The organism is Serratia sp. CoH_134_PS_4 (assembly GCF_058190535.1).
The window spans coordinates 978,926-1,035,854 of record NZ_JBXWKI010000001.1; the positions used below are offsets into that span (position 1 = coordinate 978,926).

At 53.4% G+C, this 56,929-nt stretch carries 51 protein-coding genes and 1 pseudogene (2 of these 52 cut by a window edge); 25 read left to right on the forward strand and 27 right to left on the reverse strand.

Annotated elements, in window-relative coordinates:
* From AC2FCQ_RS04520 to AC2FCQ_RS04530, 3 genes are all read left to right on the forward strand, one after another.
* On the forward strand, positions 1-1,148 hold the 3' portion of the coding sequence (locus AC2FCQ_RS04520) for an MFS transporter (RefSeq protein ID WP_265557117.1). The gene continues 163 nt to the left of window position 1, outside the view; the window shows 1,148 of its 1,311 coding nt (coding positions 164-1,311); its start codon lies beyond the left edge, outside the window; the stop codon is at positions 1,146-1,148.
* A gap of 174 nt (positions 1,149-1,322) precedes the next feature.
* Positions 1,323-2,582 carry an MFS transporter gene (locus AC2FCQ_RS04525; RefSeq protein ID WP_209632955.1) on the forward strand — a complete coding sequence of 420 codons (1,260 nt, stop codon included), beginning with the start codon at positions 1,323-1,325 and terminating at the stop codon, positions 2,580-2,582.
* Positions 2,579-4,021 carry a glycoside hydrolase family 32 protein gene (locus AC2FCQ_RS04530; RefSeq protein ID WP_490307641.1) on the forward strand — a complete coding sequence of 481 codons (1,443 nt, stop codon included), beginning with the start codon at positions 2,579-2,581 and terminating at the stop codon, positions 4,019-4,021. The genes AC2FCQ_RS04525 and AC2FCQ_RS04530 overlap by 4 nt, the downstream gene beginning before the upstream one ends.
* 134 nt (positions 4,022-4,155) lie before the next feature.
* Here the strand turns inward: AC2FCQ_RS04530 and AC2FCQ_RS04535 are convergent, their stop codons facing one another.
* The 3 genes from AC2FCQ_RS04535 to AC2FCQ_RS04545 form a co-directional block, all read right to left on the reverse strand.
* Positions 4,156-5,157, reverse strand: coding sequence for a LacI family DNA-binding transcriptional regulator (locus tag AC2FCQ_RS04535; RefSeq protein ID WP_490307642.1), 1,002 nt, complete (start codon positions 5,155-5,157; stop codon positions 4,156-4,158).
* A gap of 67 nt (positions 5,158-5,224) precedes the next feature.
* Positions 5,225-5,788 carry a HutD/Ves family protein gene (locus AC2FCQ_RS04540; RefSeq protein WP_490307643.1) on the reverse strand — a complete coding sequence of 188 codons (564 nt, stop codon included), beginning with the start codon at positions 5,786-5,788 and terminating at the stop codon, positions 5,225-5,227.
* Positions 5,788-7,158, reverse strand: a complete 1,371-nt coding sequence (locus AC2FCQ_RS04545) for a formimidoylglutamate deiminase (protein ID WP_265557120.1) — start codon at positions 7,156-7,158, stop codon at positions 5,788-5,790. The genes AC2FCQ_RS04540 and AC2FCQ_RS04545 overlap by 1 nt, the downstream gene beginning before the upstream one ends.
* A 213-nt stretch (positions 7,159-7,371) precedes the next feature.
* Between AC2FCQ_RS04545 and hutC the strand changes: the two genes are divergently transcribed.
* The 4 genes from hutC (at position 7,372) to AC2FCQ_RS04565 (ending at position 12,061) form a co-directional block, all read left to right on the forward strand.
* Positions 7,372-8,088 carry a histidine utilization transcriptional repressor HutC gene (gene hutC / locus AC2FCQ_RS04550; RefSeq protein WP_245209773.1) on the forward strand — a complete coding sequence of 239 codons (717 nt, stop codon included), beginning with the start codon at positions 7,372-7,374 and terminating at the stop codon, positions 8,086-8,088.
* A gap of 159 nt (positions 8,089-8,247) precedes the next feature.
* On the forward strand, positions 8,248-9,471 hold the full coding sequence (gene hutI / locus AC2FCQ_RS04555) for an imidazolonepropionase (protein ID WP_265557121.1): 1,224 nt from the start codon (positions 8,248-8,250) through the stop codon (positions 9,469-9,471).
* A complete protein-coding gene (hutG, locus tag AC2FCQ_RS04560) occupies positions 9,468-10,271 on the forward strand; it encodes an N-formylglutamate deformylase (RefSeq protein ID WP_490307644.1) in 804 nt (267 codons plus the stop codon). The genes hutI and hutG overlap by 4 nt, the downstream gene beginning before the upstream one ends.
* A gap of 254 nt (positions 10,272-10,525) precedes the next feature.
* Positions 10,526-12,061: a serine hydrolase domain-containing protein gene (locus tag AC2FCQ_RS04565; RefSeq protein ID WP_490307645.1), complete on the forward strand. Its 1,536-nt coding sequence runs from the start codon at positions 10,526-10,528 to the stop codon at positions 12,059-12,061.
* A gap of 8 nt (positions 12,062-12,069) precedes the next feature.
* Here the strand turns inward: AC2FCQ_RS04565 and AC2FCQ_RS04570 are convergent, their stop codons facing one another.
* A complete protein-coding gene (locus tag AC2FCQ_RS04570) occupies positions 12,070-12,600 on the reverse strand; it encodes a chorismate mutase (RefSeq protein ID WP_265557123.1) in 531 nt (176 codons plus the stop codon).
* Positions 12,601-12,717: 117 nt separating this feature from the next.
* On the reverse strand, positions 12,718-13,182 hold the full coding sequence (locus AC2FCQ_RS04575; protein ID WP_265557124.1) for an anti-virulence regulator CigR family protein: 465 nt from the start codon (positions 13,180-13,182) through the stop codon (positions 12,718-12,720).
* A gap of 462 nt (positions 13,183-13,644) precedes the next feature.
* On the opposite strand from AC2FCQ_RS04575, the gene AC2FCQ_RS04580 reads away from it, so the two are divergent.
* Positions 13,645-13,824, forward strand: coding sequence for a hypothetical protein (locus AC2FCQ_RS04580; RefSeq protein WP_209632944.1), 180 nt, complete (start codon positions 13,645-13,647; stop codon positions 13,822-13,824).
* 54 nt (positions 13,825-13,878) lie between these two features.
* Here AC2FCQ_RS04580 and AC2FCQ_RS04585 read toward each other — a convergent pair whose 3' ends face one another.
* The 6 genes from AC2FCQ_RS04585 to AC2FCQ_RS04610 form a co-directional block, all read right to left on the reverse strand.
* Positions 13,879-14,760 carry a nucleoside-specific channel-forming protein Tsx gene (locus AC2FCQ_RS04585; protein ID WP_209632943.1) on the reverse strand — a complete coding sequence of 294 codons (882 nt, stop codon included), beginning with the start codon at positions 14,758-14,760 and terminating at the stop codon, positions 13,879-13,881.
* A 391-nt stretch (positions 14,761-15,151) separates the two neighbouring features.
* Positions 15,152-15,424 carry a hypothetical protein gene (locus AC2FCQ_RS04590; protein ID WP_209632942.1) on the reverse strand — a complete coding sequence of 91 codons (273 nt, stop codon included), beginning with the start codon at positions 15,422-15,424 and terminating at the stop codon, positions 15,152-15,154.
* A gap of 72 nt (positions 15,425-15,496) precedes the next feature.
* Entirely contained in the window at positions 15,497-16,390 is an 894-nt protein-coding gene (gene yddG, locus AC2FCQ_RS04595; protein ID WP_265557125.1) for an aromatic amino acid DMT transporter YddG, read from the reverse strand.
* A 92-nt stretch (positions 16,391-16,482) separates the two neighbouring features.
* Positions 16,483-17,853: an APC family permease gene (locus tag AC2FCQ_RS04600; RefSeq protein ID WP_265557126.1), complete on the reverse strand. Its 1,371-nt coding sequence runs from the start codon at positions 17,851-17,853 to the stop codon at positions 16,483-16,485.
* Positions 17,843-18,040 (reverse strand): hypothetical protein, encoded by a 198-nt coding sequence (locus tag AC2FCQ_RS04605; RefSeq protein WP_265557127.1) that lies wholly within the window; start codon positions 18,038-18,040, stop codon positions 17,843-17,845. The genes AC2FCQ_RS04600 and AC2FCQ_RS04605 overlap by 11 nt, the downstream gene beginning before the upstream one ends.
* A 130-nt stretch (positions 18,041-18,170) precedes the next feature.
* Positions 18,171-19,589 (reverse strand): glutamine synthetase family protein, encoded by a 1,419-nt coding sequence (locus tag AC2FCQ_RS04610; protein ID WP_209632938.1) that lies wholly within the window; start codon positions 19,587-19,589, stop codon positions 18,171-18,173.
* A gap of 239 nt (positions 19,590-19,828) precedes the next feature.
* Here AC2FCQ_RS04610 and puuD point away from each other — a divergent pair, with 239 nt between their 5' ends.
* Genes puuD through AC2FCQ_RS04630 form a run of 4 tightly spaced genes read left to right on the forward strand, consistent with a single transcriptional unit; the run spans position 19,829 to position 23,948 of the window.
* Positions 19,829-20,590, forward strand: coding sequence for a gamma-glutamyl-gamma-aminobutyrate hydrolase (puuD, locus tag AC2FCQ_RS04615; protein WP_265557128.1), 762 nt, complete (start codon positions 19,829-19,831; stop codon positions 20,588-20,590).
* Positions 20,587-21,144: an HTH-type transcriptional regulator PuuR gene (gene puuR / locus AC2FCQ_RS04620; RefSeq protein WP_209632936.1), complete on the forward strand. Its 558-nt coding sequence runs from the start codon at positions 20,587-20,589 to the stop codon at positions 21,142-21,144. Before puuD ends, puuR begins: the two co-directional genes overlap by 4 nt.
* A 15-nt stretch (positions 21,145-21,159) precedes the next feature.
* The gene (gene puuC / locus AC2FCQ_RS04625) at positions 21,160-22,656 is read left to right on the forward strand and encodes an aldehyde dehydrogenase PuuC (RefSeq protein ID WP_490307646.1); all 1,497 of its coding nucleotides are present in this window, start codon (positions 21,160-21,162) and stop codon (positions 22,654-22,656) included.
* 11 nt (positions 22,657-22,667) lie between these two features.
* The gene (locus AC2FCQ_RS04630) at positions 22,668-23,948 is read left to right on the forward strand and encodes an NAD(P)/FAD-dependent oxidoreductase (RefSeq protein WP_490658443.1); all 1,281 of its coding nucleotides are present in this window, start codon (positions 22,668-22,670) and stop codon (positions 23,946-23,948) included.
* Between the two features lie 40 nt (positions 23,949-23,988).
* Here the strand turns inward: AC2FCQ_RS04630 and budC are convergent, their stop codons facing one another.
* Together budC and AC2FCQ_RS04640 are read right to left on the reverse strand one after the other, a co-directional pair.
* A complete protein-coding gene (gene budC, locus AC2FCQ_RS04635; protein WP_061807606.1) occupies positions 23,989-24,744 on the reverse strand; it encodes a meso-2,3-butanediol dehydrogenase in 756 nt (251 codons plus the stop codon).
* A 326-nt stretch (positions 24,745-25,070) separates the two neighbouring features.
* Positions 25,071-25,499: a universal stress protein gene (locus tag AC2FCQ_RS04640; RefSeq protein WP_265557131.1), complete on the reverse strand. Its 429-nt coding sequence runs from the start codon at positions 25,497-25,499 to the stop codon at positions 25,071-25,073.
* Between the two features lie 267 nt (positions 25,500-25,766).
* Here AC2FCQ_RS04640 and AC2FCQ_RS04645 point away from each other — a divergent pair, with 267 nt between their 5' ends.
* Positions 25,767-26,447: a hydrolase gene (locus tag AC2FCQ_RS04645; RefSeq protein WP_265557132.1), complete on the forward strand. Its 681-nt coding sequence runs from the start codon at positions 25,767-25,769 to the stop codon at positions 26,445-26,447.
* 365 nt (positions 26,448-26,812) lie between these two features.
* Here the strand turns inward: AC2FCQ_RS04645 and cspE are convergent, their stop codons facing one another.
* The 5 genes from cspE to AC2FCQ_RS04670 form a co-directional block, all read right to left on the reverse strand.
* Positions 26,813-27,025 carry a transcription antiterminator/RNA stability regulator CspE gene (gene cspE / locus AC2FCQ_RS04650; protein ID WP_012006483.1) on the reverse strand — a complete coding sequence of 71 codons (213 nt, stop codon included), beginning with the start codon at positions 27,023-27,025 and terminating at the stop codon, positions 26,813-26,815.
* A gap of 356 nt (positions 27,026-27,381) precedes the next feature.
* The gene (locus tag AC2FCQ_RS04655; protein WP_265557133.1) at positions 27,382-28,026 is read right to left on the reverse strand and encodes a Qnr family pentapeptide repeat protein; all 645 of its coding nucleotides are present in this window, start codon (positions 28,024-28,026) and stop codon (positions 27,382-27,384) included.
* 127 nt (positions 28,027-28,153) lie between these two features.
* Positions 28,154-28,897: a DUF3658 domain-containing protein gene (locus tag AC2FCQ_RS04660; RefSeq protein WP_490307647.1), complete on the reverse strand. Its 744-nt coding sequence runs from the start codon at positions 28,895-28,897 to the stop codon at positions 28,154-28,156.
* 243 nt (positions 28,898-29,140) lie between these two features.
* Positions 29,141-30,217, reverse strand: a complete 1,077-nt coding sequence (locus AC2FCQ_RS04665; protein ID WP_490307648.1) for an SMP-30/gluconolactonase/LRE family protein — start codon at positions 30,215-30,217, stop codon at positions 29,141-29,143.
* A gap of 197 nt (positions 30,218-30,414) precedes the next feature.
* Positions 30,415-30,624, reverse strand: coding sequence for a hypothetical protein (locus tag AC2FCQ_RS04670; RefSeq protein ID WP_209632928.1), 210 nt, complete (start codon positions 30,622-30,624; stop codon positions 30,415-30,417).
* Positions 30,625-30,797: 173 nt separating this feature from the next.
* Between AC2FCQ_RS04670 and AC2FCQ_RS04675 the strand changes: the two genes are divergently transcribed.
* Positions 30,798-31,148 (forward strand): GFA family protein, encoded by a 351-nt coding sequence (locus AC2FCQ_RS04675; protein WP_209632927.1) that lies wholly within the window; start codon positions 30,798-30,800, stop codon positions 31,146-31,148.
* 82 nt (positions 31,149-31,230) lie between these two features.
* Here AC2FCQ_RS04675 and AC2FCQ_RS04680 read toward each other — a convergent pair whose 3' ends face one another.
* From AC2FCQ_RS04680 to AC2FCQ_RS04695, 4 genes are all read right to left on the reverse strand, one after another.
* Positions 31,231-32,403, reverse strand: coding sequence for a Gfo/Idh/MocA family protein (locus AC2FCQ_RS04680; protein WP_490307649.1), 1,173 nt, complete (start codon positions 32,401-32,403; stop codon positions 31,231-31,233).
* 14 nt (positions 32,404-32,417) lie between these two features.
* Entirely contained in the window at positions 32,418-33,341 is a 924-nt protein-coding gene (locus AC2FCQ_RS04685; RefSeq protein ID WP_404759760.1) for a TIM barrel protein, read from the reverse strand.
* 209 nt (positions 33,342-33,550) lie between these two features.
* On the reverse strand, positions 33,551-34,588 hold the full coding sequence (locus tag AC2FCQ_RS04690; protein WP_490307650.1) for a LacI family DNA-binding transcriptional regulator: 1,038 nt from the start codon (positions 34,586-34,588) through the stop codon (positions 33,551-33,553).
* A 114-nt stretch (positions 34,589-34,702) separates the two neighbouring features.
* A complete protein-coding gene (locus tag AC2FCQ_RS04695) occupies positions 34,703-35,119 on the reverse strand; it encodes a DUF2000 domain-containing protein (RefSeq protein ID WP_209632923.1) in 417 nt (138 codons plus the stop codon).
* A gap of 534 nt (positions 35,120-35,653) precedes the next feature.
* Between AC2FCQ_RS04695 and AC2FCQ_RS04700 the strand changes: the two genes are divergently transcribed.
* From AC2FCQ_RS04700 to AC2FCQ_RS04710, 3 genes are all read left to right on the forward strand, one after another.
* A complete protein-coding gene (locus AC2FCQ_RS04700; RefSeq protein ID WP_490307651.1) occupies positions 35,654-42,841 on the forward strand; it encodes an SDR family NAD(P)-dependent oxidoreductase in 7,188 nt (2,395 codons plus the stop codon).
* A 259-nt stretch (positions 42,842-43,100) separates the two neighbouring features.
* Positions 43,101-44,306: an MFS transporter gene (locus tag AC2FCQ_RS04705; RefSeq protein ID WP_490307652.1), complete on the forward strand. Its 1,206-nt coding sequence runs from the start codon at positions 43,101-43,103 to the stop codon at positions 44,304-44,306.
* A 306-nt stretch (positions 44,307-44,612) separates the two neighbouring features.
* Entirely contained in the window at positions 44,613-45,734 is a 1,122-nt protein-coding gene (locus AC2FCQ_RS04710) for an AI-2E family transporter (protein WP_209632920.1), read from the forward strand.
* 52 nt (positions 45,735-45,786) lie between these two features.
* On the opposite strand, the gene AC2FCQ_RS04715 is transcribed toward AC2FCQ_RS04710, so the two are convergent.
* Positions 45,787-46,185 (reverse strand): hypothetical protein, encoded by a 399-nt coding sequence (locus AC2FCQ_RS04715; RefSeq protein WP_490307653.1) that lies wholly within the window; start codon positions 46,183-46,185, stop codon positions 45,787-45,789.
* Positions 46,186-46,333: 148 nt separating this feature from the next.
* Between AC2FCQ_RS04715 and AC2FCQ_RS04720 the strand changes: the two are divergent.
* Positions 46,334-47,053, forward strand: a pseudogene (locus tag AC2FCQ_RS04720) (substrate binding domain-containing protein); the annotation flags it as partial.
* 328 nt (positions 47,054-47,381) lie between these two features.
* On the opposite strand, the gene icd reads toward AC2FCQ_RS04720, so the two are convergent.
* A complete protein-coding gene (gene icd, locus AC2FCQ_RS04725) occupies positions 47,382-48,635 on the reverse strand; it encodes an NADP-dependent isocitrate dehydrogenase (protein WP_012006449.1) in 1,254 nt (417 codons plus the stop codon).
* A 132-nt stretch (positions 48,636-48,767) separates the two neighbouring features.
* On the opposite strand from icd, the gene rluE reads away from it, so the two are divergent.
* The 6 genes from rluE (at position 48,768) to purB (ending at position 53,428) form a co-directional block, all read left to right on the forward strand.
* Entirely contained in the window at positions 48,768-49,394 is a 627-nt protein-coding gene (gene rluE / locus AC2FCQ_RS04730) for a 23S rRNA pseudouridine(2457) synthase RluE (protein WP_490307654.1), read from the forward strand.
* Between the two features lie 21 nt (positions 49,395-49,415).
* Positions 49,416-49,751 carry a lysozyme inhibitor LprI family protein gene (locus AC2FCQ_RS04735; protein WP_490307655.1) on the forward strand — a complete coding sequence of 112 codons (336 nt, stop codon included), beginning with the start codon at positions 49,416-49,418 and terminating at the stop codon, positions 49,749-49,751.
* Between the two features lie 9 nt (positions 49,752-49,760).
* Complete coding sequence (locus AC2FCQ_RS04740) at positions 49,761-50,207, forward strand: NUDIX hydrolase (protein WP_490307656.1); 447 nt, start codon at positions 49,761-49,763, stop codon at positions 50,205-50,207.
* Between the two features lie 95 nt (positions 50,208-50,302).
* Positions 50,303-51,406, forward strand: coding sequence for a tRNA 2-thiouridine(34) synthase MnmA (mnmA, locus tag AC2FCQ_RS04745; RefSeq protein WP_209632871.1), 1,104 nt, complete (start codon positions 50,303-50,305; stop codon positions 51,404-51,406).
* A gap of 2 nt (positions 51,407-51,408) precedes the next feature.
* The gene (gene hflD, locus AC2FCQ_RS04750; protein WP_265556967.1) at positions 51,409-52,035 is read left to right on the forward strand and encodes a high frequency lysogenization protein HflD; all 627 of its coding nucleotides are present in this window, start codon (positions 51,409-51,411) and stop codon (positions 52,033-52,035) included.
* Between the two features lie 22 nt (positions 52,036-52,057).
* Positions 52,058-53,428, forward strand: coding sequence for an adenylosuccinate lyase (gene purB, locus AC2FCQ_RS04755; RefSeq protein ID WP_490307657.1), 1,371 nt, complete (start codon positions 52,058-52,060; stop codon positions 53,426-53,428).
* Positions 53,429-53,473: 45 nt separating this feature from the next.
* On the opposite strand, the gene AC2FCQ_RS04760 is transcribed toward purB, so the two are convergent.
* The 3 genes from AC2FCQ_RS04760 to pdxR form a co-directional block, all read right to left on the reverse strand.
* Complete coding sequence (locus tag AC2FCQ_RS04760) at positions 53,474-54,175, reverse strand: GNAT family N-acetyltransferase (RefSeq protein ID WP_404759769.1); 702 nt, start codon at positions 54,173-54,175, stop codon at positions 53,474-53,476.
* Positions 54,176-54,188: 13 nt separating this feature from the next.
* Positions 54,189-54,641 carry a GNAT family N-acetyltransferase gene (locus tag AC2FCQ_RS04765; RefSeq protein WP_209632868.1) on the reverse strand — a complete coding sequence of 151 codons (453 nt, stop codon included), beginning with the start codon at positions 54,639-54,641 and terminating at the stop codon, positions 54,189-54,191.
* A 121-nt stretch (positions 54,642-54,762) separates the two neighbouring features.
* Complete coding sequence (gene pdxR / locus AC2FCQ_RS04770; protein WP_490307658.1) at positions 54,763-56,280, reverse strand: MocR-like pyridoxine biosynthesis transcription factor PdxR; 1,518 nt, start codon at positions 56,278-56,280, stop codon at positions 54,763-54,765.
* Positions 56,281-56,691: 411 nt separating this feature from the next.
* Here pdxR and phoP point away from each other — a divergent pair, with 411 nt between their 5' ends.
* On the forward strand, positions 56,692-56,929 hold the 5' portion of the coding sequence (gene phoP / locus AC2FCQ_RS04775; RefSeq protein ID WP_020826469.1) for a two-component system response regulator PhoP. It continues 434 nt past the right edge of the window; only the first 238 of its 672 coding nucleotides appear in the window; the start codon lies at positions 56,692-56,694; its stop codon lies off the right edge, out of view.

A 56,929-nucleotide genomic window follows, 5' to 3' on the forward strand; every position in this document is an offset into this window, starting at 1 on the left:
CCAGCCTGATCCTCACCTATGCCGCCTTTGCGCTGGCCTTTTTCTGTCGCCCGATCGGCGCCGTGATTTTCGGTCGTATCGGCGACCGCATTGGTCGCCGGCCGACGTTAATTGCGGTATTGCTGCTGATGACGGTAGCCACTGCATTGATTGGCATAATGCCAACTTACGCTTCCATTGGCGTCGCCGCCCCACTGTTGCTGACGTTATTACGTATGTTTCAGGGGCTGTTTGCCGGCGGTGAGTTTGGTGGCGCGGTGTCGCTCATGACCGAGTTTGCGCCAAAGGGTAAACGTGGCCTGTTCGGGGCTTGGCAATCATTGACCGTGGCGTTCGGGCTATTGGCCGGCGCAGGCCTGGTGGCACTGTTAGCCGCATTATTAACGACAGAGCAATTGCATGACTGGGGCTGGCGAATTCCCTTCCTGCTCGCGTTACCCATGGGGGCGGTAGCACTGTGGTTGCGGCTAAAACTGCAAGAAACACCCACCTTTACCCAGGCACAACAGACGCGCCACACAGCCACGCAGGCACCCGCCGTGAAGGTAAGCGGCGTCGTGAAAACCATTGTGATCGGCATTGGCCGCATGATGGGCTGGTCGGCTGCCGGTTACACCTTCCTGGTGGTCATGCCGTCCTACCTGCAAACCTCGCTGCACGCAACCTTTCAACAGGCGCTGGTCGCCACCGTGCTGGCCAACATCGGCTTCGCACTGACTATTCTGCCCGCCGGTATCCTTAGCGATAAATTGGGACGCAAAACGGTCATGCTGACCGCGGTGGTGGCGGTGATCCTGTTTACCTTCCCGCTGTTGCACCTGTTGCAAGATCCGCAGAGCTCGCTGCTGGCCAAGGGTATCGCGGTGATGATCGCCGGTGCTGTCGTCGGCCTGCTCGCCGGCCCAGGACCCGCTATGCTGGCAGAAATGTTCCCTACCCAGGTGCGCTATACCGGCCTGGGGCTGGCCTACTCGCTGTCCAATGCCGTGTTTTCCGGCTCCGCGGGGTTAATCATCACCGGTCTTATTAAACAGACCGGCAACCTCGACATTCCCGCTTACTATGTGGTCGCCACGTCGGTTGTCAGCCTGTTCGCGCTGATGACCCTGCGGCGTGACGACCATCTGCGTTCGCTCAACGAGCGTTAATTCCTTTTGGGCGCTCTGCGCGCCCTATTTTCTCGCTGAGTGATTTCGATCACACCAGTAAAATGTTAACGTTAACTTTTGTGATTAACATCGCAACCTCTCGTTTTGATGACTTTATTTGGCGCAAAGTTAACGTTAACAATAGGGCTAATTTCATCCATCAGGGCATTTCACATGAACCGCGAAACAAAAAAATATTATGCACTTCTCAGCGGCCTGTTGTTTTTCTTCTTCTTTACCTGGTCATCCAGCTTTTCACTGATTTCGATCTGGCTGAACCAGAAAATTGGCCTTAAAGGGACAGAAACCGGCCTCATCTTCTCCGCAATGTCGATCATGGCGCTGTGCGCACAGCCGCTGTACGGTTTTATTCAGGACAAACTCGGGCTGCGTAAACATCTGCTGCTGTTTGTCGGGGTATTGCTGTTACTCACCGGCCCCTTCTTTATCTACGTCTATGCCCCGCTACTGCAAACCAATTTGGTGGCCGGCGCATTGGTCGGCGGCGTATTTGTCAGCCTGGCGTTCAACGCCGGGATTGGCGCATTGGAATCCTATACCGAACGTGTCAGCCGCATCGTCGGTTTCGAATTTGGCCGGGCGCGTATGTGGGGCTCTCTGGGCTGGGCCAGCGCCACCTTCTTTGCCGGTTTTAACTACAATATCAACCCCAACATCAACTTCTGGATCGCCTCGGCCTCGGCGGCAGTGTTTCTGCTGTTACTGTGGCAAGTGCGTGAGCTGAAACCCAATGCCATGGCCGGTCTCGAGTACGGCAAGCCGGAAAACCTGAAACTGCAGGACGCCCTGGCATTGCTGCGCTTACCGGGGTTCTGGGCACTCGTGGTATTCGTACTCGGCACCAGCATCTACGGCGTGTTTGATCAGCAGTTCCCGGTTTATTTCGCCTCGCAGTTCGCCACCCACGAAGAAGGCAACCGTATGTACGGTTTCCTCAACTCACTGCAGGTGTTTCTGGAGGCCGGCGGCATGTTCCTCGCACCGCTGCTGGTTAACCGCATCGGCATCAAACAGAGTCTGTTGCTGGCCAGTAGCGTAATGGCACTGCGCATGTTCGGTTCCGGCATGGCCAGCGGCGCACTGATGATTTCCGCCATGAAGTTACTGCACGCCGTAGAATTGCCGATCCTGCTGGTAGCGATGTTCAAGTACATCACTACGCGCTTCGACAGTCGCCTGTCCTCCACCTTGTATCTGGTCGGATTTCAATTTATCAGCCAGATCGTTGCCGGCATTCTGGCCCCCTTGGCGGGTTACGGTTATGACCGCATCGGTTTTGCTGACACCTATTTGCTGATGGGCTGCGCGGTGGCCGGTACCACACTGATTTCCTGCTTTTTGCTGCGCGGCGAGACCGTGATCAGCACGCATCCATTTCAATCCACGATAAAATCAAGTGAGCCAACCCAATGAAAAATGCCTTAGCTCAAGCCGATCATGCGGTCGAAGCCCTGCGCGCACAACGTCAGGAGCAGTACTACCCACGCTTTCATCTGGCTCCGGCCGCAGGCTGGATCAACGATCCCAATGGCCTGATCTGTATTAACGGTGTCTATCACGTGTTCTATCAACACCACCCGTATGATGAGAACTGGGGACCAATGCACTGGGGCCACGCGACCAGCCAAGATCTCACGCACTGGCAGCACCAACCTGTCGCCCTGGCACCTGGCGATGATGATGACAAAGACGGCTGCTTCTCAGGCTGTGCGGTGGATAATGACGGCATACTGACACTGATCTATACCGGCCACGTCTGGCTGGGCAAAGAAGGTGATGATGATCAGGTACGCGAGGTGCAATGCCTGGCCACCAGCGAAGATGGGATCCATTTCGTTAAACACGGGCCGGTGCTAACGCCGCCAGAGGGTATCCAGCACTTTCGCGATCCAAAAGTCTGGCGCGCCGGCGACCAATGGTGGATGGTGGTTGGTGCCAAGGAGAACGGGTTGGGACAAGCGCGTCTTTACCGTTCGAACGATCTGCACGACTGGCAGTTTGATCGCGTATTGAGCGCTGCAAAGACGTTGCATCAGGGCTATATGTGGGAGTGTCCCGACTTCTTCCCGTTAGGGGAAAAGCAGGTGTTGCTATTCTCCCCACAAGGGTTGGCGGCGCAGGGATATCGCAATCGCAATCGATTCCAGAGCGGCTATTTGCTTGGTCACTGGCAACCCGGCAATGATTTCAACGTTACCCAAGCGTTTTGCGAACTGGACAACGGGCACGACTTCTATGCGCCACAAACCTTTACCACCGCCGATGGCCGACGCATGCTGTTCGCCTGGATGGACATGTGGGAATCCCCGATGCCGAGCAAAGCGCACGGCTGGGCCGGCGCCCTTACCCTGCCCCGCGAGTTGACGCTGGCGGCCGATGGAAACGTACTGATGAACCCGGCACGCGAGTTGGCGGCATTGCGTGGGCAGCAACAATCTCTGGCTGCGGTATCGCTGTGCAACCAACGTCAAATGTTAGCGGGAGAAGTGCAGGAATTAGCCCTGACGCTGAATCTGGCTGACAGTAATGCCGAGCGTTACGGTATCGCTATCGGTAAGGCTGCACGGCTGTACGTCGATAATCAGGCGCATCGCCTGGTATTGGAGCGGTTCAGTGAGGATCCCGGTCTATGTGGTTGTCGCAGCGTGCCACTACCGGCGGGGGAAGGGCTGTCGTTACAGATCTTTATCGACAGATCATCGTTGGAGGTCTTCGTCAATCAGGGCGTTGCCTGTCTAACCAGCCGTATCTACCCGGCCGACGGTCATCAAGGCGTTAGCCTGTTTGCCGAAAGTGGACAGGCGCAGTTTGCTGCATTACAGGCCTGGGAATTGGACAGCATCTGGGAATAAACGCCTGTTTGGTGTGAGGGGCACAGTTTATATGCTGCGCCCCATTGCATCTGCAAGGGATAAATCGGGTCGAACATGTTCGGGCCGGTTCCCAGCCATTGATTACCAGCGCGCATTTATTGAGCCCTGATGGATTAAAGTGATTCGCGCAGCAACAGTGGGCAAGCGACTTTCCGCGTATCCTGGTGATCGAGCTGATTGATCAGATGCAGCGCCGCCTGACGGCCCAGTTCGTAATGTGGCAACTGTACCGTCGTCAGCGGTGGCAGGAACAGTTGACCAATCCCCACCATGTTGTCATAGCCCAAAACGCCTACCTGCTGAGGTATTTTCCAGCCCTGCGCCAAGAGCACCTGATACACCATAAATGCTACCCGATCGTTCCCGCACACCACCACATCACAGTCGCGCTGCCCAGGTGAAAAGTGCCTTTCCAGCAGTTCTACGCTGTCGCGGTAATGCTCGTCACCATCCGTCAAATCGAGATGATACTGACGCAACTGGCTCACATCCCCCCCCGCGTCACGCCAGGCACGCTCCAGGCCGCGGCGACGCAGGCCCGCTGCCAGGGTGGTTTCAGGTAAGTGAATACACAAGGGGGCACGATAGCCTTTGGCGATCAGCGTACACATTGCGTCGTACTGGCCTTGTTCATCATCAGGAATGTAACTGGCGACCCGATGTTCCGGACTGACGCAATTCGCCAGCACCAGTTTTTTATCCAGCAGCTTGGCCGGGAGGGTCACCTGGCGCAGCCCCATGGTGGTGAAGATCACCCCATCCGGTCTATGTGCCAATAGCAGGTCAATGGTGTGCTCAGCGTTGTCGTCGGCGAACAGGTTAACGACAAAGCTGTTCCAACCGTGCTCGCGCGCCGTTTTTTCAATCGACAGGATCATTTCCACAGAAAACGGTGTGGTTGCAGTATCCAGCGCCAAAACGCCAAGCGTTTGCACCCGGCTGCTGTCGCCGCGAATGCGCCGTGCCGCGAGATCGGGCACATAGTCGAGTTGGTCAATCGCCAATTTGACGCGTTGGTAGGTTTCCGGCCGCAGCTTATCGGGCTCGTTGATGGCACGGGATACCGTCATTAACGATACCCCGGCAAGTTTTGCAACGTCTTTCAGCGAGGCCATGCACCCTTCTCTGTGTGGGATAGAAAACCAAATAATCCCATAGCTTAGCGCTGGACTCTAGCCCGGTCTAGCCGGGCATGATATCGGCCCACAGAATGACGCTGTCTTCCGCCAGCGACGACAAGGTGCCGTGGTGTTCATCCGCCGCCCACCACACGCCTTGGCGCGCAGCCAGTATGACGCCATCGGCCAGCGACCAACGGCCCTGCAGCACGTACAACACACCGGCATGATGGCGGGGTAACACCGTCGCCGCAGTTACGCGCTGCACGTTAGCTGCCCAGCGGCCGCGTCGGGTCATGATATTGAAGTCTTGGCTGCTACCGCCGAGCAATGTCGCATTCAGTGCCACATCACCGGAAAAGGCGAACGGCTCACCAACCTGCGAAAGGTGATGATCAATCTGCCCGTCGCTCAGCAGATGCACACCATCGCCTTCCAACAACGTGATCGACCGTTCGATACCGGTGAAAGCCGAGAAAGGGCCATCCTGCGCGATAGTGGCAATACTGGCGCGCCAATCAAAATCCTGACTGCCAGCGGGCCAACAGGCAATCTCGCGGGTTTCTCCCCCACCATTGCGCCACGGCGTTACCGGCAGAGAGGCAAAATCAAAACGCGTCGGGCCCATTATGCCTCCTGCTGGAACGTTTTCAGCACCTGCAGAAACTCTGCGCTGCTCTGCTGTTGCAGGGCATGACGCCCCTGTTCAATCACCTGCCGGCCACCGACAAACACGTCGCGAATTTGCTCTTTGCCGCCGGCGAACAGCCAGCGATTCAGAATGGCGGCGTCAGGTGCAGCAGCCAGATAAGGGTCATCACCGTCCAGAACCAGCCAATCGGCACGGTAACCACTTTGTAAACGCCCAATAGGCGCGCCACAAGCCTGCGCCCCCCCCTGCAAGGCCTGCGGGTACAGAACATCGGCCACTGCCGGTTGCTCTGGCGTAGTCAACCGGTTACGACGCTGATCGCGCAACCGCTGGCCGTATTCGAACCAGCGCAGTTCCTCAACCACATTGAGCGAGACATGACTGTCGGAGCCGATGCCCCAACGCCCCTGATGCTGCAGGTAGGCGTCGCCGGGGAAAATACCGTCGCCCAGATTCGCTTCCGTGGTCAGGCACAGGCCCGCTACCGCTTTGCTGCGCGCCAACTGCTCCAGCTCGTCACGGTCGAGATGCGTTGCGTGCACCAGACACCAGCGGCTATCGACCGGCAAGTGATCATACAACCAAGCTACCGGACGGCGGCCACTCCAGGCCAGACAGTCATTGACCTCTTTTTGCTGTTCTGCAATATGAATATGCACCGGCAAGGTGCTGTCTGATGCGGCAAGGATCTGCTGCATCTGGCTCAGTTCTACCGCTCGCAGCGAGTGGAAGCACAGTCCCTGATTTTGCAAAGGTTGATCCGCCAACTGACGGGCAATCACCTGCTGCTGCTCCAGATAGCTTTCCGCATTCTGAATAAAACGCTTTTGCCCTGGTTGCGCGGGCTGACCGCCAAACCCCGCATAGCTGTACAACACCGGCAAAAGTGTCATACCAATCCCCGCCTGTGCTGCCGCCTGGCTGAGACGCCCCGTCATTTCACCGCGATCGGCGTAAGGGTTGCCGTCCGCGCCGTGATGCAGATAGTGGAACTCCGCAACCTGGGTATATCCCCCTTTCAGCATTTCGATATACAGTTGACGGGCGATCACTTCCACCTGTTCCGGCGTCAAGCGCTGCACCAGGCGGTACATCAGGTCACGCCAGGTCCAGAAGCTGTCTTGTGGGTTACCCGCTATTTCTGCCAGCCCGGCCATCGCACGCTGAAAAGCATGGGAATGAAGATTCGGCATGCCCGGTACCACGTCGCCGTGCAATCGGGTGCAGCCTTGAGGATCTGAATCGGCAGTCACCTGAGTCAGGTAACCTAGCGCATCAACATCCAGGCGGACGTTATGTGCCCACCCTTCGGGGAGCAGAGCGCGTGAGGCAAAATAAGCTGGCATGGCAGTCTTCCACTGTTAGTGTAACGGCTGATAACGCGCGATAATCGCGCATCCGAAAATGCAGGGCCAACGTGTTGCTGTGGCGAACCGGCCCTTAGTTGTATATACATATACATACGCCGACATCAACAGTAAACTGGTGTTATTATTTTTTTATTTGACGAGGTTAACGTCGTGGTTGATCAACAGACCCTGTTACAACTGGCTGCTGCAATGAGCGATACCCCCGCCCCAATTTATCAACGGGTCAAGCAGGCAATCGTAAACCAGATCCGCGCAGGTCATTGGCTACCGCACCAACGCGTTCCTTCTGAAAGCGAGCTGGTCGCCGAGCTTGGCGTCAGCCGTATGACCATCAACCGCGCACTGCGTGAGCTGACGACTGAAGGCTTCCTCATCCGCATGCAGGGTGTTGGCACCTTTGTCGCCGAAGCCAAGGCACACACCGCCCTGCTGGAAGTGCATAACATTGCCGACGAAATTGCCGCACGTGGGCATCGGCACAGCAGCAAAATTCTGCAGCTCAAAGCACGCCCTGCCAGCGAAGAAGAAGCGGTCGCGTTGGGTATCCAGCCCGGCCAACAGCTTTTTTATTCACAGATCGTGCATTACGAAAACGACATTCCCGTTCAGGTAGAGGACCGCTGCGTGAACCCCCTGATCGCACCTGATTACATGAAGCAGGATTTCGATCGCGTCACGCCCTATATCTACCTGACACAGGCCGCACCGCTGACCGCCGGCGAGCATATCGTGGAAGCGGTGGTGCCAACCTCCCGTGAGCGTGAATTGCTGCAATTGGAGGACCATGAACCCGGACTGCTGATCCACCGCCGCACCTGGTCGGGTAAAACCGTGGTGACCTCAGCGCGCCTGCTGTATCCGGGCAGCCGCTATCAACTGTTCGGCCGTTTCACCACTGACGTGTAATTCCCTGCGGGTGCTGCTTTTGCACCCGCCCTTCCACAACGATCACATCCCGATAACAAATTTTTAGCCTGCCTCTTGTGACAATCCGATGAATGCGCTAGGTTGTTTTTAATTGTATATACAACCATGTGGGAGCCAAGGCTCCAGCGGAGAAAAGCAATGACCACTGAGATTCACTGCGACAGCCTGTGGCACGGAGCCGATATCGTCACCATGCGCGACGGCAAATACCACACGCTCAGCAACGGCGCGATTGCCGTGCGTGATGGAAAAATTGTCTGGCTGGGTGAACATGCGGCAATGCCGGCTGCGCTAATCGCGGATGAAACGGTGAAATTCGACGGCGGCATCATTACCCCAGGCTTTGTTGACTGCCATACGCATCTGGTGTTCGGTGGCAATCGCAGCGGTGAGTTCGAACAGCGTCTGAACGGTGTAAGCTATGCCGACATTGCCGCACAAGGCGGCGGTATCATTTCCACGGTCAAAGCCACTCGCGACGCCGATGAAGAGCGGTTGTTTGAACAGGCGCTGTTTCGTCTGCGCCCGCTGCTGGCGGAAGGTGTAACCTGCGTGGAGATCAAATCCGGCTACGGTCTGACACCAGAAAGCGAACTAAAAATGTTGCGTGTCGCACGCAGACTGGGCGAACACGTGCCGGTAGAGGTGAAAACCACCTGCCTGGCAGCGCACGCCCTGCCGCCGGAATACGCCAACCGCGCCGACGACTATATCGATCTGGTATGCAACACCATCATTCCTCAAGCGGCTGCCGCCGGGCTGGCCGACGCGGTCGACGCCTTCTGCGAGCACCTGGCATTCTCTCCCGCGCAGGTGGCAAAAGTGTTCGCCGCCGCTGAAGCGGCGGGTTTGCCCGTGAAACTGCACGCCGAACAACTTTCTGCACTGGGCGGCAGCACATTGGCAGCGCAGCACCATGCCCTATCCGCCGATCACCTGGAATACGCCACCGAACAAGATGCCCGCGCCATGGGCGACGCCGGTACCGTAGCGGTACTGCTGCCAGGGGCGTACTACCTGTTACGTGAAACCCAATGTCCACCGGTTGACCTGTTCCGCAAACACGGTGTGGCAATGGCCATTGCCAGTGACGCCAATCCAGGCACCTCACCGGCCCTATCATTGCGTTTGATGATCAATATGGCCTGCACCCTGTTCCGTCTGACACCGGAAGAAGCCCTTGCCGGTGTCACGACTCACGCGGCTAAAGCGCTGGGCCTTCAAGCCAGCCATGGCACGCTGGAAACGGGCAAAGTGGCAGATTTTGTACACTGGCCGCTGTCGCGACCGGCTGAACTGGCTTACTGGTTGGGCGGACAACTGCCCTGTACGGTGATTTTCCGAGGAGAAGTACGTCAATGACTATTCGCGATCCGTTTGATTTCCATGCCGGCAGCCTGCCGTTGCTGATCAGCATTCCCCATGCCGGTACTCGACTCACGCCGGCGGTCGAAGCCGGTTTGACCGACGACGCGCGACCGCTACCCGACACCGACTGGCATATCCCGCAGTTGTACGATTTTGCCCGTGCGATGGGTGCCAGCATGTTGGTCGGTAATTATTCGCGCTTTGTCATCGACTTGAACCGCCCCGCGGACGATAAGCCGCTGTATACCACCGCGACGACCGGTCTGTATCCTGACGTGCTGTTTGACGGACGTCCGAGCTTTTCGCCGGGCAAGGCACCCTCTGATGAGGAGCGTTCCCGTTATCTGCAAGACATCTGGCAACCCTATCACCAGCAATTGCAGGATGAACTGGCACGGTTAAAGGCAAAACACGGTTACGCATTGCTCTTCGATGCGCATTCTATTGCCTCAGTGATCCCACGTTTGTTCGACGGTAAGCTGCCGGACCTCAATTTGGGCACCAACAGCGGTGAAAGCTGCGCCCCGGCGCTGAGCGATCGTCTGGTCGCCTGTTGTGAACAGCAGCAACAGTTCACGCACGTGCTTAACGGCCGTTTCAAAGGTGGTTACATCACTCGCGCTTATGGCCAGCCGCAAGAACAGCTGCATGCCATTCAGCTTGAGCTGGCGCAGGTGAACTACATGTCAGAACAGTATCCCTTTGCTTTTGATCCGCAGCGTGCAGCGTCCTTGCAACGCCTGCTCAAACAAATGATCGACAGTCTGCTTTCCTGGGGCGGGTTGCCACGCTAAGTCTTCTCGACCTGTTGCGAGGCACGGCGCCGGCCTCGCATATCCCTGCGCTTGACGTCTTGCCTTGTGGCACACATTTTGCCTCCTTCCCTTTTGCCGTTTCGATTTGCGTACTGCATCTCAGTTTTGACTGAAAATTACCGTATCTGGTCGGAACAGCGCACAAAACAGCGGCCCGCAGATTGCGTGGTACGCGACAATCTGGCTAAAAGCCCATCGAGGCACAAATTGATAATCTATTCTGGAGGCTAGACATGTCTGAAATCCCGCTAAACTGGCGCGCCGCACAGGCGGTTGCCAACCGGCTGTTGGCTGATTGGCAGCCCGATGGCCAACCCGGTGGAGCGATTACCCTGTTCGACGCGATGCAGATCCAAGCGACCACCAGCGCAGGCCTTGCCGATCTGGCGCAAAATACCCCGTTTACCGCCGACACCGTAGTCCGTTATGCCTCTGTCACCAAACATATTTTCGCCGCGCTGGCGCTAAATGCCACGGACAACGCCATCAGCCTCAGTGACCGGCTTGGCAACTTGCTGCCTGAGCTGCAATCTCCGTTGGCAGACGTCACCGTCGGCCAAGCGCTCGACATGACCAGCGGGCTCCCCGACGTGCGCGAAACCCTGGGGTTGTTGGGCATCTCGGTGCACACTCGCAGCGAGGCAAAGCCGGTGATGCAGTTCCTGCAAGGGCTGAGTGGGTTGAACTACCCCGCGGGAAGCGAAATCACCTACACCAATACCGGTTACCGGCTGGTCGAAGCCGCACTCCAAGCCAGGGGCTATGATTTTGACCAACTGGTGCAGCAGCACATCGCCCAGCCGTTGCAGGTGCAGCTACGGGCGCCCGAAAGCTGGTTTGACGTTGTCCCCGGTCTAGCCCCCGGTTACTGGCGTTCAGCACAGGGTTGGCAACTCGCCACTGCGGGTCTGCATCTTTCCGCATCCGGTAGCCTGACGGGCAGCGCCAATGCCCTCACCCGCTGGTTACAAACGCTGCTCGCCGATCGCGATCCCGGCCGTGGCGTACTGGCACAACTCAGTGCGCCGCGTCATCTCAACCAGGGCCAACTCAGCAGTTATGGTCTGGGGCTGGCACAAACTCCGCTCGGCCAACATCAACTGCTGGGGCACGGCGGTTCACATGCCGGCTACAAAACCTATTTCTTGTTGGCACCTGACCGTCAAGCTGGCGTCGTACTGGTCGCCAACCGCGAGGACTGTGACAGTTTTGCTATGGCACTGCAGGTCATGGCCGCTTTGCTTGGCGAAGCGCTCCCGCAACGCAGCACGGCGATTCCTGACGGTATTTATGCCACGGTGGCCGAACCCTACTGGCTGGAGGTGAAAAACGGCAACGTCGCCTATCTGGGTAGCGATGAACCCCTGTATCAAGCTGATGATGGTTACGCCGTGTCGCTTTCCGCTCATATGCCGATACGGCTCAAATGGACGGGGGAAGCCGTTGAAGGGGAAGTGGGCCATGTGACGCGCAGTTTTCTGCCAGTGATACCCAACCGCGACTGCCTGAAACACGTTCAGGGGTTGTGGTATCACCCGCAGTACCGAACAGCTTTCGAAATTTGCGGCGATCAGGTACATATTGGGGTTGGCCCTGCGGCACAGACCGGGACAATCAGTTCGCTCGGCCAGGGCCGCATGCTGGTTGAAAGCAACGACGGCCCGTGGTTAAAACGCTTTTGCCTGTACTTCCGTGGTTACAGCGTGGATTTAATTGCTAATCGCAGCCGCGTGCTGACCTTTCAGCGCAGCGGCGTGGGTTGCGATTAATCGCGCTGTCACCCCGCCTTGCTTACCCTGACGGCCAGCAAGGCGGTAAATAAGCGCTGTTTGTCAGCCTCGCTCAGGTTGGCCTGATCAATCGCGTGAATAAAGGCACTGCGACTGGCCTGCGTCAACGAACCGCTTTTCACCTCCGTCGCCAGCTGCTGTAAAATACGGCTACTGAGTTCAGCAATCTGCGGCCGTACGCTCTCGAGCGGGCGCGGCTGCCACTCACTTTCCGGCTGCGCCAGCCAGCCTGCGCGATAACGGTATTGGATTGCCTTGGCCGCGTCCATTTGTGCCTTGATAAAGGGCCTGACAGAAAGCGGATCCAATCCTAAACGCCCCGCTTCTGCCTCCGCACTTGCCAATACGTTGGCCTCTTGCGCCAAATCCTCAATAGGCAGATTGCGTTGTGCCTTATAACCCGCAACATCTTTCATGTAAGACAACCGCTGGTTTACCAGCTCACCGAGTGCCATGTTGCTTTCAGCCAACGAGGAAAAACTGACCAGACAACAGGCAATCAATAACATCCTGAACATGACCATGTCCTTATTTATTTGCCTAAAAACAATAAGGATAAGAGTTCACCACGAACCTTGGGTTCAGGCAAATAAAAAGCCCCGCCGAAGCGAGGCTCTACGCAGCAAAATCCCGCGTTAATTAAACACGCCATTGATCACTGATGCTACCAATGCGGTGCTCAGCGCGACCAAGACCAGGTCGTCACCGGCAATACGCCATTCATAGCCTGGATAATAAGGCAAATCATGGCGCATCGATGAGGGCACCATTTTCTTGGCGATGCCTGGGGGTAACGGCTTGCCACGCGCCAAATTTTTGGCAATACCCGGCGGTAAAGAACGGTACCCGGTCAGCCCATAGTTCACTGCCAGAGAGCGTGCACGCTCACGAGAAATACTGACTGAAACCATGCCTTGGTCGCTATCGTTTCCTTTGGCCTTATTACCGTGGTTACCGTTATTGCCATGGTTACCGTTATTGCCATGATTACCGTTGTTGCCATGGCCGTTCCCCCCTTTATCAGCCAATGCCGGTGCAGATGACAGGCCTAACGACGCGATCAGCGCCAGCACGGTGAGGGTAATATGAGGTGTACGCATGGGTGTCACTTCCTGCATGGGTTATTGCCTCCAATATTGGCGCAACTGTCCACATAAAGCATGCGGAAAACTCTGAGATATTTATCCCCTGGAATGAAGACGCACCCTTCAGATGAAAATACGGTCCCCCACTGCAAAATAACTCGATAAAACCGAATGATTTGACTGAGATTTTTCTTGCAGAGAAATAAGCCTTGTCGTAGTTTGTGGGGGTCACAAAAAAGAGTGAATCTGCTCTTTTTCGTCGCACCTCAAATTATTTTTCATCACCCAAAGTGATAATTCGGAATACTTCCCGCCACTCCGTGCGGGATTCTTTTTGCTATAAAACTGACATCAAATGCACCACACCAGTGCTTTTTGTTGAGATTTAGTTGCCAATACTTTAAATTCGGCGTCTGAGAAACCTTAACCTCCCGCAATGGCCAGGTGGCAACTGACGGGCGTTCAGGAGCAAAAGACATGCAAATGACCCTCATGGAATACATCACACAGCACTTTAATGGCGATCTTCACCGCTACGCGCAATCTGAAGGCGTGAGCCGTGAACAAATCATCAACTGGATCAATAATGAATGCCATGTAATCAAAGGACGATTATTTATGCCGGTAAGACATTTGCCGGGTGAACCTGCGCAGTGATGACAAAAAAAACCCCGCCAAAGCGGGGTTTTCTGTTTCTGACACCACGGAAAATCAGAAGTTATAACCGGCTACCAGGTAGTAACCCCAACCGGTGGATTTAATTGGGCCCTGCGGAGTGCCGATATCAGCCCCATCCTGCCACTGGCCACCGTTATGGAAATAACGGGCAACAAACGAGTAGTGCCAGTGATCGTAATTCAACGCCAAGATATGGCTGGAAGCAATTGAGTTACTGGTACGCACTTGCTTGCCGGTACCGTCGGTCCAATTGCTGTCTTTGCCCAGATCGGAACCAAAGTCAAAGTTGGTAAAGCCGATGTAGCTCAGATTGCCACCCCACAGTTGGGTCAACGGCACAAAGTATTTCACTTTGAAGCGGTAACCATCCCAGCTGTTTTCGTTGGCAGCCTGGTAGTTTTCCCACTGGTATTTTGCATAGATGTTCATCGACAGGCTCATCGGCAGACCGGTGTCGATGTCGGTACCCAGACCCATGTACCAGGTATTCTGGCGACCATCGGCATTGTGGCCCAGGTCATAGATGTAGTTGTTAGCAAAGTACCATTCTTTGAACGGGCCGAAGCTCAGATCGGTACCGGTCAGTTTGTCGATGGAGAAGCGCGGTTCAATCTCCATAAACATCGGTGAACCTTTGTCCCAGATGCCACGATCCGGCGTGTTACCAACGCCGAAGAACTTAGGTACGTCAACGTAGCCATAGAAGTCGAACCAATCTTTTTTAGCGAAGGCTTCATACTCCAGGTAGACGTCGTTGTTCAACTGAGGTCCGAAACGGGTGTGGTAGCTGCCTACCACGTTAACGCTCTGGTGCCACCAATCTGAAACGTATTGGCTGTCTTTGCTATCAGCCATTGAAGATGCACTGTAAGACGCTGCGAGCAGTACACCTGCTGCGAGAGCTATTTTTTTCATTTTATTACCACATGCTTAAAGGGCCATTTCCTGCCCGTTAGAAAAGATGACAATGAGTCTGACGACACCTGGCGTTGCCTCCGCTTACAAACTCTCGGGCGACGCGCGCATTATAGAAATCACTGGGTGTAAGAATCTGTGATCCAGTTATGCATTTTGCGAATAGGTAATCGATTGCGTTCACATTTGTCAAATTATGTTTCATGAAAATTCACGATCGCTGTGATTTTTGTCATGCCCGGTAAATTTTTAAGCAGTTTTTGTGCCAATTATGTTCAACACGAAAACGTAACCAGGTCTGTCGCCAAAATGAAAATGCCAGCGCTATTAACGCTGGCATTTTGGGGAAATCTACGGTGATAAACGGGGAATAGCCCCCGCTGGTCAAACTTCAGTTAACGGCGGGCAGAGCTTTCGCGATATTCTCCTGACGGAAAACTACCTCCTGCCCAGGTGCGATCTCCCACTCTTTGGGTGGAATATCCACTTTGGGTGCGGCAGCGATCACCGACCCCACAATCAACTTGCCTTCGCGACGCAAAATACTGACATCCAGTTGGTATTCGTGGCGCAAATTAGCCGTGGTCAGTCGCACGGTATCACCGCGCATATAGCTTTCATCATCAATAACTGGCTGCTGAATGAATTGGATATCGTCTCTCATTTTCATGTTCCTTCATGCAGAATCGCTAGTTAGATTCTAGTCCAACATCGGACAATCGGTTGATAATTTCCGTTAATTTCCTCGGGTTGCCCGCCAGCACACTAATGAGCCCAACGTGACCATCACCACCCCCTGCCAAAAATTGGCCGTCAGCGCAGTCTCCAGCACGAGGGCGGCAAATACCGCTGACAACACCGGCGTAAAATAGGACACCGTCGCCAATAACGTCATATTGCCATGCAGAATACCGACGTTCCACGCCGCGTAGCCCGCCCCCATCGCGATACCCGCACATAGCAGCGTCAAGGTCACGGGAAGGGTAAATTGCATGCCGCTTTCGGCGCTAAACGCGTACTTCAGCCATAACGCCACGGCGGTCAGCGTAATAAACAGCACGACACCGTTTTGACCCTGCGCAATTTTCTTGGTCAGATTGCAATACAGTGCCCAAATCACCGCGCCAGCAAACGCCAGCGAATAGCTCAGCGGATTGCTACGCACATTTTCCAGCATTTGCGCCGGTGACCAACCGCCCTCGCCGCTCATGATCCAGCCGATACCGAATAATGACAGCAACAACCCTGGCACCAGCCACCATTTGGCTTTTTGCCCGTTGAATACCAGCGCCATCAGCACGGTAAAACAAGGCCAGAGATAGTTGATCATCCCAACCTCAATGGCTTGCAAGCGGGTATTCGCGTAGCCCAGTGACAGTGACAGACAGATCTCATAGCTGACAAACAACAGGCTACCGAGGATCAGATAGGCTCGCGGGAAATGGCGAAAATTTGGCAGCCGCAGCACCAGCAGCAAAAAAATCGCGCTGACGCTGTAAATCATCGCCGCACCGCCAATAGGCCCCAGCCCCTCGCTAACGCTACGTATCAGGCCGACAACGCTGCTCCACAGCAAGATCGCTAACAGGCCGAGTAATGTGGCTCTATACTGGACGGGGAAAGAGGGCATCGATGAAATCCAATAGGTTATTTTTTATCAGGATTTTCACTCTACTGCCCACAGGAAAAAAAAGAAAGGCGGGCGTCCCCGCCTGGCTTGGGTTATTGCTGCGGTTGTCGCTCAAACTGCGGAGGTGGCTGGCGGAAACGCCGGGTGAGATACACCAGGTAACCAAAGCCCAGAGCGGCCCAAATCAGTCCCATGGTTAGCGAGCTTTTTTCCAGATTCAACCAAAGTACGCCCACCGTCAGAGCCCCCACCAACGGCAGGAACAGATAATTGAAATGGTCTTTCCACGTTTTGTTGCGGCCCTCGCGGATATAAAAATGACTGATCACCGACAAATTGACGAAGGTGAAAGCCACCAGTGCACCAAAGTTGATCAATGCCGTGGCCGTGACCAGATCGAATGACAGCGCAGACAACGCCACCAGCCCAACCAACAGCACGTTCAACGACGGCGTGCGCCACTTCGGATGGATATAGCCAAAATACTTTTCCGGGAACACGTTATCGCGCCCCATTACATATAACAGTCGCGACACGCTGGCGTGTGAGGCCAAACCGGACGCCAAGGTGTTAATAAAGGTAATGCAGAGGAAAATCGATTGGAACAGCTTGCCGCCCACATACAGCGCGATTTCAGGCAATGCCGCATCTGGCTGGTGGAAACGTTGAATAGAAGGGAAAAACAGCTGAATAAAGAACGACACGCTGATGAAAATCACCCCACCGTACAGCGCGGTCAAGAAAATGGCCCGGGGAATCACCCTGGCGGCGTCGGGCGTTTCCTCACATAACGTGGTGACCGCATCAAAGCCAAGGAACGAAAAACACAAAATGGTAGCACCGGTAATAATCGGTAGCAGATGCGCGTTCTCACTCACGAACGGTTGCAAACTCCACACGGTTCCCAACCCTTCACCGCTGTGCAGACCGCGCACCACCAGAAAGATGAACACCACAATGATGGCAACCTGAGCCAGAACAAATAACGTATTGAAGTTGGCCACCAGATTGACGCTTTTCAGGTTGATGGCAGTAATAATGATCACAAAACCCACCACCCATACCCACGGCGGCACGTCAGGAAACAAGGCGGTCAGGTAGATTTTTGCCAGCAGCGTGTTAATCATCGGCAAGAACAGGTAATCGAGTAACGAGGACCACCCCACCAAAAAGCCGACGTGCGGATTAATGGCCTTCTGCGCATAGGTATAGGCGGAACCCGCCGTCGGAAACTGGCGCACCAGTTTGCCGTAGCTGATTGCCGTAAAGAGTACGCCAGCCAGCGCCAGCAAGTAAGAGGCAGGCACGTGACCGTCAGTCAGGCCTGAAACAATACCGAAGGTGTCAAACACGGTCATCGGTGTCAGATAAGCCAGGCCCATCATCACCACTTGCCACAGCTTCAGGGATTTACGCAGCTGCGGTTTGGCTGCTTCATTACCGTTAATGGGATTAATCGTCATGGCTCTTCCCCTCTTTGTCCTCTGCTGGTAACCGGTTAACGTCATTCAGAGAGGCCGCGGGGAAACTGCTGTTCAGGCGGCGGAAAATGCGATGTAAAGACAACGGGAACAAGCCTGCAGATGGCCCGTATTTACTGCGGCTCAGGCACACGCCTGAGCAGACTGATGGTTCAGTTATGGCTGTCATGATTATTTCCTCGCTGGCGTCCTGTACGCCAAAGTGGAAGAAATGCTGTACCGCTGCGCGCAGCTTCGCAGGCCACAGGATAGCCGGCGGAATGCGCCAGACGCGCGCGGTATAATGGATATTGAGTGGGTCAGGCGTTTTTCAGCATCCACTCGATTTCGGTTTCGGTGATCAGGCGCTCAAACTGCACCAACTCATCCGTTTTGCAGGCCAGGTAGACGTGGCTAAACCTTTCCCCCAGCAGCGCAGTCAGTACCGGCTGGTGTTCAAATTCGTACAGCGCATCACTTTGGCGGATTGGGAAAGGTAGCCCCTCTTGCTCCAGGCCGTTGCCGGTTACCGGCTCTTGCAAAGGCAACGTCGTTTCCAGACCATAAACAATACCCGCCAAAATGGTCGCCATCACCAGATAAGGGTTGGCATCGGCGCCGGCCACGCGATACTCCACACGGTGGCTGTCGCGATCGCCACAGGGAATGCGCAGTGCCACTGTGCGGTTGTTGTGGCCCCAGGATGCCTGAGTAGGGACGTACATGCCCGGTTGGAAACGGCGGTAAGCATTAACGTTAGGTGCCAGTAACGCAATAGAAGAAGGCATCAGGGCAATCATTCCTGCCAGTGCCTGTTTCAGTAATGCAGAATCTTCGCCGTCGTCGTCCGCAAGAACGTTATTGCCCTGCCTGTCCAGCATGCTGATATGCACGTGCATACCACTGCCGGCGTGTTCTTCGTAGGGTTTTGCCATAAACGTGGCCTGCATGTTGTGGTTTTCCGCCACCATGCGGATCAGGCGTTTTAGCGCCAATGCATGGTCACAGGCCTGCAGGACATTGTCGGTGTGGTGCAGGTTGACCTCAAATTGGCCTGGCGAGGCTTCCGCCACCGCACCATCCGCCGGCAAACCCTGCATACGCGCCAGTTCATCAATCTCACTGAGCACATCGGCAAAGTGGTTAAGGTTATCGACGGAATAAACCTGGCTCTGGGTATTGCGTTCCTGAGTCCCCGGTGCGCATGGCGGCTGAAGATAGCCTTCCGAATCGCGCTGGCGATCGATGAGATAGAACTCCAACTCTACCGCTACTACGGGGGATAGCCCGCGCTGACGCAAACGCTGCCACACTCGGTTCAGCACATTGCGCGGTTCAACGTCAAAGGGAGTACCATCTTCATCCAGCATGGTGAGCAGTACCTGGCCGATGTATTGCGGATCCGCCGCTGACGGCGTCAATGTCCCCAGCACCGGCACGCAGATATGATCCGGCTCGCCCAGTTCTTGCCCTAATCCAGCCTCTTCGACAACGTTACCGAGAATATCCATCGCGAAAACCGATGCGGGGAAGTAACACCCCTTCTCCAGTTTACTCAGCCCGGCGACCGGAATGCGTTTACCGCGGAAACTCCCGTTAAGATCGGTCAGCAGAACGTCAACGTGCTGAGTTAATGGATAACGCTCCAGGTACTTCTTCACTTCACGCTGGAACGCGCTACTTCGCTTTTCTTCATGATGCTGAACAAAGTTTTCCACTTCTACTATGTTGGTCTGCATGATTCACCCGCCATGTATGTTTTTGTCTGTGGTTCTCACACTTATTGCCGTCGATGTTTTTTGACCATCTTGCTCAATATAATGTCCACCAATGAAACATAGATGCAACAAAATTGTTTTGCAAGTGTTACTTTGAGTTTGAATATTGCCCATTTGACTGCTAGATTTATAAAATATTGAACGAAAATGGCAGTGGAGAAGCTTATCGTTCATAATTTCGAACATACCAAGGGGATAGCATGGGCAATATATTTAACAGACCAGTGGTCGGCGTAGTGATGTGCAGGTATAGGTTAAACGGGCACCTCACTCAGACCTTGCAAGAAAAGTACCTAAATGCCGTAGTGGCCGCTGGAGGGCTGCCAATCGCCCTGCCGCACGCGCTTGCGGAGCCGGAACTGCTGGACGCACTGCTGCCTCACCTCGATGGCATTTTATTGCCTGGCAGCCCCAGTAATGTGCAGCCGCACCTTTATGGTGAAAACGGCGATGAGCCTGACGCCGATCCTGGGCGAGATGAATTGAGCCTGGCGTTAATCCGCCATACGCTCGACAGGCGCATTCCCCTTTTCGCCATTTGCCGCGGCATGCAGGAAATGGTGGTTGCCACCCAAGGCACCCTCCACCGTCGCTTGTTTGAATTACCTGAATTACTCGAACACCGAGAAGATCACGACCTACCGCTGGAACAACAATACGCCCCTGCCCATGAAGTCATCGTTCAGGAAGGCGGATTACTCTCGCAACTGATACCGGATTGCAACAGATTCTGGGTGAACTCACTGCATGGGCAAGGGGCAAAAACCCTCGGCTCCAGCGTGCGTATCGAGGCCCACGCCGCAGACGGGCTGGTGGAGGCTATCAGCCTGCGCGATCAGCCCTTTGCGCTGGGTGTGCAGTGGCACCCGGAATGGAACAGTGAAGAGTACGCCCTGTCGCGTCTGTTGTTTGAAGGTTTCATTAGCGCTTGCCGACACTATCAAAAGGAAAAACGCCCATGAGCGATGTCAGCTTGGCACCGGGAAAACGCCTGTCACAGATCCGCCAACAATTGGGTCTGTCACAGCGCCGCGCGGCCGAACTGTCTGGATTAACCCACAGCGCCATTAGCACTATCGAACAGGACAAGGTCAGCCCGGCCATCAGTACCTTGCAAAAGCTGCTGACGGTGTACGGGCTGTCACTGTCGGCGTTCTTCGCCGAGCCGGAAAAACCGGATGAACCGCAAATTGTTATCGATCACCAAGATCTGATCGAAATTGGCAGTCAGGGGGTGTCGATGAAATTGATCCACAACGGCGACCCCAATCGCACTTTGGCGATGATGATCGAAACCTATGAGCCGGGTACCACCACCGGCGAACGTATTAAGCATCAGGGGGAAGAGATTGGCACCCTGCTGGAAGGCGAGGTGGTATTGCAGGTCAATGGGCAGGCTTATCATCTGCAGGCTGGCCAGAGCTACGCCATCAACACCGGCATTCCCCACAGTTTCAGCAACACGTCGGCGCGGATTTGCCGAATTATCAGCGCCCATACACCGACGACTTTCTGATCAACGGAGCAAGGCATGGACTTCCACCACTTACAGTATTGGCAACAACGGGCACAAGCCCTGAATATTGAGAACCGACTGTTTATCAATGGCCGTTATCAACCCGCCGCCGAAGGTAAAACCTTTGCCGTGGAGGATCCTGCCGCCCAACGCGAGTTAACGCAGGTGTCCCGCGGTAGCGGTGTCGATATTGATCTGGCGGTCAGTGCGGCGCGGGCGGCGTTTGAACGTGGGGACTGGTCACGGGCAGCGCCTGCGCAACGCAAAGCCACCTTGTTACGGCTAGCGGCGTTGATGGAACAGCATCAAGAAGAGCTGGCACTGCTGGAGACGCTGGATACCGGTAAACCCATTCGCCATAGTCTGCGTGACGATGTACCTGGTGCCATTCGCTGCCTGCGCTGGTATGCCGAGGCGATCGACAAGGTTTACGGCGAAATTGCCCCCACCGCGGGTGATGCACTGGCGTTAATCGAACGCGAACCCATTGGCGTCGTGGGGGCTATCGTCCCCTGGAACTTCCCGCTGTTGTTAGCCTGCTGGAAGCTCGGCCCGGCCTTGGCCACCGGCAACAGCGTGATTCTCAAACCCTCTGAAAAATCCCCGCTAACGGCTATCTATCTGGGCAAACTGGCGCAACAGGCAGGACTGCCGGACGGCGTGCTGAATATTGTACCCGGTTACGGTCACGATGCCGGCAAGGCATTGGCGCTGCACAATGACGTTGATGCCCTCACCTTCACCGGCTCCACGCAGGTCGCCAAGCAACTGATGATCTACGCCGGCCAATCCAATATGAAACGGGTATGGCTGGAGGCCGGTGGCAAAAGCGCCAATATTATCTTTGCCGACTGTCCTGACCTGGATAAAGCGGCACAAAGTGCCGCAGCGGGCATCTTCTATAATCAGGGGCAGGTGTGCATCGCCGGGACTCGGCTGTTGGTCGAAGAGAGCATTCAGCAAGAATTCCTGCACGCGCTGCGTCGACATGCCGCAGCATTCACGCCCGGCGATCCGCTCGACCCTGCAACGGTGATGGGCACGCTGATCGACCAAAGCCACTGCGAGAAAGTCGCTGACTATATCGAACAAGGTTTGAGCCAAGGTGCGACGCTGTTCCTTGATGGCCGCGAACACCCACAGCATGGTCACGCCGGGTATCTTGGCCCGACCATTCTCACCCAGGTGGATAATGCCATGAGCGTTGCACGCGATGAGATCTTTGGTCCGGTACTGGCGGTCACGCTATTCAACGGTGAGCAACACGCCATGCAACTGGCCAACGACAGCGACTACGGCCTGGGTGCCGCGCTCTGGACACGCGATCTGTCCCGTGCGCACCGCCTGGCTCGTCAGTTAAAAGCCGGTACCGTGTTCATCAATAACTACAACGACGGGGATATGACCGTGCCCTTCGGGGGTTACAAACAAAGCGGCAATGGACGCGACAAATCGTTGCATGCGCTGGATAAATTCACCGAACTGAAAACCACCTGGATTTCGCTGGAATAAGGGCAGACACCATGACTGAACACGTAAAAAGCTATTATGCGGCCTCGGCCAACAGCCACGCGCCCTATCCGCAGTTGAATGAATCCATTGAATGCGACGTCTGTATCGTCGGTGGCGGTTACACAGGCCTGTCCTCGGCGCTGTTTCTGGTGGAAGCCGGCTACAACGTCGTCCTGCTGGAATCTGCCCGTATTGGCTTTGGGGCGAGCGGCCGTAACGGCGGTCAATTGGTGAATTCTTACAGCCGTGATATCGACATGATAGAACAACGCTACGGCCCGGAAAGCGCCCGCATACTCGGCAGCATGATGTTTGAGGGCGCAGAAATCATTCGCAGCCGCATCAAGCAATACGCCATCGAATGCGACTATCGCCCAGGCGGGATCTTCGCCGCGCTCAACAACCGGCAATATCATGCGCTGATAGAGCAAAAACAAAACTGGGAACGCTACGGTAACACGCAACTTGAGCTGTTGGATGCTGGGCGGATCCGCCAAGAGGTCAACAGCGATCGCTACGTCGGTGCGCTGCTCGATCACAGCGGTGGCCATATCCATCCGCTGAATCTGGCGCTCGGCGAAGCCGAAGCCGTTCGTCTGCAAGGCGGACGGATCTTCGAGCAGTCAGCGGTCACCAACATCTTGCACGGTGAACCGGCGATCGTCAGTACGGCCAATGGACAGGTGAAGGCACGCTATGTGATCGTGGCAGGTAACGCCTATCTGGGCGATAAACTGGAGCCGCGGCTGGCCAGACGGAGTATGCCGTGCGGCACTCAGGTGGTTGCCACTGAACCATTGGCACCGGAAGTGGCTCAGTCATTGATCCCACAGAATTACTGCGTTGAAGACTGTAACTACCTGTTGGATTATTACCGCATCACGGGCGATAACCGCCTGCTGTATGGCGGTGGCGTGGTTTATGGTGCCCGCGATCCTGACGATATAGACAACCTGATCCGGCCAAAACTGCTGAAAACCTTCCCACAGTTGAAGGGCGTGCGCCTCGACTACCGCTGGACAGGTAATTTCCTGCTGACGCTGTCACGTATGCCGCAATTCGGCCGCCTTGAAAATAACGTGTATTACATGCAGGGCTACAGTGGCCACGGCGTGACCTGTACCCATTTAGCGGGCAAGTTGATTGCGGAGTTGATGCGCGGCGATGCGGAACGCTTTGACGCCTTTGCCAAGCTGCCACACTTGCCGTTCTTCGGTGGCCGGAATCTACAGATCCCCTTTACCGCTATTGGTGCAGCCTACTACACACTGCGAGATCGGATTGGCGTGTAAGGTTTACAGGCCCGGCGATGCCGGGCCTGATCGTTACGGCTTAAACAATTTTAGGTTGACCGTCTGAGGCGGTCGCCCCACCATCAACCGGGATGTTGGCACCGTTAATAAAGCTGGCGTCGTCACTGGCCAGGAACGCCATCACCGCAGCCACTTCTTCCGGCTCTGCCGCTCGGCCCAACGCAATACGCTCGTTAAACTTGTCGCGGATCTCCTGCGGCCAGCCATTGGTCATATTGGTTTTCACCAGGCTTGGGCAGACGGAGTTCACTCGCACGCCATCACCGCCGTGATCCAGCGCCATCGCACGCGTCAGGTTCACCACCGCGCCTTTCGCCGCGCAGTAATACGCGGCGCCCCAGTCCCCCCCCAGGCCAGAAACCGAAGCGGTATTGACGATACAGCCTTTGGTTTTCAGCAAATGCGGCATGGCGAACTTGGAACAGAACACGACACCATCAATGTCCACGCCGGCGATGCGACGCCAGTCAGCTACGCTGGTTTCCAGCACGCTGCCCGCGACGTGCACACCGGCATTATTCAACAATACGTCGATACGGCCCAATTTTTCCGCCACGTCGTTCATCATCTTTTCAACCGCAACGTGGTCGGAAACATCGATATGCACCGCCAATGCCTTGCCTTTTGGCAGTGAGGCGGCCACCTTGTCTACCGCATCCTTCGCCCAATCAGCCAGAACCACGGTTGCCCCTTCGGCAGAGAACCGGCGTGCCGCCGCTTCCCCCATCCCATTGCCGGCCCCGGTGATAACGACCACTTTATTGTCGAAACGCATAAGAACTCCTCCATGTGAATGTATTTTTATAAGTCATACAAATCCTGATTAAGTCCGAGGATAAAACTCATGGGGGGTGAGGGCCAGTCAAAACGTGCGGTTTTATAATCAAAAAGAGGTATTCATTGTAAATTCAAGGCGTCAGGGCAATCATTATCGGAATTAGGCCAAGCCTTTGATGCCATTAATAAAATAATCATGCGTGATTATTTTTAAGCTGTATTATCAGAAATGAATAAGTTCAAGAACTGTTCTATGTTGTCATCTGGTTGATAAGCAACCGTTATAGAAAAACCCGGACTGCATCTTGGGCAGCCCAGGATGGATTATTTTTTCTCAATGGGAACAACCAGCAGATCGATATTCAACTGATTGATCGCTTGTCGTGTCGACGACATCAATCGGCTCCAGATATCGTGATGGTGGCCAAAGATGATCAGGTCAAAACCTTTGTTCTTTGCCGCCCGATTCAGTTCTTCCGTCAGTTCGCCACGCCCAATAATCACCTCTTCAACCGGATAAGATGACCGTTCCTTGATCGCATTGAGCATATTCTTTACACGTTCAGAAAAGGTACGATCGGTGTAGTTATATTCACCGATCCCCAGTTCGGCGTAATAACCGGCATGATGGATATCGATATAAATCAACGATAGTTTGGCATTCAGCTCGCTGGCCAGCCTGGCCCCCCTTCCGAGCAAGAATTCAGCATCTTCACTGAGATCCGTTGCAACAACGATATGTTGATAAGTCATGATGACTGCCCTCCACATCGAGCCAATAAACAGGACCGCGCTCCCTGCAATAGACGTTTCGCATGTCTCTCATGCAACTTAAGTTTAGTTCAGCGATTAAATCATCGCCCTCCCACGTTATTGTTCTGTTGATGGGACGATGTATCCTGACTTCACCCTCTACCGAAAATCCTCACCATCCCTAGACTAAAGGCAGGTGCTGAGATTCAGCCCGGCTTTTTTAACGTTAATTGACGTTCCATCTACCGATGAAAGAGGAATACAACTATGAGCACTCCAGCAAACTTCAATGGTCAGCGTCCTGTTATTGATGCTAATGATGCCGTTATGTTGCTGATCGATCATCAAAGCGGCCTGTTCCAGACCGTCGCCGACATGCCAATGACTGAGCTGCGCGCTCGCGCTGGCGCACTGGCCAGTATCGCTACGCTAAGCAAATTGCCGGTAATCACCACGGCTTCAGTACCGCAAGGTCCTAATGGCCCCTTGATCCCTGAGATCCACCAAAATGCCCCGCACGCAAAATATGTTGCCCGTAAAGGCGAAATCAACGCATGGGATAACCCAGACTTTGTCGCTGCGGTTAAGGCTACCGGGCGAAAAACGCTGATCATCGCCGGTACCATTACCAGCGTTTGCATGGCTTTCCCGTCAATAAGCGCAATCGCCGATGGATATAAAGTGTTTGCTGTCATCGATGCGTCGGGCACCTATTCAAAAATGGCGCAGGAAATCACCCTGGCGCGCGTAGTGCAGGCCGGTGTAGTTCCGATTGATACTGCAGGCGTAGCTTCTGAACTTCAGGGGAGTTGGAACCGTGAGGATGCACAGCAATGGGCAGAGGTTTACACCAAAATATTCCCGGCCTATCAGTTGCTCATTGAAAGCTATGTTAAAGCGCAGGACGTCGTGAAAAACAGTGAAGTACTGGATTCTCAGCGAAGCTAACCACCGTCTAATCTGATCATTAGGCATAAAAAAACCCCGGCCGTAGGCCAGGGTTATCAATGTTTGCCGGTTACTTTCCCGACTGTCATGTTATGGCGTAAGCGTCCGTCCAACACTCCAACCTTACGCAGCCTAAGCACAACTTTTTCACAACAGAAAAATAGACTGAATCATCGTCGTTATTATTGTTACGACGCCAATCTCTTTTGCTGTTGCCAATAACTTCCGTTATTGAAATACGCTTAATTTATTTTTTAGATAAACTCCAGGTAATCCTGGAGTTTATTCAGGCATTGCATTCATTTCTCATCTGCTCAGGTTTACACCGTCTTCGCTATCGCAAGAAATAAATCACTACCTACAAATTATAAAACGACGACGTTGCCGGCAGAAGGACCTTTCTGACCGTTTTCGATCGTGAATTCAACGCGCTGACCTTCATCAAGCGTTTTGAAATCATTGCTCTGGATAGCAGAGAAGTGTACGAACACGTCTTTGCTGCCGTCTGCCGGAGAGATAAAGCCAAAACCTTTACCTGCATCAAACCATTTTACCAAACCAGTCATTTTAGTAGACATAGATATTTCCTTTATATTTTTGAGACGCCATATGGCGATAGAGGTCTGTTTTTGTTGGAAACTTATTGGGCACTAAAGAAGGAAATTCGCGGGAGAAGAGGTATCTATGGATATCACTAATACTGAGAACTGCTTTACTAAAACTGCTTTCATAAGGTCTGTACTACAAACCGATGGCGTTATTTATACACGAGGGATTTATTTAAGCAAGGAATATTTATTATAATATTTATACACGCCTCTTATTATTTATCCGCCGCAGCGCCAGCCGTCGCTAACGCGAAGGGCCTCACGGCCCTTCATAAAACATCGCCGGAAGCGACAAGCTTGCAGCTTGAAAGACGATGGGCATAACCCTAGCCGATAACCGCAATACCCAGCCGCTCCATCATTTGAAACACCTGGTAGCTGTCCAGTTTCACGCCCTGCAGATCAATGCCACGCAGGTCTAACTCACCCAGTTCCGAATTGGTCAGATCGCAATGCGTAAAGTTGGCCGCACGCCAATCAAAAGAGGCAAACTCGCCACCGGACAGGTCAGAACCGCTAAAGGTCGCACCAAGGATCTGTGCACTGTTCCAGCGGTTTTCCCATAGCTCACACTTCTCCAGTACCACTTTTGAAAAGTTGGCGTAGCTCAGGTTGGTTTTGGTGATGTAAGCGCTGCAAAACCAGGTGCGTGCGGTGATCATATTCATAAAGCTTGCGCCGCGGAAATCAGCACCCTGCGCACGACATTCGCGGATTTCGATGCCCAACGCGCTGGCATTTCTGAAGTCCGCCATCGACAGGTCGCAATTTTTGAAACTGGCGTCCTTCAGCAGCGCACGGCTGAAATTACCGCCCTGCTGGCTCTCGCGATCGTAAAACTGACAGTCAATAAACTCGGTACCGGTCAGGTCGGTACCCGAGAAATCGCAGTTAATAAAGCTGCCGTTTTCAATCTTCTCGCCGGTAAACCGGTTACGGCCAATCTTTTCACCATCCAATACCAGCGTCATTGCGAGATACCTGTTTATTTGTACAGTCAATGCCGCATTATAAACAGAAGCCGGGGTCGGATAAAACTGCTTTGCCCCGCTTTATCCGCCCCACCGCACAAAAAATCACAACGCGGGGTGAGCACGATTAAGCCTGCCGCACCTGGAGAAGGTTCATGTTCACGCCGCCGGTCTGCGCCTGCAATATGCCCTGCTCAATCAACGCGTACAGTCGGAAATTCAGAAAAGTGTCGCCGACCCCATAGGGCGAATTCACCCTTGCGTTGCCGACCACCCGGGAACCCTGGGTGTAATCGTTGGGGCAATATTGCAATAGCAACGGGTCGTGGAACTCCAGCGTTTTCCCCTGCACTTCTCCCTGTGCAAAGATCCGCACTGGGGCGTTCTCCTTCAGCAGTCGATACCAGTCGGTAATGAGCGCCACTTGGTCTTCGGGTGTCAATTCACGCCGGCGAACCCACAAAGATTCGAGCGTTTCAATCGGGCAGCAACCGGTGGTTTCGTGTCCGGCAAGTGCGGTGACATTAACCACAAACACCGGGTGTTCACGCAGTAATGGCAGCAGTGCACGCAACATCAATTGCTCATCGGCGTTGTCGCCAATCCACAGGGTCACCTGCCCGGTGATCGCAGCCAACTGCTTTTTTAAGCTTTCCATCGCCGTCAGGCGTTGGGCAGAGGTGTCCCAATCGGGGGCGTTAACAGAGTGGTGCAGATCTTGAAACCAGCGGGATCGGGCCTGAAGACCCTGATCGTCATCCAGCGCGCACAGCGGCCCAAATGACAGGTTATCGGTGAAATCCAGTACGTCCTCTCCCGGGTAAGCCAACCGCACGCAGCCACCCGACAGTGCAATATGCACATCTTTCATCAACGCTCTCCTCAGCCTATTCCCTAAAATAATCCTGAGATGAATTCTGCCAATTTTTTTCCGCTGTCAGTAGACAAAAAATCCGAATTTTCCCGCCTGAATAGCACAAAAAAACCGCCTAAGTGAACGCCACTTAAGCGGTTGATGATTGCTGCCAGGATTGACGATCGCGCCAGCCATCGGCCCCATGCGCTGCCGCTTTCAGTTGAAAACCCACGCCCCATCAGTGGGCGTTACGGCCCTTCATGGCAACCCGGAAACATTTTGGCCATTGCTAAACGCCACCTTGACGATGCTGAACGCGCGCGTGCGATCGGCATTCGCGGTATCGGCAAAGAGGCGAGGATAACGTGAATTGACAACCCAAACCTCACCATCCTTGACTGCCGCCGCAGTGGGTCCATCCAATCCCGGCGGCGTGACAACAGCGGTAATGCGCGCGCTAGCCCAGCCGTCGGATGAAGAAAGCAGCGTCACATCCCCCGACATGCCCTGCCCGGTGCCAGGGAAAGACTGTACCACCACCAGGGTGTCGGGGTTTTTAAGACGCAACCCGTCGGGCCCTTTCAAACGCTGTGGCAGCTTGATTTCGCTTAGAGCGTGCGTCCCATCCAGCGCCACCTTCCACAACAGACCACGGGAATAGTCCCCGGCGATCAGATAGCCGTCCGGGTGGTAAACAATTCCGTTGAGATAAGGTTTCGCCCCCGACGCCGCCGTGGTCGTGGCGGGCATCAGACGTTCGGAACGCACAAGTATCGAAACCGCCTTGGTTGCCTGGTCGATTTTATAAATCTGCGGCTGGAAACTATCGGTAACGTAGACATTGCCTTGCGCGTCGAGGGCCAGATCGTTGGCGAGCGTCGGTCCTTTGCTCAACGGCGAGAAATCATAGACATGTTGCAACGCACCTGTGTCGAGATCAAACTCGAGCACCTGCGCCACGCGATTGTGCGTACCGGGCGAAGACGTGAGCGCAATGCCTACATCTTCGTTGCATACCAGCACCCGATTGCGCACGGCGTCAACGACAATGCCGGAAGTCGTGATCTGTGAACGGTCGACGGCGAAAGGCCTGTAGCGCCCATCCTCATAAACCAGGCCGATCTGCCCGCCGCGCAGCGACGAAACCAGAAACGCCCCGGCGCGCTCATTCCAGGCAATGCTCTCGGGGTATCCCCCAGCGGCATCGGGCACAAAGGTGATAACCTGCGCGCCCTGGGTCGGCGCGGCAGTCGCAAAGAACATGACGACGCTAACCAACAGCGTAATACCACCAAAGCGCAGCGGTGAAGTTGATGATAGGGTGTTCTTGAACATGACAGGGAACCTGGTAATTAACCGGATCTGCATAGTAGGTGGGTGCTGAAAACGGCACTAGTCGGGAAAAAGGCAATACGCTAATGAAAAAATCACAGCAATCATGCGATGGCTGTGCGCTCAACGCGGTTCGCCAGCGAAGCTGGCACAAAAAAACCGCCCTTAAGACTTAGGCGGTTTATTCTCGTTTTCGGCGTTTATTTCAACGCTTCCTGAATGGCGTCAGCCATCGGGCCAATGTGCTTTTCGGCCGCTTTAAGCTGGAAATCAACACCGTTTCCGTCGTTGGTGTCGGATAATGTCGCCTTGATCAGCTCCAGTGCGGCTTGCACAGCCACCAGTCTTTTATGTTGTTCGTCCGTGATCGGTTTGGAACTCAGGGTGGCTGGGTAGTATTGCTCTAACATCACTGTCTCCTTGTCATTGCCTTAATCACTAACTTAACAGAATTTAAAGATTTTTCTAATACAGCCGTCCCAAAACCGCTTTCCCACTTCAGGTGCAGTACACCAGGCCAATCAATAGGCTAAATAGGTGAACTATAATTGGACGAACTGAGATTTTCAGCAGGTGAGCCATTATGTCATTTCAAGGAAGCTGTCATTGCGGTGCCGTCACCTTTACGGTGAACGCCGATCTGCCCCATGAAGCCCTGAGTTGCAACTGTTCAATCTGTCGCCGTAAAGGCTTGTTGCTGGCGTTCTTCCCGATCAACACCTTTGTGCTGAACAGCGGTGATACCTCGCTGCGCGGCTATACCTTTAACAAACAGGTTATCCAGCACCAATTTTGCCAAACATGCGGCACCGAGGCGTTTGCCTATGGGAAAGGTCCGGACGGTTCGGCGATGTGCGCTGTTAACCTGCGCTGCGTGCCCGAACTGGCACTCGAGTCGTTGCAAATCCACCCCTATGACGGTGCCAGCGCCTGAGCCGTCGCGAATAGGCAGACAACACAATGGGCTTGCCTGCCTATCCGCGATAATCCCTACGATGAGGTTGCACTACGGCACCTCAGCGAAACGCCACCCAACTGGTGCCAGCATCGGCCGACCGCACGCAGTTTTCTACCCAACGCACGCCCATCGCACCTGCATGTACGTCGGGGTACCATAGATCGGCCAGAAATTCGCCGTCCCCTCGATCGCTAGCGTCCATGGCCAGCGCAAAGCGCCTGTAGAGATTTGACCACGCTTCAAATAATCCTTCCGGATGACCGCCGCCAATACGATCATCCGCCAACGCCATAGGATCGAGATAGGACATACCACGCTCCAGAATGCGTACGGGTTCCCCCTGCACTTCAAAACGTAGTTGGTTAGGCTGTTCATCCCACCATTCCAGGCTCGCCTTTTCGCCAACAATACGCACCTTCTGCCCGTGCATCGATCCGCTGTTAACCGCCGAACACCACATGGAACCCACAGCACCATTATCATATTCCATCAGCACAAAGGCGTTATCTTCCAGCGGCGCTCGGGTTTTAACAAAACTCTGGCGGCTGCACATCAGGCGTTTGATCTTAAGCTGCGGCACCATGGTTTCCGACAAGAACAATGGATGGGTCGCCAAATCCCCCAATACATAGCTGGGGCCAACAAAACGTGGATCTACCCGCCAGCGGGTACTGGGGTTTTCTTGCTCCACCGGGGCCGCGTGAAATCCATGAGAGAACTGCATGTTAATAATGCGTATTTCGCCCAGCAGCCCATCGGCGATCATCTGTCGCGCCTGATGTATTAGCTGGTGCCCGGCGTAACCATAGGTGACGCCAACAATCTTATGGTGCTTTTGGCTCAGTTCGATCAGTGTTTGCGCCTCTTCCGTGGTGAAACACAAGGGTTTTTCGCACACCACATGTAAACCGGCCGCCAGCGCCGCTTTACAGATAGCAAAGTGGGTATTGTTTGGCGTAGCAATGGAAACCGCTTCAATACCATCCGCTCTTGCGGCCTCCTCGCGAAATAACGTGGCGTAATCTGGATAACAGCGCTCCGGTGCCACCCCCAGGCTTTGCCCAAAGCTGCGCCCACGTTGCGCATCGATATCAAACGCACCAGCCAGCAGGGTGAAAGTCCCATCGCGCTGTGCCGCAGAACGATGAATATAACCAATCTGGCTGGTGCCGCCGCCGCCGACCATGCCCCAGCGCAGGGATCGGTCCAAAGGTTTAGTGCCGTTGATCATCACGTTTCTCCTGATTAAAAACCGATGTTTCGCAAATAGTTGAGGCTTTCCGTAACATCGCGCAGGCTACCCTGCGCATGACGCGGATCGCGCTCCTGCTCAATGGTGATCCAGCCCTGATAACCACGTGCCGCCAATAATTCACGCACGGCCGGATAGTCAATGGCTCCCTGGCCAAGAGGACACATCACCCCTTGCGCGCAAGCCGTAAAGAAGTCCAACCCACGCGCCAATACATCGTGAAATACCCGTGGGTTAACGTCCTTGAAATGCAGATAATCAATGCGCGTGAAGTAACGGTCGAGCCAGGTAACGGGATCCATTCCGGCGTAGTAAAGGTGCCCGGTATCCAGGCACAGCCCGGCGGTTTGATGCGGGATTTGGGCGGTCAGTTGTTCGATCTCATCAGCAAATTCGATACAGCCCCCCGCGTGCGGATGTACAACCGGCCGTACGCCATACTTCTGCCAGGCAATCTCGCTGACGGTAATAATATGGCTGATCATTCTTTGCCAATCGTCTGGTGACAATCGCGGTGCCAGAGAAGACTGCCCGGCAAATTTCGCCCGCTGCGGGTCGCCGAAATCAATAATGACCAGATAAGGTGGCGAAAAATGAGGGGCGCGGTTTTGTTGCGCTTTTATCGACTGCGATAAGTTGCGACAAATGTTATGTGTCAATTCAAGGATATGGCCGAAGTTATGCTCACTGACCAGATCGTCAAACAGGGTTCCCGCCACCAGCGATAGTCCATGCCGTTGCAGCTCGGTATTCAACGTCAGGACATCGGTCGGTAAGTATCCCCACGGCCCCAGCTCTATGCTGCGGTAACCAGCCGTACTTGCCTCCTGCAAGACGGTTGCGTAAGGCGGAAGATGCGGATTGTTAGGGTCATCCACTCCCCAACTGCAAGGTGCATTGGCGATAGACAAAGTCATGATTTTTGTTCCGTAGCGAAGTAGGCGTGGCGTCAGTATCAAACAAACGTTTCAAAATCGGCAATGATGAAAATTTCATTTTTTGATAGCGATCGCGTTAATTTCTATCACAAAAATGATAGTTTTTTATCAAATCAAGACGAGACGGCTTATAGAGGGGCTTAGGGAATTGGAACCGGGGAACGGCCCCCGAACAGGGAGCCAGGCAGTCAAATATTTTCTTGGGTGATCAAATCAAAACGATTAATGACATGTATAAAACCGGACGAATCATGGGTTACAGCCGACACAAAAGTGTTGATAACCGTCGCGGCAAACTCAGTAATGCGGTGTCTCAACATCAAATCCAACGTGCCATCAAACAGCGCCATCTCCCCTCCGTCCACCGGGCCATGGCAAACCAAGGTAATCTCATGTTGCCTGCCACTTCCTCGCAGCGCCGCGATAATCCCCTCAACACCGCCACAAGGTGCATAGAGGGCCACCAGCTCAGTATGTTGCGCCAGCAAGGCCTGAGTTACCTGCCTGGCGCTTTCTGCCTGTTCATGGTTGCGCACCGGTTCAAGTACCCGATGGCCGCTCTGGTGCTCACGCAGGTAAGAGCGGAAGCTGATTTCGCAGGTTTCCTGGCACAAAAAACGGTTATCACCGATGATCACACCAACGTCTCCTGGCTGTCGGCATAATCTCTCCACCGCCCAGGCAGCGGTACGACCAGCCTGCTGGTTATCCAAACCAATATAACCAGTGCGGCTGTGCACTGACAGATCCGACAGGAGCGTAAACACCTTGACGCCCCGCCGGGTCGCCTCTTCAACGGCGTAACCAATCATCGGGTTATCCAACGCCAGCACCCCGATAACGTCAACACGCTGGCTTAGGGACGTAATGGCTGCGGCCGTCTCATTGACGGCACTGATATCATGAAAAATGAACTGCGGGGGAGAGACAGGATCGTGATATAACGCAGCCTGTTCCATCAGGCTATCAGCCAATTGGGCGTAAAACGAATGCGCCTTCCGCAGCAGGATAAACCCCATTTTTACCCGAACAACCGGTTTCCCGGCCGTTTCAAACAAACGATGCGATTTCTCCAGGGCGAACCCCAATTTTTTCGCTGCCGCAATCACCTTGCGTTCCGTTTCTGGCCGCACCGCTGCTCGTTGATTTATCACCCGGTCAACCGTGGCAATGCCGACATGTGCCTCTCTGGCGATGGCGGCCAGGGTGGTTTTCTTACCTGCCATACTCGTCTCCCATCATTATTCTGATAGAAACTATCATGACAAATGCGCCTGACGAAACTCGGCGGCAGCGTTTGTGTGATCGGGCACGTGAATGAGGTATGGCGGAGACAGGGTTTACCGATAAACGGAGAATTTTTTCGTTAGGGGCTTAAGCTGTTCGGTGTCTCCGTACAGCGCTACGGCAACAAACTCCAACTTTTCGTACTCTGTATTCGCAGTATCCGCGATCTGCTGCTCAGCAGAGTGCGACAACATGGTGGTGGTGAAGAAGTTTGCCAGCACCGCCTCTTCCTTACATTTAAGGATCAGATTGCTGAGCTGGCTGCTGTTTTTCGCCTGCAGGATCACGATCGGGTAATGGCTCATATTGGCGCTGACACCGTCGATAGCGCTAGGGTAATGATGGAATTCACGCTGTTCGATCAAATCGGTAATGCCTGCCGTCAAGTGACAGGACGCGTTGAACAAGGTTGCAGGTTCGTGGTTGCGGTTCAGGATGATATAGAACTTCTTCTCGTTGTCGCTGTACATCGTTTTCTCCTTTGGTGTTGACATCAGTGTTACCCAGACTGTCGATAGTTTTCAATGATATCGATCAGAGCCGCCGAAAAAAAATAACATGCTGCATCATTATGACAGTGCCCCACTCTCGAACCAGACAACAAAAAGATAAATAGAACCGTGTTGAAATTATAGAAATAAAGATAATAAACAATTATAAAAATAAAAAATCAAAACCGAGATGGTTATGTCAGTAATAAACAGGGTAATCACCTGACACTACTTAATTTCCCCTCATCTCGACAAACACAAATAACCTTAGTTATATCAGAAAAAAATAATACCATATGGATTTAATAGAAATAATAAATCAAATAAAACAAAGTGATATAAAACCATTACTAAAAACAAGGAAATATAAATGTGAAAAAAAATTAACTATCTATAATTAATTTTCGACGCCTGACCACAGAGAAAATCAATGAGTAAACCATAAATAAATAGCAAATTAATAAAATTCCTATCTTCAAAAAAATCCTATGTTTACATCACGGAGGTCACCCTATGTCTGCAAATAGAGAACCTATTGCCATTATTGGCATTGGTTGCAAAACCCCTGGAAATGCGAATAATCACAAAGAGTTATGGGATGTATTACTGAAAGGCGTCGACGGTATTACCGACGTCCCCCCTGAGCGCTGGAATAAGGACAAGTTCTACGATCCAGACACCAATAAAACCGGAAAAACCAAGACGGCACGCGGTGGTTTTATCAATGGCATTGACAAGTTTGATAATGAATTCTTTAATATTTTCCCCAAGGAAGCAGAAAATATCGATCCCATGCAGCGCTTGCTGCTGCAGGCAACCTTTGAGGCGTTAGAAGACGCTGGCGATCGACTGGATAGGTTCCGCGGCTCAAAAACCGCCGTATATATCGGTTCGTTTGCCAACGATTATCAGGATATTCTTGCCGATCCTGATAACCGTTATCGCATTAGCCCACAGTCAGCCATGGGGATCTCACTGACATCTTTAGCAAACCGCATTTCCTATTTGTACGATTTAAAAGGTCCAAGCATTGCCGTCGATACCGCGTGTTCGGCCTCCCTGGTTGCCATCCACCTGGCGTGTCAGAGCATTTGGTTACGGGAGGCGAAGCAGGCCATTGCCGGCGGGGTTAACCTGAATATCAACCCTGCGTTGACGATGATGCTGTCAAAAGGCAATTTCCTCAGTGCAGACGGCACCTGTAAAAGTTTTGACGAAAGTGGCAATGGCTACGTGCGCGGAGAAGGTGTGGGATTGGTCTATCTGAAGCCACTAACTCAGGCGTTGGCGGACAATAATAAGATCTATGCCCTGGTGCGAGGCAGCGCCTGTAACTCTGACGGCTTTACCCCTGCCGGTTTTACCGTACCCAACCCCGAAGCCCAAACGGAAATGCTTCAGACGGCGTACCGGCAAGCAGGCATTGATCCGCAACGAGTGCAATATATTGAGGCCCACGGTACGGGAACTTCTGTCGGTGACCCATTGGAAACTCAAGCCTTCGCCAATGTGTTTAGCCAGCGTCCCGTTGAACAGCCCCTGCTTATTGGATCAATAAAAAGTAACCTTGGTCATCTGGAGGGGGCAGCAGGTGTCACCGGCTTGATTAAACTGGCGCTCTGCCTCCATCATAAACAGATCCCGGCGAACCTGCATTTCAACAGACCAAATCCCAAAATTGACTTTGAGAATTGGCGCCTGAAGGTGGTGGACCGCAATCAACGCTGGCCTGCACCGAGCCACGGTCGCTCACGTATAGGCGGTGTTAACTCATTTGGTGCAGGAGGTACCAACGCTCACGTTGTCTTGGAAGAATACATACCGGATACAGAGGTCATTGTCGGCCTGGATCAGGCAGAAGATATCCGGCCGGAGGTAAATCTGTTCAGTTGCAGTGCCCAAACGCCTGAGGCGCTGAAAGCACAATTACAAACCTATCTGGCCTATCTGTCAGACACCCAAGCTAACCTGAACGATATCTGTTTCAACGCCGGTCAACATCGATCGTTACTTCGCCACCGTCTCGCTATTGCAGCCAGCAGCACGGAGGATCTTGGTGAAAAGATAAGTGCTTACCTACGCGGTGAGTCGCTCGCCGGCGTTGAGTCAGGGCAGGCACAGGATAAGAAGCCGCGTTTGGCTTTCGTCTTTACCGGTCAAGGGCCGCAATGGTACGCCATGGGCCGTCAGCTTATTGATACGGAGCCCGTTTTCCGTCACGTAATCGCCACCATCGACAAGCTGTTTGTCGACATTGCCGGTTGGTCGTTACTGGAAGAAATGAGCCGTCCAGAATCAGAATCACAAATTAGTGATACTCGGATTGCCCAACCCGCCATCATGGCCTTGCAAATCGCCTTGGTCGAATTATGGAAACACAACGGTATTGAGCCTGAAGGTGTCATTGGCCACTCAATCGGTGAAGTTGCGGCAGCCTATACCGCCGGGGCACTCACGTTGGAACAGGCAGTGCAGGTGATATTCCACCGCAGTCGCGGCCAGCACGCGGCATCTGGCAAAGGCGTCATGTTGGCTGTTGGCGTCGATTTACCGACCGCCGAAAAGTTGATTGCCAACGTTGCCGATCGCGTGTCCATAGCCGCCATTAACGGCCCCGAAAGCATTACCCTTTCCGGAGACCGTAAACCACTGGACGCGATTGCCAGTGAGCTGGAAAAAAAAGATGTCTTCCATCGGTTCCTGAAGGTCGATGTGCCATTCCACTCACACCATATGGGCCCACTCAAAGAAGAGCTGATCGCCTCACTCAGCGCTTTAGAGCCCACTGCCGCCCAGATTGCCCTTTATTCCACCGTCAGCGGCAAGCGGGAAGACGGACTCCATTTAGTCAGCGATTATTGGTACCAAAACGTCCGCGACCCGGTCTATTTCTCGCCGGCACTGCAACGCATGGTAGAAGACGGCTTTGATATGTTTATCGAAATCGGCCCACACCCGGCTTTAAGCAGTGGAGCACAAGAACTGTTCACCAAGCTGAACGTCAATGCACAAATATTGCCGTCAATCCGCCGTCAGGAAGATGAAGCCGTGCGCCTTAAGCAAAGCCTGGGTGCGCTGCTGATCGCGGGACACCCAATGAGCTGGCACAAGGTCTGCCCTGGTGCAGGCCGACTGCATGATTTGCCTCGCTATGCCTGGCAAGAGAAACGTTTTTGGAATGAGAGCCGCCGCCATCAGGAACACCGCCTCAAACTCGATTTCCACCCCAATATTACCCAACATCATCGTTCAGGCATCAATCCAACCTGGCACGTGTTCAATGTATTTCTTGATAGCCAGGCAGATCCGTATCTCAGCGAGCATCGGATGGATGATCTGATTTTGTTCCCGGGTGCTGGGATTCTGGAACTTGCAATGGCCTCAGGTCGTCAGGCCTTTGGCGAGTCGTTCAGTTATCTGATGGATATCAGTTTTGAACGCGGACTGTTCCTGCCGGATGAAGGGGAGCCTTTAACCATTAACCTGGAGATTGATTCTGCATCAGGCCGCTATTGGCTGTTAAGCCGGGATGGCAGCAAACCCGATGCGGAGTGGATAAAACACGCGAACGGAATAATAAATTATCTGGACGTTAAACCGGCAGCGCCGCAAATCAGCCTGAGAGAAGTTCAGCGTGATGTCAGCCACCGAATCCCGGTACAACCCACTTACAACAGTTTAAAACGCGGTGGTTTAAGCTATGGCCCTGCGTTTAAAACTATCCAGAACCTCTGGAGCGCGCCGAATAAGTTGTTGGCGAAAATAGTCATACCTGACAGCCTGAAGTTTGGCCTCGACCGCTACTTCATGCATCCTGCACTCATGGACACCGTGGTTCATAGCATTCTCGCTACGCGACAGCAGGACACTGACGAAGAGTTGGGTGTTTACCTGCCGGTGCATATCGAACGCTACCACTTCTTCCAAAAGGCACAGGGCGATATTTTATGGAGCTACCTTTCTGTCCAACAAGCCGACGAAGACTATCTGCAAAGTGATGTGTTGCTGTTTGATGATGCCGGTAATGTAGTCGCTCAAATCATCGGCCTGCGATTAAAATACATCATCGGCTCACGCAGTAACGAAGAGGATATTGCCTACAGCGGTTGTTATGAATATGGCTGGCATCCTGTCGACAACGTAAGTGTACCGGCACAGCCTGGTACAGAAGTATTGTTGATTGCGGACGTGCAGACGCATTATCGCGCACTCGCCAACGCATTGAAGCAGCGCGGGGCGACGGTCATTACCTTGGGAGAAAACCCCGCATTCGATTGGCCGGTAGACCTGCAGGAGCGCCAGGCCGTGCTCAATGCGCTGGGGGAAGTCAAAGCACGCTACCCTGCCCTGACGCGCATTGTAAATCTGCTGCCGCAAGAGCACGTCGGTGAACATGACTTGGCCCCCCGGATAGAATCGCTAATCTGGAAAAGCGTCAATATCAACCACGCAATCATTGAAAATGAACTGCAACCCGTCCTTTGGACCATCAACTGCGGCTCGGAGTGGATCACGCCAGAAGACTCGCCCATTAATCTGATACAGGCTCCGCTGTATGGCGTCAGCCGCACCATGAACAATGAATATCCGCTTGCCGTCTGCAAGGTTGTTGATTTAGGCAAGGCTAACGAAGGCGAACTGAGCCTTCTTGCTGGACTGATTACGGCCCCCCACAGGGGTAAGAATGAAACCGAATTGGCGATACGCGGGGAGCAACTCTTCGCCCGCAGGTTGAAGAGCGTAGACCCCGACCAAGCTCAGCTCAACGCCGCCAAAGTGCTACCGGGGTGCGGCGGGAATTATCATGCTGTGTTTGGTGTGCCGGGCGTGATCGGTTCACTGCAAATGCGTCAATTTACACCTGCGGAGCTTCAGGAACATGAGATTGAGCTCGCGATAAAAGCCGCGGCATTGAACCGCCGTACAACGTCTGAACGTTCACTCAGCCACGAATGCAGTGGTGTGATAACCCGCATCGGCTCGGCAGTCAGCGGCTTCAAGACGGGGGATAGGGTTATCGCTATCACCGCTAACGGCGTGGCCGGAATCACTCGAGTCGACAAACATTACGTGACACATAAACCTGCCGCCCTGTCGTTTGAACAAGCCGCACTGCTGCCTATCGCCTGCCTGACGGCTTGGCAAGCCCTGTTCAAGCTAGCTCGAATCAAACCGGGTGAACGTGTGCTGATCCACTGCGCGCATACGCCAACGGGATTGGCCTGCGTGCATTTGGCTCAACAGCTAAAAGCCGATGTCTTTGCCAGCGCCGATACCGACGCTAGCCGAGAACAGCTTCGCTCATTGGGCATTACGCACGTTTATGACAGCACGACGTTAAGCTTCCATCAGCAAATTATGACCGATACGCAGGGTGCCGGCGTCGACATTGTTCTGAATAACCTCAGCGGTAAAGGCGCTATGCAAAGTCTGAGATGCCTGCAGCCTTTTGGCCGGTTTATAGCGCTGAACCAACATAACCAAGGAGAAAATGAAGCGTTAAGCTTCCACTGCCAACAAGCAAACTTCAGTTATTTTGCCGTGGATGTTCTGTCTCTGGTCGCTGAGAGACCGCATGAAGCCGCAGAGCTCTTTGCTCAGGCCATCGATGTAATTAACAGCGCAACGCCAATGCCATTGCCGGCCTACTCCGCTCTTCCGGTCAATGCACTTCCCTCCGCACTGGGCGACGATCGCCAGTCAGAAAACAGGGTGGTGACCATGGAGGGGGTCTCCGTCAATGCACTTCCCGCGCAGCATTTACAACTGTCAGCGGAGAAAACGTATCTGATCACCGGCGGGGCCAGCGGATTGGGCATCGTGCTGGCTACGTGGTTGGTGGAGCACGGGGCCAGAAAACTGGTGCTCGCCAGCCGCAGCGGCCCTAAGCATGACGAGGATCGCCATGCCATTGCGCTAATGCGCCAACAAGGGGTTGAGGTGCTGTTACCTAAAGTCGACCTCTCTTCGTCCACCGACGTGATGGCCATGATCGAACAGATCAAGCACGTTGCCCCGTTGGGCGGGGTTATTCACGGAGCGGCGGTGATGCAAAATGCCCTGATCGGCAATCTGCAGCGTGACGAACTGATGCCAGCCTTCGAGGCCAAAGCCTTGGGCGCCTGGCATTTACATCAAGCCCTGCAGAATACGCCTCTGGAATTCTTCCTTTCGCTTTCCTCCATCGCGTCCGTGTTCGGTTTTGGCGGCCAGACCTGTTATTCCGCCGCCAATAACTTTATCGACAAGCTAACGCATTATCGCCAAATGCAGGGACTGACTGCGCAGGCGATCAATATCGGCGTACTCGGTCAGTTTGCCGGGCTAACAAAGGATGCCGATTCGTTATTGAACCTGCTGGATAAACAAGGCTGGCTGCCGATGAGCCAGAAACAGGTGACAGCGAAAATCGAGCAAGTGTTGCTGGACGGCAATGTGATAAGAATGGCCGCCAATATTGACTGGGCGCGTTTCCGTGAGCATTACGATCATCTGCGCAACGATCTGCGTTTCGCCCATTTATTGTCCAATGAAGCACTGCAGATCAAAGGGCAAAACGACGGTAATATCAGCCTGCGTGAAAAAGTACAGGCGTTGTCGGGTTCCGAGGCCGTACAGGAACTGAAACATCAGCTGACCGAAGCATTAGCGCGGATCCTTGGTACCACCGTTGATAAGGTTGCGCCGGAAAAATCGCTCTCTGCGATGGGCTTGGATTCGTTAATGCTCAACCAGTTACGCCATTGGATCCAGCAAAAACTGGAGATCAATTACCCGTTGATGCGCATGGTGAAAGGCCCAAGCTTACTTGAACTCGCCGAGCAACTTTACCAGGAATTGACCAATGGCAGCACTGCGCAAGCACCATCCGGCGACATTTCAGGTATTACTTCAGAAGCCGACATTGAGGTTGTGCATGAATACTTTGTCCGTTTAAAACGGGCACCGAATGAACAGCCGAAGAAAACCAAGCTGTTTATGATGCCTTCGATGGGGGCTGGTGCATCGATGTTTGCTCACTTCCTCTATAACCCCCCGGCAGATTGCGAAGTCTATGCCATTCAATCCCCGGGCCGTGAAAACCGGTTACAGGAAGAAAACCACACCCAGTTGTCGGCGTTGTTGAGCGAATTGGAAACGGCATTCGATCGTTTGATGGAAGATGAAAAACAGCTGGGTTGGGAAGGTGACATCGCCTTCTTTGGTCATAGCTACGGAGGGATAGTGATGTTCGAGCTCTACCGGGCATTGCGTGCCGGCAACAAACTCTTGCCGGTGCATTTCTTCTCATCGGCAACCATGGCACCACAGCTCACCGGCACCTGGAAAAACCGCGAATCGTTACGCGAAAGTGGTGTTGCTTCCAACTCAGAGCAAAAAATCCTCGGTCTGTTGACCTACATTGACGATCTGGAGTTCGTTAAGCAGATCTTACCGGGGCTGCGCAGAGATATGCCATTACTATTAAGTTATGAATACCAGCACGACGCGCCGCTGTCCTGCCCGATTACGGTGTTCTCAGCGCTGGAGGATGAGGTCACGCTGGTCGATGAAATGACCGCCTGGGAGGCGCAAACCACCCACGCCTTCCAGCAATTTGTGGTACACGGTGACCACTGGTTTGTCAGCCGCAATAAAGACTTTATTGGCGAAAAAATAGCGGAGGTGCTGGCAGGATTATACGCGCAGTCTCGTCCCTAGCAGCCATTGCACACATGATGAGAAAACCCGTCGTTTTCTGATCTTCACCTAAACAAGAGAGAAGCCATAGGGCTTCTCTCTTTCGTTGTAACCCTATTCTGGAGTGACTCTACATTTCACTTCACACCCGAAGCTTTAGCGTTCTGGCTTCTCAATAAAGCTCGAAATGAACGGTTTTGCCGGTGAATAGAGCAATAATTGAACTGTTGGTATTATCGACATAACGCATAGTCTGATTTTTATCTCCCTGGAGAAAATCATGACCACAAGCAAATCAGACACGGTGGATTCGGCCAGCCCTACCGCGACGCAATGGCCAGCAATCGTCAACGTGCTGTTCGCTGGTATTGCCGTTGCCCTCCATGTGGGTAAAGCAACCATTGCCCTGCCGGAACTGCAGCGCGAGTTTGGTCGTTCGCTGGAGTCGCTGAGTTGGATCATCTCAGCCTTTCCGTTTATCGGCGTGTTTGGCGGTATCGCTGCAGGCCTGCTGGTTCGCCGCTGGGGCGATCGTCGTTTACTGAGCCTGGGATTAGTGATTGTCAGCCTCGCCAGCTTTGCCGGCGCCATGCAACATGATTTTGCCGGACTGATCGTGACCCGAGTCGTCGAAGGAATTGGCTTCGTCATTGTCGTCGTCGCCGCACCGACCGTGCTCACGCGTGTGGTCGCACCACAAAAACGGAATCTGGTGTTCAGCATCTGGAGCACCTTTATGCCGGCAGGCATAGCCCTCTCCCTGTTTTTCGGCCCGCATTTCGCTGGTTGGCAACAGAGTTGGGTCGCGGGCGGTGCCCTGACGCTGCTGGCAGCACTGCTGCTGCCATTAACGACCCCACGTGGTACGATAACCCTTTCCTCAGCACCCGCGATCAAACTGCGGCAGGCGCTGCTCAGTATCATGCGTGCGCGACAACCGCTGTTGTTGGCGTTGATATTTACCACCTACAACCTGCAGTTCTTTGCCGTGATGGCCTTTTTGCCGATATTCCTGATGCAACGCATCGGGTTAACGTTGGCAGCGGCAGGTGGCGTCAGCGCTGCCGTGATTGCCGTCAATATTCTCGGCAACCTGGCCGCAGGCGTGCTGTTGTCGCGCGGTCTACGGGCCCGAACCCTGCTCGCTGTTGTCAGTACCTTCATGGGGCTTGCCGGGGCCGGCGTTTTCCTTTCAATAACGCCTAACGGCCTGCTTGTCCCGCTGTGTTTACTGTTTAGTGGCATCGGTGGCATGCTGCCCGCCACTATCTTGGCGGCGACACCAGCAGCAGCGCCAGAGCCCACATTGATCCCCCTGAGCCTGGGCCTGGTGATGCAAGGCATTTATCTCGGCCAGGTGATCGGCCCGGTCGTCTTGAGTGCCCTTGTTGCCTACGCGGGTTGGACAGCCCCCTCCGTACTGGTGCTGTCCGCCGCGGTACTGGGGAGCGCACTGGCGTTATCGCTCACAACGAAGGCGCGATAAACGAAAGGCCCATTACACAATATATAAAATGAGTCCATTGGGCTGGTAATCAACGAGAGGCCGCTGTGGCCTATGTGAGCAGTAACGTCACCGACGAAGGGGATTCTCGCTGGCGAACTTAACGCCCCGTTTCCTATACCCAATACCCCCACAAAATGAGGCATCATTAATAAGCTTTATTAATTATTGGTGCATAAAATCCACTACCTGTTACGCGTTTGTGATGTTAGGGTTTGTTCTTCAAGAAGTGTCAATGCCGGTGCATATCGAGATTGACAAGAAAAATCTATCATCAGAGGGACGGGTATGATGTCTAAAGGTATTTCAAAAGGATTCTTTATTCTGATCCTTTTTATTGTTACCGCTGCTTTTCTGGACGTATTGGGTCCCTATTACTCGTCAGTGCTGTGGGCCATCATTTTGGCGGTGATTTTCCACCCGGTGAAACAAAAGCTCAAACAATACCTGGGCGATCGAAATGGCCTGGTTTCGCTTTTGACGGTCGCAGTGATCTGTTTGATCGTGTTTACGCCGTTGGCGATCATCGCATCTTCGTTGGCGATTGAACTCAACGTTGTCTACACCAAGTTGCAAGGTAACAACACGCAATTCCCGGTCATTCTGGCCGACACCCTGCGATTACTGCCGGGTTGGGCACGCCATTTTCTGACTGAACATAACCTCGACAATGCCGCAGAAATACAAAAGAAACTCTCCGAGCTGGCGCTGCAAGGCGGGCAATATCTTGCCGGTAGCGTGTTCCTGATCGGCAAGGGTACGTTCAACTTTGCCGTTGGCTTTGGCGTCATGCTATATCTGCTGTTCTTCCTGTTGAAAGACGGCCCTTATCTGGTCAACCTGACGCTCGAAGCATTGCCGTTATCCGAATACGTGAAACATCACCTGTTTGTGAAATTCGCCGCGGTTTCCCGTGCCACGGTGAAAGGCACCGTCGTGGTCGCCGTCGTGCAAGGTGCGCTCGGTGGTCTGGCGTTTTATGTCACCGGGATCGAAGGTAGCCTGTTGTGGGCTGCACTGATGGCATTCCTGTCCATTATCCCTGCCGTGGGTTCTGCCATTATCTGGGTGCCTGCAGCCATCTATTTCTTCGCCACCGGTATGCTGTGGAAAGGCCTGTTCCTGGTGGGCTTCTTCGTGGTTATCATCGGCCTGGTCGATAACATCCTTCGTCCACTGTTGGTCGGTAAAGACACCAAGATGCCTGACTATCTGATCCTGATCTCTACCCTGGGTGGGATGGAAATCTACGGTATCAACGGCTTTGTCATCGGCCCACTGATTGCCGCCCTGTTTATCGCTTGCTGGAATATCCTTTCCGGCCGCGACAGCAAGGAAAATACGGATGAAATCGATGAAGAATTCATTGAGGAAGGGAAAAACCACCCTGATGCCACGAAGGCGGAGTAAATAAAAGATCCCTTATTTAAAACGCCCCCCGCTTTACGCGGGGGGCGTTAGATCATGCCGATGTAATCAGCCGGGTATAATTTGCCTGAGCCGTAGGGCCCCAAACACCATCACGTTGTCGTACCATACCCATGACAATATTCTGGAAGCCAACGCACTCACCATGAACGCAAATCACTGCACTGAGTAAAGATCTCTCATTTAACCCATGAGGCTCCAGATAAATATCGGTTGGAATCGGCTTGCCCGCTGCATCAATAGGAATTTCCAACATACTTACACTATAGTTACCGAACGACTCACCCTCGTTGAATTTATATAGCTCGACGTAATTCTTCCAGACCTCTACACCATCAATTTTATAATGACTTTGCAATTCGGTTAGAGATGATCCTACATCATCTTTCATTGCAATGGTGTCGAATCCAAACTCAATAACTTGATTATCCATAATTATCTTCTCCAGCTTTGTATTTTAATCATCAGGTTATAAACCTGAACCATTGTCGGTAACGACGTAGTCAGCTTATGATGTATTTCAGTCATGAGGTACTGAAGACCGTTGTTTGGTGCCTTAGCAAACATAGGAATATATCGTCATACTCTATACCCGAGCGAAGCCATTACTGGAGGCACTTGAGCAAACTGAAACAGAATTAGCGTTGCGGCAAATGCAACTCAAGGGCCCATTACGTATATGTATTCCCAATGAAATAGGTCCTGCGTTGCTGGGGTCTGTTGTTGCCGATTTCGCCTGCCAGCACCCTGAGCTGGAGATAAGCTGTGTCGCAAATTTGTCAGGTCTCGAATCCTTCCGAGATGATCTGGATTTAGCTGTCATTATTACCCGTGGTCAGATGGATGACAGCGACTACATAGCCCGCCTTCTGATGACTATCCCCTGCACCATCGTTGCAGCCCCCTCCGTTATTCAGCGTTATGGCACCCCTTCGCATATCCAACAATTTGAAAAACTACCCTGTATTACAATGGTAAGTGCACTGAAAGGTGCTCGCTGGCAGTTTATCAATACAAAGGGGAGATTCGAGACAGTCAAGGTTAAAGGGCATTACCGGGTAAACAGCGGAGAGATGGCAGAACGAGCTGCAGTAGCAGGCGTCGGTTTTGCAATTCTATCGAAACAAGCCTGCCACCCCTACATTAACGATGGACGGCTAATCGAGGTTGAGTTTGAACAATCGCCAGCCCCATTGCAATTGTTCGCACTTTATTCAGATCGGCGTTACTTACCCGCTAAAACAAGAGCACTCATTGATTTCATGCATCAGAAATTGAGCAATATATCCTTCGCAACATAAGGCAGCGTTGAATAGCCACAGAGAGTCCAGTTAGCACAATGAATCTCTACTTAACACATAATGTCTGCTATTCGCTAAAACTGTCGGTCCACTCGACTTGTTTGTTCAGCTATTGGTTTTGTTTAAAGCAAACAAGTAATTTGCAAACGGGACTACTCCATTCCTATGGTTTGGACTGAACTCACGCTTTAGATTGATACACTCAAAAAAAGCCAAAATGGTCGAGTTTTGATAACTTATTTTGATAATGTTTTGATAACCGTTGCAGTTTGAATAATAAAAAACGGGAACCATCAGGTTCCCGTTATCATTTAGCGCTTAAACACCATTACATGTGTTTAACGATAGCGTCGCCAAACTCTGAACATTTCAGCAATTTAGCGCCTTCCATCAGGCGTTCGAAGTCATAGGTCACGGTTTTGGCAGCGATTGCGCCTTCCATGCCCTTAACAATCAGGTCAGCCGCTTCGAACCAGCCCATGTGACGCAGCATCATTTCTGCAGACAGGATGATGGAACCTGGGTTCACCTTATCCTGGCCAGCATACTTAGGTGCAGTACCGTGGGTCGCTTCGAACAGTGCGCAATCAGAACCGATGTTGGCACCCGGTGCAATGCCGATACCGCCAACCTGTGCGGCCAGGGCGTCGGAGATGTAGTCACCGTTCAGGTTCATACAGGCGATCACGTCGTATTCAGCCGGACGCAGCAGGATTTGCTGCAGGAAGGCATCGGCGATCACGTCTTTAACGACAATTTCTTTACCGGTGTTCGGGTTCTTGATTTTCAGCCATGGGCCGCCGTCGATCAGCTCACCGCCGAACTCTTCACGTGCCAGTTCGTAGCCCCAATCCTTGAAGGCACCTTCGGTGAACTTCATGATGTTGCCTTTGTGAACCAGGGTCACAGAGTCACGGTCGTTGGTGATAGCGTATTCGATCGCTGCACGAACCAGACGTTTGGTCCCTTCTTCAGAACATGGCTTCACGCCGATACCGCATTGCTCTGGGAAACGGATTTTCTTCACACCCATTTCGTCGCGCAGGAACTTGATCACTTTGTCTGCTTCAGCAGAACCGGCTTTCCATTCGATACCCGCATAGATGTCTTCGGCGTTTTCGCGGAAGATCACCATGTCGGTCAGCTCTGGCTGTTTAACCGGGCTTGGGGTGCCCTGGTAGTAACGCACTGGACGCAGACACACGTACAGGTCCAGTTGCTGGCGCAGGGCCACGTTCAGGGAGCGAATACCGCCACCGACAGGGGTCGTCAGCGGGCCTTTGATGGCAACGCGGTAGTCACGGATCAGATCCAGGGTTTCTTCCGGCAGCCACACGTCTTTCCCGTAAACGTGAGTGGATTTTTCACCGGTGTAGATTTCCATCCAGGAGATTTTACGTTCGCCGTGGTAGGCTTTTTTCACAGCTGCATCAACCACGTGAATCATAGCAGGGGTAACGTCAACGCCAATACCGTCGCCTTCGATAAACGGAATGATCGGGTTATTCGGAACAACCAGTTTACCCTGGGCATCGACCGTAATCTTTTTACCTTCTGCCGGAACAACTACTTTGCTTTCCATCAACCTCTCCTTCAAGCGCAATTTTTGTTAATGCTTTGTAAGATGCGTGTAGATACTACTGGAATTTTCTGTCCGCGCCAATCCGAAACGGATTCGGTTATAATGCGCCTATCATCCGTAATCTCAACTGTTATGAAAAAATTCTCTGTTAAAAATCACAAAGTTAAACGATTCAGCAAGCCTGAGTCCGCTAAACCCGCTGTAGCACAGGGCCCGCGTCGTGTCGTGTTATTCAATAAGCCATTCGATGTGCTCCCGCAATTTACCGATGAAGCAGGCCGCGCGACGCTGAAAGAATTCATTCCTTTTCCTGATGTTTACGCCGCCGGACGCCTGGATCGCGACAGTGAAGGGTTATTGGTATTAACCAATGACGGCAAGCTACAGGCACAGCTTACCCAACCGGGTAAACGCACCGGCAAAGTGTATTACGTACAAGTCGAGGGTACGCCGCAGGAAAGCGATTTGGCGCCCTTGCGCAGCAGTGTCACGCTCAAAGATGGCCCTACGCTGCCTGCCGGTGTGGAGTTGGTCGCAGAACCACAATGGTTGTGGCCACGCAACCCACCAATCCGCGAACGTAAGTCGATCCCTACCGCCTGGCTAAAAATCACCCTGTATGAGGGCCGAAACCGCCAAGTGCGTCGCATGACTGCACATATCGGCTTTCCTACCCTGCGGCTGATTCGCTACAGTATGGGCAATATTTCATTGGGTGAACTGCAACCCGGTGAATGGAAAATCCTGGATTCACTGTAATTGGCCTCTGGAGCAGCAACGATGAAAACATTAACCGCGCTACTGTTCACCACTCTGCTTTCCGTCTCTTCCGCACAGGCTGCCAGTTTCGACTGCGCCAAAGCCGTCAACGCCGATGAAAAGGCGATCTGCGCCAGCCGTACGCTAAGCGACAAAGATGTGGAAATGGCCACCAAATACCAGTTTTTGCACGGCCTGTTCGCCATGGGGGTGAGCGGAGAGATGCTGGACCAACAACAAAGCTGGTTAGAGCAACGTAAACTGTGCGGTAGCGACGTCAATTGCCTGTCCGCCAGTTACAAAACCCGCATTGCCGAGTTGGATGATATCTATCAGCACATTAACAAACCGCTGTAAGAGGCCGCCATGTTTAAACCGCACGTCACCGTTGCCTGCGTGGTTCACGCCGCTGGAAAGTTTTTGATCGTCGAAGAAACCATCAACAACAAGGCATTATGGAACCAGCCAGCCGGTCATCTCGAGGCTGACGAGACCTTGGTGCAGGCCGCTGAACGCGAACTTTGGGAGGAAACCGGCATCCGTGCCACGCCGCAATCATTCCTCAAGCTGCATCAATGGATCGCACCGGACAATACGCCGTTTCTGCGCTTTTGCTTTGTTATTGAGCTGGAGCAGCAGTTGCCAACAGCGCCAAACGACAGCGATATCGATCGCTGTCTGTGGCTGACTGCCGACGAAATATTGCAGGCCCCTAACCTGCGTTCCGCGCTGGTAGCGGAAAGCGTTCGTTGTTATCAACAGCCGGAACGTTATCCGCTGTCGCTGGTCAGTAGCTATAACTGGCCGTTCTGAGATAAATAAGTGCCGTGCGCCGGCGCGGCCAACGTGGTAAAATCCTGCGCTTGTTTTTTATCAGCACGGTTCGTGTTCAAGTTCGTGAGATCCCCATGTCAGACAACAGCCAGAAAAAAGTAATCGTCGGTATGTCCGGCGGCGTCGACTCTTCCGTTACTGCCTATCTGTTACAGCAACAGGGCTATCAGGTCGCTGGGCTGTTTATGAAGAACTGGGAAGAAGACGATGACGAAGAATATTGCTCCGCAGCGACCGATCTGGCCGATGCGCAGGCAGTATGCGACAAACTCGGTATCGAACTGCATACGGTGAATTTCGCGGCAGAGTACTGGGACAACGTTTTTGAACTGTTCCTGGAAGAGTACAAAGCCGGCCGTACGCCGAACCCAGACATTCTGTGCAATAAAGAAATCAAATTCAAAGCGTTCCTGGAATTCGCCGCAGAAGATCTGGGCGCCGATTTTATCGCCACCGGTCACTACGTACGTCGCCAGGACGTAGAGGGCAAAAGCCGCTTACTGCGCGGTGTCGACGGTAACAAAGACCAGAGCTATTTCCTCTATACCCTGAGCCACGAGCAGGTTGCACAAAGCCTGTTCCCGGTCGGTGAACTGGAAAAGCCTGAGGTGCGTCGCATCGCCGAACAGCTTGAGCTGGTCACCGCCAAGAAAAAAGACTCCACCGGTATCTGTTTTATCGGCGAACGCAAATTCCGTGATTTCCTCGGCCGCTACCTGCCAGCACAACCAGGCCCCATTGTCACTGTCGACGGCCAGACCGTCGGTGAACATCAGGGCTTGATGTACCACACCCTGGGTCAACGTAAAGGGCTGGGCATTGGCGGCATGAAGGACAGCAGTGAAGATCCGTGGTACGTCGTCGACAAAGACGTTGCCAACAACATTTTGGTGGTCGCCCAAGGGCATGAGCATCCGCGTCTGATGTCCGTCGGTCTGATCGCACAACAGCTACATTGGGTCGACCGTCTGCCACTGACTGGCCCCTTCCGTTGTACGGTGAAAACGCGTTACCGCCAACAGGATATTCCATGCACAGTCACCCCGCTTGACGAAGAACGTATTGAAGTGCGTTTCGACGAGCCGGTCGCCGCTGTCACCCCAGGCCAGTCTGCCGTGTTCTATCAGGATGAAATCTGTCTCGGCGGCGGCATTATCGAACAGCGTTTACAGGAGTAACCGTGGCGAAGAATTATTATGACATTACGCTGGCGATGGCCGGAATCAGCCAGGCCGCGCGTATGGTCCAACAGTTGGCGCACGAAGGCCAATGCGATCGCGACGCCTTTCATATCTCGCTAAGCAGCCTGCTGCAGATGGACCCTTCTTCCACGCTGGCCGTCTTTGGTGGTGAAGAGCGTAATCTGAAAGTGGGTCTTGAGACGCTGATGAGCGTGCTCAATGCCAACAATAAAGGGCTGGGGGCAGAGCTGACTCGCTACACCATCAGCTTGATGGTGCTGGAGCGCAAACTCAACGCCAATAAACAGGCGATGAACCAGCTTGGTGAACGTCTTGGTCAACTTGAACGTCAGTTGGCGCATTTTGATCTGGAATCCGACACTATTATCAGCGCACTGGCCGGCATTTATGTCGACGTGGTCAGTCCGCTCGGGCCACGTATCCAGGTCACCGGCTCGCCGGCTATCTTGCAAAACCCGCAGGTGCAGGCCAAGGTTCGTGCCACATTGCTGGCGGGCATCCGTGCCGCCGTGCTGTGGCAACAGGTTGGCGGCAGCCGCCTGCAGTTAATGTTTTCCCGTAATCGTCTGTTCAAACAGGCGCAAAATATCGTTGCTCATTGTTAATAGATCCCAGGAGTTGCTACCGATGGAATTATCCTCACTGACCGCCGTCTCACCCGTTGATGGACGCTACGGTGATAAAGTCAGCGCACTGCGCGCCATTTTCAGCGAATACGGTCTGCTGAAATTCCGCGTGCAGGTTGAAGTACGTTGGCTGCAAAAACTGGCCGCCTGCGCAGAAATCAAGGAAGTTCCGGCTTTTGACGCCTACGCAAACGCTTTCCTCGACAAAATCGTCGCAGAGTTCAGCGAAGAAGACGCGCAACGCATCAAGACTATCGAACGCACCACCAACCACGACGTGAAAGCGGTTGAGTATTTCCTGAAAGAAAAAGTGGAAGCGATCCCTGCCCTGCAGGCGGTGTCCGAGTTTATCCACTTTGCGTGTACCTCAGAAGACATCAACAACCTGTCGCACGCGCTGATGCTACAAACCGCGCGTCAGGACGTGGTGCTGCCGTACTGGCGTAAAATCATCGATTCAATCAAGGGCCTGGCGCTGGAATACCGTGATATTCCGTTGCTGTCCCGTACCCACGGCCAACCGGCAACGCCGTCTACCGTCGGGAAAGAATTCGCCAACGTAGCCTACCGTATGGAACGTCAGTTCCGTCAGTTTGAGCGCGTGGAAATCATGGGCAAAATTAACGGTGCTGTCGGCAACTATAACGCCCACATTGTCGCTTACCCTGAAGTGGACTGGCATGTCTTCAGCGAAGAGTTCGTTACGTCTCTAGGCATCACCTGGAACCCGTACACCACACAGATTGAACCGCACGACTACATCGCAGAACTGTTTGACTGCGTGGCGCGTTTCAACACCATCCTGATCGACTTCGATCGTGATATCTGGGGTTATATCGCCCTGAATCACTTCAAGCAGAAAACCATCGCTGGCGAAATCGGTTCTTCTACCATGCCGCACAAGGTCAACCCGATCGACTTCGAAAACTCTGAAGGTAACCTGGGCTTGTCTAACGCGGTATTGGGTCATTTGGCCAGCAAACTGCCGGTTTCCCGCTGGCAGCGCGACCTGACTGACTCCACCGTGCTGCGTAATCTGGGTGTTGGCCTGGGTTATGCGCTGATCGCCTATCAGGCGACCATGAAAGGCATCAGCAAGCTGGAAGTGAATCAGGCACACCTGTTGGACGAACTGGATCACAACTGGGAAGTGCTGGCCGAGCCTATCCAAACCGTGATGCGCCGTTATGGCATCGAAAAGCCGTACGAGAAGCTGAAAGAGCTCACTCGCGGCAAGCGTGTGGATGCCGCGGGCATGCAGGCATTTATCGATGGGCTGGCCCTGCCGGAAGAAGAGAAAACGCGCCTGAAAGCCATGACTCCAGCGAACTACATCGGTCGCGCCGCGACCATGGTTGATGAACTGAAGTAACGGCTTGGTTTCACGTCAGAAAAGGCGGCCGTTTGGCCGCCTTTTTTATTCCATAAAATCCTGCAATCGTTTTTTCTGCTGCCCGTTCGCAGTAAAGTTATCGGGGTTTAGCCATTGCTCAAACCCGGCGTTGATGGCCGGCCAGCGGTCAACCGTCATCGCGAACCAGTCGGTATCCCGGCTGCGGCCTTTGGTGACCACTGCATACCTGAATGTCCCCTCATGGTTGAAACCAAATCTCGCCGCGGCCTGCCTGGAGGGGGCATTATGGCTGTCACACTTCCACTCGCAGCGACGATAGCCCAAATCCTCAAACACGTGCTTTAACATCAGATAAATCGCTTCGGTGGCGCTTGAACGCTGCTTCATCGCCGGTGACCAGCTGACATGGCCAATTTCCGCCACGCCGTTGCCTTCGTCGATACGCATATAAGCCACCGTCCCAACCGGAAGCTCGCTTTCACGGTCAAACACCGTCAAATTCACCAGTGTGGGGTTCGCCTGCAGCGCAGTCAGGTGTTGCAACATCGCCGCAGGGCTCTCAGGCCGCTCTATCGACAAATACGTCCAGTCCCGGCCATCCGGCGCCTGCTGGAAGGCGTGGAACAACGCAGCATGATCTCGCTGTGGGTCAAGCAGCTTCAGCTGGCAAAAGCGCCCTGCCAGGGTTTCCCCTGCGGGCCGTTTCGCCGCTCGCCACTCGGATAATGACTCACCGACCGGCTGCCCGAATTGATTGATCATCATATATTCTCCGCCGCTAACGGTTATAAACAATAAACGAGCTTCTTTGGCCTACTTTGTCGTACAGTGAGCGCGCTGGGGCGTTATATTCTTGTGTCATCCAATAAACCCTATCGCTGCCTTTTTCATTCGCCAGCAGATAAGCTTGCTCGAATAACTTTTCGGACGCTTTCTTACCCCGCGCCGCCGGTGAAACATAAAGATCTTCAATATAGCAATAACCGGCAGAGCTCCAGGTTGATGGGTGAAAAATCAGATTCATTAATCCCAACAATGTGCCGTCTTTATCTTCCGCCACCAGGCCGTAAACCTGATGCCCTTCGCATAACCGTTCAAAGGTATGATCGGTGACCTGCGCCGGAACCTCCGCACGGTAAAAATGAAGATAGCCTTGCCAAAGATCCAACCACTGTGATTTGTCATCGCTTTGTATTTTTCGTACTACAACTTCATTGTTGATTGGGCGCATAGATCCTCGCGGGTTTTCTGAGAAAAAATAACGTAATACCAGCAGGATACACCCACCACTCAAGGCTGAATACAGACCAATTAATAACAGTAAGCAGACCAATTTGGCGGGACTACCACCTTTAAGCAGGTGCTTGAAGTTCGCCAAAAATAGATGATAACCTTTTGATAAATTTTACAATCTCATCCGGTGTATAGGCAGCAAAGCCGAAGACCAATGCCCCTTTACTGGGTTTATGAGTATAAAAGTCAATCAGCCCGTAGACTTTCATTCCTTGGGCCGCGGCAGCATGAATCAACCGCCGCTCGGTGGCTGCGTCTGCCAGCGGGCATACCAGCTGCAGACCGCCCTGCGGCAACAGCGGCTGAGTCCAGGCACCAAGATACTGATGAACCGCAGCATGCAAAATCTCAAGCCGAGCCTGATATATCTTGCGCATGTTCCTTAAGTGTTCGGCATAAAAATCGCCATGTAAGAATTTGAATAACGTCATTTGTGGTAATGCAGACGTATAACCATCCTGAAATTGCTTTGCCGCCACCATAGGTTTAATTAACTGCGGAGGAACGATAAGGAATCCAATACGCAATCCCGGGAATAAGGTTTTACTGAAGGTGCCAATATATAAAGTCCGTTGATATTGATCCAACCCTTGCAATGAGGCGGTCGTCAGGCCGTTATAATTAAATTCAGAATCGTAATCATCTTCAATAATCCAGGCTTTTTCATGCTGTGCCCACGCCAAAAGTTTCAGCCTTCTTTCTATGCTGAGCGAATGGCCTAACGGATAATGGTGAGAGGCCGTGATATACACCCCCCGGCCTCCCGCGTCCGCCTGAATCAGCGCATCAATATCCATACCGGATTGATCCACACCGATTGGATATGTGATTAACCCCGCAGACTGAGCCAATTTTTTAGCCCCCTGATAACCGGGTTCCTCAACGAAGACGCTGTCACCGGGGTTAAACAGGACCTGGGTACACAGCGATAACGCCTGCTGGGAACTGGTCACCACGATCACCTGCTCCGCACTGGCTTTAACCCCCCTCTCACGGCGCAGATAGTCAATAATTTCTGCTCTTAGCTCCACCAGCCCTTGAGGATCGGCATAGCCTAAAAGAGACTCGGCGCCCTGACGCACGGCCTGTCTTTCGAGCTGTAGCCAGCTTTCGATGGGGAACAGACGCAAGTCGGGCAATGAAGGGGTCAGTGCGCCGTTACGGCAGGTATGGGGAGTATGCGCAGCAACCAGCAGAGAACGGCCATGTGCGCTAAGCTCCCGTTCTACCAAGAGGGTGCTTTCAGTCTTCTCCGAAGCCAACAACTCACGGCCGATCAACGTATTTTGCTGATAACTGACAAAGCTGCCACGCCCTACGGCTCGGGCAATGTAGCCTTCGGCTTCCAGTTGGGCATAGGTTAACTCGACGGTATCGCGCGAAATAGCCAGCCGTACGGCCAACGTGCGGCTGGGCGGAAGTTTAGCCAAATACCCCAGCGTTCCGGCGATCGCGAGTTGCTTAATCGTCAGGTGCAACGCGGCTTTACGCGTCAATCCTTGCCGTAAATGCCGGGTAAAGGTCACGTGTATCGCATCCTGCGTGGCGTGCTGCTTATTGTCGCTGCTGGGCTTCATAGTGTTCCGAGTCAAAGATAGGCCGGTGCGGCCCACACCAAGAGTTACTGTGATACAGGGAATTATGTCACAACCGTACAGCGCGGTACCCGCCCTGACGTAACCTGAACAAAATGCCTGGGTTTTCTGGTTAACGGCCTCTTCTGTTTAAGTTTGGTTTAGCTTTGCCCCGCCATTGTTTATCCTGCGTTTATCGGGCGTTGCCGATAATGGCGGCGTACAAAAAATAGATAGCGCTTATTTTTAACCAAGGTTCTGCGTCCCTTGCGATAAGTGCAGGTTATACCTACCATAACGTCAACACGATCAGATGGGTATGGTTACCGCGCTATCCCGTATACGCCAAAGAGCGTGTTACCTTTTATAGCGCGGGTGACAGGATGTTCACCCGCCACTCTACAGGAGTCTGTCATGCGAGTACTGGTTGTTGAAGATAATGGTTTGTTGCGCCACCACCTCTCTGTACAGATGCGTGAAATGGGCCACCAGGTTGATGCAGCGGAAGATGCCAAGGAAGCCGACTATTTCCTGCAAGAACATGCGCCAGACATCGCCATTGTCGATCTTGGCCTGCCCGGTGAAGACGGTCTGAGCCTGATCCGCCGCTGGCGTGCCCACCAGATGAAGCTGCCGATTCTGGTACTGACTG

What these genes read in the sequence shown, in the direction of transcription:
- AC2FCQ_RS04675 (WP_209632927.1), top strand. Translation starts at nt 30,798, where the DNA reads ATGTCATTTCAAGGAAGCTGTCATTGCGGTGCCGTCACCTTTACGGTG.
- icd (WP_012006449.1), bottom strand. Translation starts at nt 48,635, where the DNA reads ATGGAAAGCAAAGTAGTTGTTCCGGCAGAAGGTAAAAAGATTACGGTC.
- AC2FCQ_RS04760 (WP_404759769.1), bottom strand. Translation starts at nt 54,175, where the DNA reads ATGATGATCAATCAATTCGGGCAGCCGGTCGGTGAGTCATTATCCGAG.
- AC2FCQ_RS04680 (WP_490307649.1), bottom strand. Translation starts at nt 32,403, where the DNA reads ATGATCAACGGCACTAAACCTTTGGACCGATCCCTGCGCTGGGGCATG.
- AC2FCQ_RS04645 (WP_265557132.1), top strand. Translation starts at nt 25,767, where the DNA reads ATGAGCACTCCAGCAAACTTCAATGGTCAGCGTCCTGTTATTGATGCT.
- AC2FCQ_RS04690 (WP_490307650.1), bottom strand. Translation starts at nt 34,588, where the DNA reads ATGGCAGGTAAGAAAACCACCCTGGCCGCCATCGCCAGAGAGGCACAT.
- AC2FCQ_RS04540 (WP_490307643.1), bottom strand. Translation starts at nt 5,788, where the DNA reads ATGGGCCCGACGCGTTTTGATTTTGCCTCTCTGCCGGTAACGCCGTGG.
- AC2FCQ_RS04525 (WP_209632955.1), top strand. Translation starts at nt 1,323, where the DNA reads ATGAACCGCGAAACAAAAAAATATTATGCACTTCTCAGCGGCCTGTTG.
- AC2FCQ_RS04575 (WP_265557124.1), bottom strand. Translation starts at nt 13,182, where the DNA reads ATGCGTACACCTCATATTACCCTCACCGTGCTGGCGCTGATCGCGTCG.
- AC2FCQ_RS04590 (WP_209632942.1), bottom strand. Translation starts at nt 15,424, where the DNA reads ATGAGAGACGATATCCAATTCATTCAGCAGCCAGTTATTGATGATGAA.
- AC2FCQ_RS04585 (WP_209632943.1), bottom strand. Translation starts at nt 14,760, where the DNA reads ATGAAAAAAATAGCTCTCGCAGCAGGTGTACTGCTCGCAGCGTCTTAC.
- AC2FCQ_RS04535 (WP_490307642.1), bottom strand. Translation starts at nt 5,157, where the DNA reads ATGGCCTCGCTGAAAGACGTTGCAAAACTTGCCGGGGTATCGTTAATG.
- AC2FCQ_RS04600 (WP_265557126.1), bottom strand. Translation starts at nt 17,853, where the DNA reads ATGACGATTAATCCCATTAACGGTAATGAAGCAGCCAAACCGCAGCTG.
- AC2FCQ_RS04740 (WP_490307656.1), top strand. Translation starts at nt 49,761, where the DNA reads ATGTTTAAACCGCACGTCACCGTTGCCTGCGTGGTTCACGCCGCTGGA.
- puuR (WP_209632936.1), top strand. Translation starts at nt 20,587, where the DNA reads ATGAGCGATGTCAGCTTGGCACCGGGAAAACGCCTGTCACAGATCCGC.
- AC2FCQ_RS04530 (WP_490307641.1), top strand. Translation starts at nt 2,579, where the DNA reads ATGAAAAATGCCTTAGCTCAAGCCGATCATGCGGTCGAAGCCCTGCGC.
- AC2FCQ_RS04710 (WP_209632920.1), top strand. Translation starts at nt 44,613, where the DNA reads ATGATGTCTAAAGGTATTTCAAAAGGATTCTTTATTCTGATCCTTTTT.
- AC2FCQ_RS04765 (WP_209632868.1), bottom strand. Translation starts at nt 54,641, where the DNA reads ATGCGCCCAATCAACAATGAAGTTGTAGTACGAAAAATACAAAGCGAT.
- pdxR (WP_490307658.1), bottom strand. Translation starts at nt 56,280, where the DNA reads ATGAAGCCCAGCAGCGACAATAAGCAGCACGCCACGCAGGATGCGATA.
- AC2FCQ_RS04570 (WP_265557123.1), bottom strand. Translation starts at nt 12,600, where the DNA reads ATGTTCAGGATGTTATTGATTGCCTGTTGTCTGGTCAGTTTTTCCTCG.
- AC2FCQ_RS04565 (WP_490307645.1), top strand. Translation starts at nt 10,526, where the DNA reads ATGTCTGAAATCCCGCTAAACTGGCGCGCCGCACAGGCGGTTGCCAAC.
- AC2FCQ_RS04655 (WP_265557133.1), bottom strand. Translation starts at nt 28,026, where the DNA reads ATGACGCTGGTATTGGATGGTGAAAAGATTGGCCGTAACCGGTTTACC.
- AC2FCQ_RS04610 (WP_209632938.1), bottom strand. Translation starts at nt 19,589, where the DNA reads ATGCAGACCAACATAGTAGAAGTGGAAAACTTTGTTCAGCATCATGAA.
- AC2FCQ_RS04660 (WP_490307647.1), bottom strand. Translation starts at nt 28,897, where the DNA reads ATGAAAGATGTGCATATTGCACTGTCGGGTGGCTGCGTGCGGTTGGCT.
- AC2FCQ_RS04630 (WP_490658443.1), top strand. Translation starts at nt 22,668, where the DNA reads ATGACTGAACACGTAAAAAGCTATTATGCGGCCTCGGCCAACAGCCAC.
- puuD (WP_265557128.1), top strand. Translation starts at nt 19,829, where the DNA reads ATGGGCAATATATTTAACAGACCAGTGGTCGGCGTAGTGATGTGCAGG.
- hutC (WP_245209773.1), top strand. Translation starts at nt 7,372, where the DNA reads ATGAGCGATACCCCCGCCCCAATTTATCAACGGGTCAAGCAGGCAATC.
- cspE (WP_012006483.1), bottom strand. Translation starts at nt 27,025, where the DNA reads ATGTCTACTAAAATGACTGGTTTGGTAAAATGGTTTGATGCAGGTAAA.
- budC (WP_061807606.1), bottom strand. Translation starts at nt 24,744, where the DNA reads ATGCGTTTCGACAATAAAGTGGTCGTTATCACCGGGGCCGGCAATGGG.
- puuC (WP_490307646.1), top strand. Translation starts at nt 21,160, where the DNA reads ATGGACTTCCACCACTTACAGTATTGGCAACAACGGGCACAAGCCCTG.
- AC2FCQ_RS04715 (WP_490307653.1), bottom strand. Translation starts at nt 46,185, where the DNA reads ATGGATAATCAAGTTATTGAGTTTGGATTCGACACCATTGCAATGAAA.
- AC2FCQ_RS04605 (WP_265557127.1), bottom strand. Translation starts at nt 18,040, where the DNA reads ATGACAGCCATAACTGAACCATCAGTCTGCTCAGGCGTGTGCCTGAGC.
- mnmA (WP_209632871.1), top strand. Translation starts at nt 50,303, where the DNA reads ATGTCAGACAACAGCCAGAAAAAAGTAATCGTCGGTATGTCCGGCGGC.
- rluE (WP_490307654.1), top strand. Translation starts at nt 48,768, where the DNA reads ATGAAAAAATTCTCTGTTAAAAATCACAAAGTTAAACGATTCAGCAAG.
- hutG (WP_490307644.1), top strand. Translation starts at nt 9,468, where the DNA reads ATGACTATTCGCGATCCGTTTGATTTCCATGCCGGCAGCCTGCCGTTG.
- AC2FCQ_RS04670 (WP_209632928.1), bottom strand. Translation starts at nt 30,624, where the DNA reads ATGTTAGAGCAATACTACCCAGCCACCCTGAGTTCCAAACCGATCACG.
- AC2FCQ_RS04705 (WP_490307652.1), top strand. Translation starts at nt 43,101, where the DNA reads ATGACCACAAGCAAATCAGACACGGTGGATTCGGCCAGCCCTACCGCG.
- AC2FCQ_RS04665 (WP_490307648.1), bottom strand. Translation starts at nt 30,217, where the DNA reads ATGTTCAAGAACACCCTATCATCAACTTCACCGCTGCGCTTTGGTGGT.
- AC2FCQ_RS04700 (WP_490307651.1), top strand. Translation starts at nt 35,654, where the DNA reads ATGTCTGCAAATAGAGAACCTATTGCCATTATTGGCATTGGTTGCAAA.
- AC2FCQ_RS04695 (WP_209632923.1), bottom strand. Translation starts at nt 35,119, where the DNA reads ATGTACAGCGACAACGAGAAGAAGTTCTATATCATCCTGAACCGCAAC.
- AC2FCQ_RS04685 (WP_404759760.1), bottom strand. Translation starts at nt 33,341, where the DNA reads ATGACTTTGTCTATCGCCAATGCACCTTGCAGTTGGGGAGTGGATGAC.
- AC2FCQ_RS04735 (WP_490307655.1), top strand. Translation starts at nt 49,416, where the DNA reads ATGAAAACATTAACCGCGCTACTGTTCACCACTCTGCTTTCCGTCTCT.
- purB (WP_490307657.1), top strand. Translation starts at nt 52,058, where the DNA reads ATGGAATTATCCTCACTGACCGCCGTCTCACCCGTTGATGGACGCTAC.
- AC2FCQ_RS04640 (WP_265557131.1), bottom strand. Translation starts at nt 25,499, where the DNA reads ATGACTTATCAACATATCGTTGTTGCAACGGATCTCAGTGAAGATGCT.
- AC2FCQ_RS04580 (WP_209632944.1), top strand. Translation starts at nt 13,645, where the DNA reads ATGCAAATGACCCTCATGGAATACATCACACAGCACTTTAATGGCGAT.
- hutI (WP_265557121.1), top strand. Translation starts at nt 8,248, where the DNA reads ATGACCACTGAGATTCACTGCGACAGCCTGTGGCACGGAGCCGATATC.
- yddG (WP_265557125.1), bottom strand. Translation starts at nt 16,390, where the DNA reads ATGCCCTCTTTCCCCGTCCAGTATAGAGCCACATTACTCGGCCTGTTA.
- AC2FCQ_RS04545 (WP_265557120.1), bottom strand. Translation starts at nt 7,158, where the DNA reads ATGCCAGCTTATTTTGCCTCACGCGCTCTGCTCCCCGAAGGGTGGGCA.